We start from the raw sequence: 57,671 nt of genomic DNA, 5'->3' as shown, positions 1-57,671 counted from the left end.
TATTTGACTGAGAGGAACCAACTTGCTCAACAATTTCAAGCACTGGCAATTCATCGCCTTTTAGTGCACATAAAATCTTTAAACGCAATGGGTGTGCCATCGCTTTTAAGGCATTAGTTGCCTTTTCAATATCCCCTTCTCTTTCTAATAATTCCATTTTATTTGTTATTTTTATAAATTAAATCCTGCCTAACATACCATACACACCGTATCTTCTGACTTTACTACGCACCATTCTTTGATAGTAATTAATCAAACTGTCATAATTAAGTGCAACATCAAAAACCTGCCACTTGTTTGCTTGATTTTGATGAAATGACAAATCTAGGTTAAAGCCGAAGCGGAAAAACCCCTTGGCATTAAGCCTAACAATAATGATATCACCGCCCATTGCCGGTCTTGCGGAAATAAAATTAAATGATTTTGATTGACCTTGAGCTAGCCTTTCTAATAAGGTGTTAATAATATTTTTTTTAAGCAAACTAGAAAAATACTTGAATTCTTCTTTATTCAGATTTACGCTACCTGCTGAAACTTCATTCACAATATACTCAAAATCAAATAATGGGGTAATTTCTCGCTCAACTAAAAACCTCATCATTTGCGGTGAATAAGTCGCCATACCCGTAAGTTGATTGAGTTTAATAATAGCTGATTGGATGACCTTAGCAGGCCCTTCTCTTGGTGCTTCTTCATATGCAAGTGCAACTGATGACATCAACAAACTAAGCATTAACAGCAATGTGTGTAATTTTTTCATTTTTTCTCCACTATCTAAATAATAAAAACAAGTAAAATCAGGTTCTTTAAAAAATGCTATTATATCTACTTTTTAAACTTATATAAGGAAATAACTATATTATGATTTTATTAAAACACCTATTTATCTCTATTGCTCTTGTGCTAAGCGTGCCCACATTAGCAGATTCTACTACAAAGAAATTGAGTGCCGCAGAAAAACAAAGTTTACAAAGTTTTTTTACCGACCTTGAGGCATTTACAACTGCTTATAGCAAGATTAAAGGATTGTATGTAGAAGAAGCAGATAATAAAAAACTCTTTACCAATGCCATTAAAGGCATGGTCAGCGGACTTGACCCGCACTCTACTTACTTAGAACCAAAAGAGCAAAAAAATCTATTAGAAAGTGCATCTGGTAAGTTTGGTGGATTGGGCATTGTAATCACTAAAAAAGATGATGCTATTCAAGTCATTTCCCCAATTGACGATACCCCTGCTTATAGGGCAGGAATTCAAGCAGGTGATAAAATCATCAAAATCAACGATAAAATTGTGCGTGAAATGACATTAGAAGAGGGTGTTAGTCTGATGCGTGGCAAGGCAGGAACAGATATAGAAATCACTATTTTGCGTAAAAACACAAAACCATTTGCAGTAAATATTACCCGTGAGATTATCACTATTATATCGGTTAAAGGCTATTTACTCGAAGACGGTATTGGCTATGTACGCGTTTCCAGTTTTCAAAAACCAACTACCGATTTATTAGAAAAAACCATTGAACGCCTAAAGGAAGAAAATGATGGCTATTTAAATTCTCTCATTCTTGATTTAAGAAACAATCCAGGTGGCGTGTTAGATGGTGCTGTCAATGTTTCTAACTTATTCCTTGATGATGCTGGTACTATCGTCTATACCAAAGGCAGAATTCGTGGTTCTAATACTAAATTTGTTTCCGATTCAGGCGACATCTTAAATGGCTCACCAATGGTGGTTTTGATTAATAAAGGCTCTGCTTCAGCATCAGAAATTGTGGCGGGTGCATTGCAAGATCATAAACGCGCAATCATTATGGGTAATACCTCTTTTGGCAAAGGCTCAGTGCAAACCATCCTTGAATTAGAAGGTGGTTATGGTTTAAAAATCACCACAGCAAGATACTACACCCCAAATGACCGCTCTATTCAAGCCAAAGGTATCGAACCTGACATTAAACTCAAAAACATCAAATTAGGCGAGGAAAAAGACAGCATTATAGAAACCCAAGAAAGTGATTTAAAAGGACATTTAGAGGTGGAAGACCCTTCTAAATTATCTGATAAGGAAATTTTAAACGCACAAAAAAGCAAAAAATCAGAAGAAAATAAAAAAGCACTCGCCAAACTTGAAAAAGATTACTTTGTGCTTCAAGCACACAATCTACTCAAAGCACTCACTGTATTACAAAAATAAAATGGCTGTCATTCTTTCAGTTGCAAATCAAAAAGGCGGTGTCGGCAAGACCACTACTGCGGTAAATCTGAGTGCCGCACTCAAAACCGTTAAAAAGCGTGTGCTTTTAATTGACATTGACCCACAAGGCAATACAACGATGGGTTGTGGCATTGACAAAAACAATCTAAAAAATTCTACCTGTGAATTACTATTAGGCGAATGCAGTATTGAAAAAGCAATTACCCATTCAGATGCCGTTGAGATTGATGTTATTCCTGCTAATATTAATCTCATCGCTGCCGAAGTTTCCCTACTTAAAGACGAGCATTTAGAATATCAACTCAAAAATGCTCTTGCCAAAATTGACAACCAATATGATTATATAATTATTGACTGCCCGCCCTCGCTAAATATGCTCACAATTAACGCATTCACCGCGTCAAAAGGCATCGTCATCCCAGTGCAATGTGAATATTATGCCTTGGAAGGGCTAAGTGCTTTGATACAAACCATTGAAAAAATTAAAGCAACCACCAACCCCGATTTAGAAATCACTGGATTGATTAGAACAATGTATGACGCACGCAACAACTTATCAAATGAAGTCTCAGTTCAATTACAACAATATTTTTCTAACAAAGTATTCAAAACTATCATCCCTAGAAATGTAAAATTAGCAGAAGCACCAAGCTTCGGTCAATCAGCAATTAATTATGCAAGGTCATCCAAAGGGGCAATTTCATACATATCGCTCGCAAGCGAAGTGGTGAGAAAAACAACAATAAATTAATAAATAAAATGACAAACTCTTCAAAATTAGGACGCGGATTAGATATATTATTAGGGCAAACAGGCGATAATGGTCAGCCTAACAATAACCTAAAAACACTGAATGTAAACGAACTGCAACGCGGAAAATTCCAGCCAAGAGATGATTTTGATCCTGATGCACTGAACGAACTTGCCAACTCAATTTCTGCACAAGGTGTCATCCAACCTCTCGTTGTTCGCAAAATTACCTACGATAAATACGAAGTCATTGCTGGTGAAAGACGCTGGCGCGCTGCCAAAATTGCAGGGCTGAAAGAAGTCCCTGTTATCGTTCGTGAAATTGATGATCAGGTGGCACTTGCTATCGGTCTGATTGAGAATATCCAACGCGAAGCCCTTACTCCGCTTGAAGAAGCCAAAGCCCTGCGACAATTAATCGAAGATTTTAAAATGACGCACGAAGAAATCTCACATGTCGTTGGTCGGTCTCGCTCCAGTGTTAGTAACTTAATCCGCTTGTTACAACTCAATGATAAGGTTAAAGCCTTACTCAGTAGTGGCAAAATAGAAATGGGTCACGGTCGTGCTTTATTACCATTAGCAACAGAACAACAATTTGAAGTCGCCAACCAAGTCGCAAAAAAACAACTTTCCGTGCGTCAAACCGAGGAACTAGTCAAACGCATCCTCAATCCAAAGCCAGTCAAATTTAATCAAGTTGACCCTCGCATTGAAGCACTATCAAACACTTTGACAAAGGAACTCAACTCAAAAACCGAGATTAAAACCAATGGCAACAAAGGTAAAATCATCATCCACTACCAAACCGAAGAAGAGCTCAACGCACTTTTAAAACACATTAAAAAAGGACAATCCTAAGATTATCCTTTTTAAGGTCAGCAACCAACTAACCTGCACAACAAAAAAACTAAAACATCTTTTGACAAGGTCGAACCTTGTCAATTAGAACTTCCAACGGAGGGTGCCTTCGATGCCGTTGCTGTGGGCTTTGTTGTTGGTGGATTGGGTGCGTTGGTAGTTGATGGTGGTGTTGGTGTCGCCTTTTTGGTAGGTGATGCCTAGTTTTAGGCTTACTTCTTGCTCGGCGTTTTGGCTGATGTAGGTGGTGCCTTCTCTGCGAATGTCGGATTTGTATTCGAGGTTGGCGAAGCGGGTGAGGTTGCCGTCTTCGTAATCGCTGGTGTGATTGATGTCAACACCGATGGCAAGGGCTTCGTCGGTGGCGGTTTCGCTGTTGGTTAAGGCGTCGGTGGCTTTCATTTTGATGCGGCTGATGTCGTAGCGCACGAAAGGAGAGAGATTCAGCGCTTTAGCCTTTAAATCAGCACGATAGGCAACGGAGGCGAAGTAGCCGTTGCTGTTTTGGTCGGTGGTGCCAGCACCAGTGGCAGTGGTGCTGTTGACTTTGTGGGTGCCTTTGGCAATGCCGAGGACGGCTTCGATGGCACTTTGTTTGTTGATGTCAATGGCACCGTAACTGGAGAGTGTGTATTGCGTGGTGTCCACATCACCTGTGAAATCGGTGCCGGTGGCGGTGCGGTCTTCTTTGCCTAAGCCTAAAGCGAAACCAATCGTTTTGGTTTTGTCAATGCGTCTGTCCATACCGACATTGATGGATTTGAGGTTAAACTCAGTTTTGTTAGTGCCTGTGCCGTTGCTTTCACCGATGATGATTTTGGCGCTTGTCCAAGTGTCCCAGCGGTTAATCTTGTGATTAGGGGTGGGAATGATGCTGGACATTCCATTGGCATTTAGCACTTGATTAAACGCCGTGCCGAGGTTGTTATCGGTAAAACTGACTTTAATGCCGTTGACAAAGCCGCTAGCAGTAAAACCACTTTTTTGGTTCTTTTGACGACGCAGATGTGACAATCTGCCCATCACCGTTTTACTGACTCTAGCAAGCAAAACTTTAGCAGCGACTTTGGATTCTTTACGCACGGCAGTGGCAATGACTTCGGCATTGTTGTTGACTTTGACGGTAACACTGTCAGCGGCACTGGTGTAGGTGCCATCGCTGGCAGTAACGCTAAAGGTGAAGTCCTTGCCTTCCATGGCACTGGTGGTGGCAAAGGTAGCAGTTTTGGTGTTGGCGTTGGTTAAAGTAACACTGTCGCCAGCGGTTTGTGTCCAAGCGTAAGTTAGCGCAGCGTTGTCGCCATCAGGGTCATTACCTGTGGCACTGAGGGTAACGGTTTTGTCAATGCTGGTGGTGATGTTGTTGCCAGCGTTGACGGTTGGGGTTTGTTCGGCGAGGGTATCGGCGAGGTTGTTGAGGGTGATGGTGATATTGGCAGTTTTGGCATCGGCATCAGTGCCTGTGATTTCAACAACTAGGGTGTAGGTTTTGGTGGTTTCATAATCTAAACCTGTAGCGGCAACTTGGATTTGTCCTGTAGTTGGGTTGATTTTGAAGAAGCCATCGGTGTTGCCAGCGGTAATGCTAAAAGCAGTGGTTGAGCCTGTGGTGGTAATGGTGCCAACGACGGCATCAACGGCTGCGTTTTCATCAACGCTGAGGGTTTGGTTGTTAACGGTGAGGGTTTGCTCGTTGAGGTTGTTGATGGTGATGGTAATAGCTTGAGTGGTGGTGGAAAGGGTGTCGTTGACTTCTAATATAAGGTCGTAAACATTGTTGTTGCCATTGTCAGTAGGGGCGTCAAAATCAGGGGCAGTTTTAAAGGTAACGACGGCACCGTTAATATCAAATTGACCAGCGTCTGTGCCGCTGATGCCGTAGGTTAAGGCTGTGTTGCCGATGTCGGTGGCAGTGATGGTGAAGGCGGTTTTGCTGGTGCCTTCATCGCGACTGATGTTATCGGGGTTGGTAATATCGGCTGGGTTGGGGTTGGCGATGACATTGATGGTAATGGTGGCAGTTTTATCATCGGCATCGGTGCCGCTGGCTTGCACGGTAATGGTGTGTGTGGTAATGGTATCGGCTAGGGTGGTTTTGACTTTAATCTCGCCGCTATTACTGTCAATTTTGTAATTGTCTTTGTTTGCACCACCAGTAATTGACCAAATGTTGACGGTGCTGCTGCCGCTGCTTAGGGCGACGGTGCCGACGGGAGTGTCGATGGCTGAGCCTTTTAAAACATTCATTTGCTGGTTGTTTAGGGCAATGGTGTTTTCGTTGACATTATTAATAGTAATGGTAATGTCGGCGGTTTTTGGGTCGGCATCGGTTTTGCTGGCTTTGATGCTTAGGGTGTAACTTGTCTTGTTTTCATAGTCTAAGCCTGTTGTGGCAACTTGGATTTGTCCTGTTGCGTTAATCTTAAATAATCCAGCATCGTTGCCACTGGTAATGCTAAAAGCAGTTGGGGTGCCGGTGGTGGCAACGGTGCCAACCACGGTATCAACGGCTGCGTTTTCATCAATGCTAAGGGTTTGGTTGGCAATAGCAAGGGTGTTTTCATTGAGGATGGTGATGGTGATGGGTTGGGTGGTGGTGGAAAGGGTGTCGTTGACTTCTAATATAAGGTCATAAACATTGTTGTTGCCATTGTCAGTTGGGGCGTTAAAATCAGGGGCAGTTTTAAAGGTAACGACGGCACCGTTAATATCAAATTGACCAGCGTCTGTGCCGCTGATGCCGTAGGTTAAGGCTGTGTTGCCGATGTCGGTGGCAGTGATGGTGAAGGCGGTTTTGCTGGTGCCTTCTGCACGACTGATGTTGTTGGGGTTGGTAATGTCGGCAGGGTTGGGGTTGCTGATAACATTAATAGTAAAGTCTTGTTCAGTGGAGGTATTAGTGCCATCGCTGGCGGTGATTTTAATGTTGTGTGTGGCAGCGGCGGTGGCTACTTGTTTGATTTGTAACTTGTTACCAGCAATAATAAAGTTGGTGGTGTCGTCAACGCTGTAAGTTAGAGCGGTGGTGGTGTCAACATCATCAGCAGAAAGCGTGCCGATGGTGGTGTTCGCCGCTGCACCGATAACAATGTTGTTGTTGCTTAGGGCGATATTAGTTGGGGCGGTGTCGTCTATGTCGTTAATGGTGATGGTGAATTCTTTGTCAAAGGTATTCCCTGCACCGTCATCAACGGTGATTGTAAGGGTTTGGGTTTGGGCGGTTTCATAGTCTTGGGCAAATTTATTAACTAATGAGCCAGTGGATGTAATTGTAAAATCAGCGTTATTACTGGTGTAAGAAAATGTATTGTTGGCATCTGCATCGGTGGTTGTTAGTATGCCTATTGCTGAGTTCGCACTACCTGCACCTTCGTTAATGTCGCTCCTACTTAGGCTAATATCCGTGGGGGTTTCGTCGTTGACATCGGTAAGGGTAACGGTGATGTCTTGGGTGGCGTTTTTGTCGTCGCCGGTGCCTGTGGAGGCTTTGACTTTGACGGTGTAGGTTTTGGGTCGGGTGGTGGATTCAAAATCTAGGGTGCTGGCGTTAAAAGTTAAGGTGGTGCCGTTGAGGGAGAATAGATTGCTGGGGTTTTCAAGAATGCTAAAGGCAGTAGTATCATCGATGGGTTCTAAAGTATAGCTTGTGCTAGTGAAGTGTTTGTCGATAACTTCTGATATTGGATCATCGCTGGCTTCTAAAGTATGGGTTGTGCTAGTGCCTTCGGGTGCATTGAAGGTGGCAGGAGAATTGATGGCGAGGCTGCTGCAGTCGCCGCCAACGCAGAGGGTATAGTCGTTGTAAATAGTGCTGCCGACACTAACACTTACCATTTTTCCTGCAATAAGTGTGTCTCTATCGAATTCACAATCATTAGGTGTTTTTATAAATTCATGTGTTACTGGGTCTTGGCTTATTGTGCCTGCTGCAAGGCAACCTCCTATATTCTCATTACCTTTTCTTATAAAAATAGTGGCAGTTGGTAATCCTGCTTCAGTTGTAGCCCTTAGTTCCATGGAAAAAGGATTGATTACATAAACCTTTTTATTAACATAGTCGGGGTTAGATATGGCAAAGGCTTGAGTGGTAAGCAAAAGCAAAAAAGCGCTGATAACAAAACGAGAAAGTGTGCTGATGGTATTCATAATAATAACTCCTGAGTAAAAGTAAATGGGTTAAATGGTGCTGGCGATAAAACTCAACACTTGAGAGGGTTGGGATTTGGTGCCGTTGGGGAGGATGAAGTAGGCGATGAGGTGGCAGTATTGTCCTTCGTCGGCTTTGTTGATGATGATTTTGGGGCTGGCGGTGGCGAAGGTTTGGTTGTATTGGGTAAAAAGTTGTGGATGTTAGGTAAAAAACTGTAGGCGTGTGGTGTTTTTTTGTGGGTATTGCTGAATTTGCTCAGTAGTCTGTGTAAAAAATTAATGAATGTCCAAAAACCACTAAGAGTGGCTTGGGGTTTTGACTTGGGATTTAAAAGACTTTTACTGTTTAAATAAACACGCGCGACGGTGCTGTGATGTGCTGTATTATATGTAAATTTCATAAGTTGGGTATTATCCATAAAAAATAGGTTGTGTCAAGTGGTGCTAAGAAAGTCAGATATTAAGAATGACAATGTTTGACTTTTGTTGCTTTGCTTTTGTTTGGGTTTTAATCAATGATTCCATTTCTATTTAAGGTAAAGGTTTTTAACGCTTGCAGGGGGTTGGCGGAAAATATGCCACCAATATCGGCATGTGCCCAGATATAAAAGGCTCTGCCGATGATGTATTGTTCTGGGACAAAGCCCCAGAAACGGCTGTCGCTGCTGTGTGCACGGTTGTCTCCCATTACAAAATAATGCCCTTGGGGGACGATTAATTTAACATTTCTGGAATTTGTGTTAGGTGATAACAAAATATTGTGTGGGTTGGGGGCTAGCATTTCACGCTTGTGTTTGTATCCTGTCATACCTGTGCCTTTTTCTATGCCTTTGTAGGTGCCAATATTTTTGTATTTAATTGCTGTGCCGTTGACGGTAAGTTTGTCATTGATATATTCAATTTTGTCGCCTGGGATGCCAATCACGCGTTTGATAAAATCTGCTCCTTTGTAGGCTTTTTGGTGTTCGTAATTTGGGTATCTGAATACGATTACATCGCCTCGCTCTGGGTCGTTGATGTCTATTAGTTCTGTATTAAAAACGGGTAAATGGATGCCGTAGGAGAGTTTTTCTACTAATAAAAAATCGTAGGTTAAAAAAGTTGGCATCATTGAATTAGATGGGATTCTAAATGGTTCGGCAATGAAGCCTCTGAGTAAAAATACCAGTAATAATACGGGGTAGAATTCTGCACAGAGTTGCACGGCTTTGGAGCGGTGGTGGTATTTTTCTGATTTATTTAGTCTTAGGAAGCAGGCGAAATATAGCCATTTGGTTAGTAGGAATTTCTTTGTCGTTGGTTTGTTAAGTGCTGCTCCGCCCATAAAAAAATGGTCTGAAGCGACGATGATAAAGGCAATAATGAGAAATGTTGCGAGATAAGAGGAGACATTCCACGCTAGAAATGAGGAGGCGTTTTCGATAGTCATAAAATAATGGTCAAAAGTAAAAGGAGTTATTATATAATATTTCCCTTTACTTATATCACGGAGAAAACAAAATGGCATTAGCTGATTTAGAAAGAGATGGACATGGTTACTTGGTTGACTTAAATGATTGGAATGAAGATATTGCACGCGAATTTGCAGAAGAAGAAGGGGTTAATTTGACAGAAGACAGTTTTAAGTTAATTGCTTTTTTGCGTGAAGAGTATGTGAATAATAATGCGAATCAGCCTAATGAACGCAATATGGTTAAGGGTTTGAAAGATGACTGGGAAGGTAAATTAACGACTAAAGAGTTATATACTTTATTCCCTAAGGGTCCTGCGAAGCAAGCGGGGAAGATTGCTGGATTGCCTGAGACTAAGCGGAAAGGTGGTTATTAAGATTGGTTTTTAGGGAATGAAAAAAAGCACTGATTGGGTGCTTTTTTTATATTTGCATTGACAAGGTTCGACCTTGTCAAGGGGTGCGGTTTAAAATTCTTTGATGTTCATTCCAATAGAGTTGGAAAGTGATACAAAATTAGGGAAAGAAGTTGCTACATTGTCCACGCCGTCAATTTCAATCGCATATTTACATCGCAATGATGCTATTGCAAATGACATAGAAATACGGTGGTCGTGATGGGATTGAATTGTGTTTGTTGGTTTTTGGAAAATGCCTCCTTGAATTTTAATTCCATCTTCTAGGACTTGGTTTTTAATGCCTAGGATATTTAGCCCATCAGCCATTACTTGAATGCGGTCGGATTCTTTTACGCGTAATTCTTTAGCGTTTGTTAGAACGGTTTCACCTTGTGCGCAGGCTGCGGCAATAAAAATGGCGGGGAATTCGTCAATCGCTAGGGGGGTGAGTTCTGATGGGATATTGATGCCTTTTAATTCTGATGATTGCACGCAAATATCAGCCAGCAATTCGCCTCCAATCTCACGCTTATTTGATACGGTTAATTTTGCACCCATTAATTTTAAGATGTCAATCACGCCTGTGCGGGTTGGGTTGATATTGACTCCTTTTAAGGTGATGTTTGATTGCGGTGCGATACAGCCTGCTACCATAAAAAACGCTGCTGATGAAATATCACTTGGCACTTGAAATTGTGTGGCAGTGAGTTCATTGCCACCTGTCAGACATATTGTATTGTTGGTAATGTTCACTTGATAATCAAGTCCTTTGAGCATTCGTTCGGTGTGGTCGCGTGTGGTTTCTGGTTCGGTTATGCAGGTATTGCCTTGTGCATATAGACCTGCTAACAATACGCAGGACTTAACTTGTGCTGAGGCAACTGGCAAATTATAATGAATGGCTTTGAGTGATTGCCCGCCTTTAATCTTTAGAGGTGGTTTGCCATCATTGCTCTCAATCACTGCACCCATTGTTGTTAATGGGTCAATCACTCTGTTCATTGGGCGTTTGGATAATGAGACATCGCCTAGCAGTTCAGAATCAAAATCTTGTGCTGCTAAAATCCCTGACATTAAACGCATTGAGGTGCCTGAGTTGCCTAAGTTAAGTGGTGTGTTTGGTTTTTTTAAGCCGTGTAAGCCGACGCCGTAGATTGTAACTTTATCTCCCTTTCGCTGAATGTCAACACCCATTGCTTGAAATGCTTTGAGTGTTGCGAGTGCGTCTTCGCCTTGTAAAAAGCCGCTGACTTCTGTTGTTCCATTCGCCAATGAACCGAGCATAATGCAGCGATGTGAGATTGATTTATCGCCTGGGACTTTGATACTGCCGCTGAGTGTGTTGGCAGGTTGGATGATAAATTTAGACATTTAACCAATCGTCCCTTGCTGCTTTTGCATGTGCGAATAATGCTTCTATTTCTTGTGCTTGACCTTCTTTAATTAGGCGCGAAAGTTTATCTAAACTTTGTTGAAAACCTTTAATATGCTTGGTAATTTCATCAGGATTATTGATACAAATATCACGCCACATTGATGCATCTGATGATGCGATACGCGAAAAATCTTTAAATCCGCCTGCTGCATAACTGAGTGCATTTGAATCGCTTTCCATCAAATAATCCATTAATGAAAACGCCAACATATGCGGTAAATGCGATGTCATCGCTAATAAATCATCGTGTTTTTTATCGCTCATAATTTCCACCTTTGCTCCTATTGCTTCCCATAATTCACTGACGCTAACCACTGCTTGGGTATTTGCATTCTCTGTTGGTGTGAGAATAACACGCTTGCCCTCAAACAAACTGCCATCAGCTGCTATCACCCCACTTTGCTCTTTGCCTGCAATCGGGTGTGCGGGAATAAAATTCTCAGGTATTGTGCCGAATACTTCTTTGGCGGTCGCAATCACACTGCTTTTGGTGCTGCCGACATCTGAGATAATTACATCGCTGTTAATATGCGGTTTGATCATTTCAAAAATGCTTTGAAAGCTATTCACAGGCGTTGCAATCAATACTAAATCTACGGCTGATAATGCTTTGGTAATGTCTGTGCTATAGGTGTCAATCACGCCTAAATCTTGTGCTTGTTTCAGATTGTTTTCATTTCTGCCGTAGCCGACAATCGTTTGCACTTTTTTGGCTTTTTTTAAGCCGAGTGCGAATGAGCCACCAATCAATCCAACGCCGATAATGCAAATTTTATTCATATTAGTGATTTTAATGTATCAAGGAATGCGGTATTCTCATTTTTCGTACCTACAGAAATACGCACATAATTTGGCATTTCAACGGGGCGGACAATAAAACCTTGTGCTAATAACTGCTGATAAATTGCCATTGCATCACTTACTTTGATGGCAATGAAATTCGCAGAAGAGGGAATGTAAGATAAGCCGAGTGCGTCAAAACCTTTGGCAAGTTGCATCAATCCTTGTTTATTTTTACTTACTGATTGGGCGATAAATTCTTTGTCTGCTAATACTGCAATTGCCGCACTTTGGGCAATGTGATTGACATTAAATGGTTGACGAATGCGATTGAGATAATCGGCAATTTTAGCCGAGCAAATCGAATAACCAACCCGCAAACCTGCCAATCCATACGCTTTAGAAAAAGTGCGTGTAATTATCAAATTATCAAATTCTTGTAGCCATCCAATCGCATTATCATCGGCATCTAAATATTCAATATAGGCTTGGTCTAATACTACTGTTACTGTGTTTGGTACTTTTGATAAAAACGCATAAACCGCGTCATCGCTCAATAATGTACCTGTCGGATTGTTCGGATTAGCAATAAATATCAACTTGCTGTTATTGGTAATTGCTGACAACATCGCCTCTAAATCGTGCCCAAAATCTTTGGCAGGTGTTACCACCGCCTTTGCACCTAACGCCTGTGTTACCAATGGATAAACCACAAACGCATACTGTGAAAAAATCACTTCATCACAGGCATCACACACATAGGCTCTGGCGACCAATTCCAACAAATCATTTGAACCATTGCCCAAAGTAATCCCATCCGCTGACACTGATAAATGCCGACTAATCGCCTGTTTCAACTCAAATCCATTACCGTCAGGATAACGCCCTATCTCACTTGCTGCCTGCTCAATTGCCACTCGCACCTTTTGACTGGTGGGCAATGGATTTTCATTACTGGCTAATTTCACCACCTTGTCCAAACCTAATTCTCGTTGTAATTCGCTGATGGGTTTACCGCCTTGGTAAGGTTGCAGGGATTTGATGGCGGGGCAGATACTCATATTTTTTTGCTCTTGTAAAAGTGGATAAATTTTGGCGATTCCTTAACTTGTAGCCGCTACAAAACCGCAACAGGATAAGAACCTAAAATAATCAGATTAAGTACTTCATCTGACACTTTTGCCAAGGCTTTTTGTATGTGTTCTTGTTGCTGATGGCCTTCGATGTCGATTAGAAACATATATTCCCATTTAATGCCAGGCATAGGATGGCGGGCAATTTGCAGGACATTGATGTCTTGTTCTTTGAAGGGTGAGAGCAAGTCAAATAATGCACCTGCTTCGTGTTTGGTAACGACTAATAGGGAAGTTTTGTCTTTGTTTGAAGATGGCACTTCTTCTTTGCTGAGCACGATGAAGCGGGTAACATTGCCTGCCTTATCTTCAATATTTTTAGCAACTCGCTCTAAAGTATATAAATCTAACGCAACTTTTGATGCAATCGCCGCCGCATTTGGCTCATCTTTGACGATGCGTGCGGCTAAGGCATTAGAGGCAACTGCTTTTAATTCGATATTTGGATAATGATTTTCAAGCCAACGATGGCATTGGTCTAATGCTTGTTGGTGTGCATAAATCACTTTTATTTCTTTAGATTGGTCTGCCATCATTAGTTGATGCTGGATTGAAACCTCCACTTCACCGCAAATTTTTAAACCTTGAGAATAAAGCATATCAATCGTTGCACCAATCACACCGTTTGATGAATTTTCAATCGGTACAACGCCATAATTTGCATTGCCTTTTTCCACTTGATGGAAAATTTCATCAATACTGGCACAGTCTAGAGTTGAAACTGCATGTCCGAAATGTTTAAGCGTAGCTTCTTGAGTGAAAGTGCCTTCAGGTCCTAAATAAGCAATATTAATACCCTGTTCAAGTGCCAAGCAAGCTGACATAATCTCACGGAATATGTGTGCCATATCTTTATCTTTGATGGGGTTATCATTGCGTTCAATGACTTTGCGTAATACTTGTGCTTCACGCTCGGGGCGGTAAAAACTGCTTTTATCATCTGATGTTTTTTTGACCTCGGCAACAGCTGATGCAAGCTCTGCACGATTACCAATTAATGACTGGATTTCTTTATCCAATGCGTCAATTTCAATTCTTAATTCCTCTAATGTTTTAGCCATTTTTTACCTTTTATAAAACTCTAACGCTCAATGCACCTTCAACTTGTTGCAAACTACCGACCACTGTATCAGAAATTTCACTCTCTAAATCAATTAAAGTATAAGCAATTTCGTTTCGTGATTTGTTCAGCATATCGATAATATTTATCCCTGCATCGGCAAGAATGGTGGATATTTGCCCGACCATATTAGGGATATTTTGATGGGCAATGGACAAACGCGCACTGCCTAATCGTGGCATTTTTGCCTCTGGAAAATTGACTGAATTAGTGATATTGCCATTTTCAAGATAATCTTTCACTTGATTTGCCACCATAATCGCACAATTATCTTCCGCTTCTATCGTTGATGCACCCAAGTGTGGCAAGGCAATCACGCGTTCGTGGTCTTTTTTATCATCAATCGGAAAATCCGTCACATAATATTTAACTTTGCCCGCTTCTAATGCAGTAATCAATGCATCTTCATCAATAATCCCATCTCGTGCAAAATTCAAAATCGTTGCTCCCGCGGGTAGCAAGGCAATGCGTTCTGCGTTGAGTAAATTTTTGGTGCCTTCCACTAATGGCACATGAAAAGAAACAAAATCACTCTGTGCAAATAACTCATCAATATTCAACGCCTGTTCAACATCGGCTGAGAGTTTCCAAGCACTTTTAATGGTAATATTCGGATCAAAACCCACCACTTTCATACCCAATGTATCAGCCGCATTGGCAATCTGCACGCCAATCGCACCCAAGCCGACAATACCAAGCGTCTTACCTGGTAATTCTGAACCTGCATAATTTTTTTTGCCATCTTCCACTGCAGTTTTGAGATTGTCCAATGGCAAGCGATTAACATAATCCCACGCCTGACAGATGTTGCGACTGGCAAGTAACATTGACGAAATCACCAACTCTTTCACTGCATTTGCGTTCGCACCTGGTGCATTAAAAACCACCACGCCTTTATCACTCATTTTATCTAGTGGAATATTATTCACCCCTGCCCCTGCACGGCCAACGGCTTTCAGATTGTTGCCAATTTCCATTTCGTGCATCTTTGCACTACGCACCAAAATTGCATCAGGATTGCCCATTTCAGATGCAATTTCGTAGCTATCTCTTGGTAATTTATCCAAACCAACAGGGGAAATATTATTCAGCGTTTGTATTGTAAACATAATTTTTTATCCGTTTTCTTTCTCAAAATCTTGCATAAAACCCACCAAGGTATCAATCCCTTCCTGTGGCATTGCATTATAAATACTGGCACGCATACCGCCCACCGAACGATGCCCTTTTAAGGTAATTAAATCGCGTTCTGCTGCCTGCTCTAAGAACAAACCATTTAAGTCTTCATTCGCCAATAAAAACGGCACATTCATCCAAGAACGGTATCTTTCTACTACAGGATTTGAGTAAAAATCAGAGCCATCAATTGCCGCATAAAGCGTCTTCGCCTTATGCTCGTTAATCTTTGCCATCACACTCAAACCGCCCTGTTCTTTCAGCCATTCAAACACACGACCTGCTACATACCAAGGGTAAGTTGATGGGGTGTTATACATTGAATCGTTATTTATCTGTGTCGCATAATCAAATAAAATCGGCTGATGAGCCGCCACATTACCCACCAAATCCTCTCTCACAATCACAATCGTCAAACCAGCAATCCCAATATTCTTCTGCGCCCCCGCATAAATCACCCCATATTTTGACACATCAATTTCACGCGACAAAATCGTTGAAGACATATCTGCCACCAGTGGTTGCTCAGTTTCTGGGATATAGTCAAATTCCAAACCTGCAATAGTTTCATTCGGTGTGTAATGCAAAAAAGCACCCTTCTCATTAATATGCCAATCCTTGAAATCCGCAATATCGGTATATTTATTATGAGAACTGTCCACACAAATATTGACATCACAATAACGCTGTGCCTCGGCAATCGCCTTTTTTGACCAATGTCCCGTATGTGCATAATTCGCTGTAGTTTTACCACGCAATAAATTAATCGGCACCATAGAAAACTGTGCCGACGCACCACCCTGCATAAACAAAACTTTGTAATTATCAGGGATATTCATTAAGTCACGCAAATCTCGTTCAGACTTCTCTGCCATCGCCATAAAATCCGCACCACGATGCGAAATCTCCATCACCGATGCCTTAGCATTGCCATATTCTAATAACTCTTCTTTCATCTGCTTCATCACCTGTACTGGCAGCATCGCAGGTCCTGCACTAAAGTTGTAAACTTGACTCATTTTAACAAACTCCTTGTTGATTAATTTAAAGCACAATTTTATCAGAATTCAATAACCTGACGAGTCTTTGATATTATCCAAATTATCAAAAGAAACTTTTTTGGCGATATCCATAAAATCTTGGATATATTCCAACTCAAAGTCTACCTTGCGTACTGCGAGATACAACACCCGCCACACGCCGTCTTTGCCTAATGGTTTGAGCGCAATTTGCTCTTTTTGAGTGTCAGTTAACGCCCATTCTGGCATCGTTACAATACCTTGATTATTCAACACCAATTGCATCATCATCAACGGCAGTTCTACCTTACGCGTCGCTGGTGTTACCTTGGCAGGTTTTAGAAAATAATTGAACACATCTAATCTATCGTGGCTCACTGGATAGGTTAAGAGCGTCTGATTTTTAATATCTTTGGGCTGTAAATAGGCTTTCTTTGCCAATAAATTTTCAAATGACATTACCATCAACATTTGATAGCTAAACAATGGAAAATACTCAAAACTCTTATCATTAATAGGGTCGGAAGTCACCACCATATCCACATCATAATTTTTCAACGCTTCCATTGGCTGAAAACTGAACGCCAATGACAAATCAAAATCCACTGTTGGTTGTTTTATTCGAAAGACATCTAAAGTCGGAATCAGCCAATCAAAACAACTGTGACATTCAATCGCAATATTCAATCGCCCGCCTTCCGCTTGCAATAACTGTTGTTCTGCATTCTGAATCCGTGGCAACACCTCATTTGATAAATCCAATAATTGTTGCCCATGTGGTGTGAGTTTCAGTGGGTCAGAATGACGCACAAAAATCAGCGTTTCCAATAGTGTTTCCAGTCGTCTAATTTGGTGCGATAATGCCGACTGGGTAATAAATAAACTGTCTGCTGCATCCGATACATTACCGTACTTTTTCAATGCCTGTATCAAATTTAAATGACTAATTTCAATCACAAAATACACCCCAATAAAAATAATACTTCACTAATTTCAATCACCGCACCTAATACATCGCCCGTCCAACCCCCTAATCTCGCCTGCATTGTTCGCACCAAAAAAAACAAGCCGACTAACATCATCAAAACACCCATCCAATTCACCCACACGACAATACTCAGCACCATCATCACTATCGCCATTGCCATTTTTCTCGGCACAAAATCTACCATATCTCGTGCAATTCCATTCTCACGCACATAGTTAAATTTCAACATCAAAAAAATCGGCATTGTCCTTGACACCACGGGCATTATCAACAATTCCAAGATATTAATTTCTAACAAAAATACATACTTTGCTAACAAAATTAACACAATAGACACCACGCCTGCACTGCCAATATGCGAGTCCTGCATAATCTCTAATGCCCGTGTTTTTTTTGCCCCAGAAAGCCACGCATCTGCACTATCACCCAGCCCATCTAAATGCAATGCCCCGTTAATCAGTGTTGCTACAATTAACAAAACAACTGCTGTTGCACTCACAGAAAGTGATGGAAAATGCCCAACTGCCACCAAAATTAATCCAATCAATAATCCGACTAAAGGGAAAAATAATACCGAAAAACCAATTTCTTTTTTACCAATATCCCCAAGCATTGGCACAGGGATTCTAGTCATAAATTGCACTGCAATAAAAAACGCTCTCATTTGCCTTCCAACACCATCGCCTCAGAAAAAGTAGCCATATTATTATGTAAACAACATGCCGATTTCATAATTCCAATTGCCACGCTAGCACCACTGCCTTCACCCAATCGCATACCCATATCCAAAATCGGCTTAACACCCAATTCCTTCAATACCAACCAATGTCCTTTTTCAGCCGACTGATGAGAAAACTCCATCCATTCTTTCACTTGTGGATTAATTCTAACGGCTGCCAACGCCGCCGTAGTAGAAATAAATCCATCGACCAAAATGCTAATTCCACGCTGAGCACAAGCAATATAAGCCCCTGCCAATGCCACAATTTCAAATCCGCCATAAGTTTGCAATGCTTTTAGTGGATTATTGCCCACCTGATATTTATCCAATGCTTTGCCAATCACTGCCACCTTACGCTCAATACCTGCGTCATCCAATCCTGTGCCCGCACCTGTTAATTCTGACGCTGTTTTACCTAACAATTCACACAAAATCGCCGTCGCACAAGTGGTGTTCGCAATCCCCATCTCGCCACCGATAAATAAAGTAACCCCTTTATTTTCCGCACGCATCACGCACTCTTGCCCTGCATTCAACGCACTTTGCAATTCATCTTTATTCATCGCCTGTGTTATTGCAAAATTCTTCGTTCCATCTGCCACACGCTGATTTACCACACCTATCGTCTCAATTAAAGGATTTGCAACCCCTACATCAATGACTTCAAAATCTGCCTGATATTGCTCTGCCAGCACCGTAATCGCCGCCCCTTTACTCACAAAATTCTGCACCATTTGCATCGTTACCACTTGTGGAAATAAGGATACCTGCTCATCAGCAATACCGCTATCTCCTGCAAAAACACTAATTTGAATCTTATCAACATTAGGCTTTATTACTCCTTGTCGCCCTGCCAATCTTGTCGCCAATCCTTCTAACAAACCTAATGAACCTTTCGGTTTAGTCAAATCATTTTGTCTATCAATTGCTTGTTGCTCTATCGCTTTATCAATCTTTTTTACTGCTTCTAAATACCACATATCATTTTCCTTTTAGAGACCTTTGCATAAATATGAATAATCATCAAAACGCCATCTTTCATCAAATTACAAACTTTTTAAAAACACCCTTAGCCCTGCTAGGAGTGGATTTAAAAAATTTCCAATTTAATAAAATCTGTCATTTTGCTAATCATCCCTATTTATGCAAAGGTCTCTTTTAAATTAACGCTAAGTCCAGCCATTACAAGCTGAACACGGTCTGCTACCTTGGCAATTTTCTGATGTAAAAATCCACTTTCATCAACAAATTTTCGACCCAATGGACTCAATGGCACAACCCCACTTCCAACTTCATTACTCACTAAAATCACTGTGTGCTGAGTCGTTGCCAACACATGCAATAATTCGTCAATCTTCGTTTCTCTTTGTGAATCTTCCAAAATATTCAACAACCACAAAGTTAAACAATCCACCAAAATACACACTTCCCCTGCCATATTTTCAATCACGGAGGCAATTTCAATCGGCTCTTCTATTACGGTAAATGCTTCATCCCTATCTCGTTTGTGTCGTTCAATCCGTGCATGCATTTCCTCATCGCCTGCTGTTGCGGTTGCCAAATACACCATTTCCAAACCACTGTCCAATGCAGTTTTTTCAGCCAATTTACTCTTGCCTGACCTTGCACCGCCTAAAATAAAATAAATCATAAATTCTTCACCTGCTCTAATTGCACAAACCCACTATTTGTATCTATTTTCAACACGACTAAACATCCATATCCAATCATAAAATTAAAAACTTTTTGAAATTTTAACCCCAATACAATTTTCAAAATCATTCGTATCACTCCCGCATGCGTTACCACCAAAATATCTTCATTTCGCTCCACCAATGCCAGCCAAACCTCCTCAACTCGTTGCTTAAATTCCCTTAATGACTCCCCATTAGGTGGTGTATATTTCTGTTGATGAAATAATGCCATTTTCTCCGCATTACTCTTAACAATCTCTTCATAGGTCAATCCATCCCAATCACCAAAATCAATCTCTGCCAATTTTGCAATAATCTCAACATCACCTAACGGCTCAGCAAATTCACAGCAACGCAATAAAGGCGATGACCACACCACCCCAATCTCAACCCCTTCAACAGCCTGTTGCATCTGTATCAGCCCCTTTGCCGTCAGTCTATCATCTGTCACTCCGCGATATTTTGCACCGCCTTCCACTTCCCCATGTCGCATTAATGTGATTTTCATTTCACTAATTATACAAACTTTTATCATAAACTTTATTAATATTATGATAAATAATACTATTTATAAACTCTATAATTTCCTACTTGATTATGGAAGTTGGTGCAAATCCGACGCTGTCCTCGCAACGATATTTGTGCATCATAGCGATAAACATCAGTCCGATACATAATTATTATTGTTTAACTTCACAAGGAGACCTTTGCATAAATAGGGATGATTAGCAAAATGACAGATTTTATTAAATTGGAAATTTTTTAAATCCACTCCTAGCAGGGCTAAGGGTGTTTTTAAAAAGTTTGTAATTTGATGAAAGATGGCGTTTTGATGATTATTCATATTTATGCAAAGGTCTCACAAGGATGAAATCATGAAAAAAATCTTGCCTATAGCAACACTCGTTGTCAGTCTAAATGCCAATGCAGCACTCGGACCTATTCCCATTTATCTCAATACTGAATATCGCACCGATAGCCCAGTGATTGGTTCAATTGCCTCAACATTGACTTTTGATGCGAATGATATTGAAGCGACAGGTGCTAATACTTTTTTAGATTTTTTAGCCACTGTGCCAAGTATTGGCTTGTTTAATGCAACGGGCAATACACCTGCTGTCTTTATGCGTGGCGGTGAATCACACCACACTCTATTTTTAGTTGATGGTGTTAGCATAAATGACTTAAGTGACAGCAATAAAGCAATATCTTATGGATTAACAGGCATTGCACTTAGTGATATTGAAAAAATAGAAATTGTCAAAGGTTCAGGGTCTGTTTTATATGGCTCATCTGCAATTGCAGGTGTTGTTTCTATCACCACCAAAAAAGGCGCAAATGGAAAACATGCAACAGTTAACACCAAATTTGGCACACATAATTCCAAAACTTACACACTATCAGCAAGTAATGGTGATAAAGATGGTTTTATAAGGTTTAACCATAACAAATATACAACAGATGGCATAGATGCTAGAACTGATACAAATGGTGAAAAAGATGGCTTAAGTAATGTTTTCACACAAATTAAAGTGGGTAATGAAAAATTTGATATTAGTTACTTAAAAAATAGAAACAAAGCCGAATATGACAATTTTGATGGTAAAGATAACGAAAATTTAGGAGATAGAAAATTTAGTAGAGTAGCAATTAATGCTAATAAAAAAATTAGTGATATTTGGAAAACTAAATTATCTCTTGCCCAAACTACAGTCAGTCGTAATACTGGATTGAATGCCACAACCATTGGTGATAAGTTCAAAAGCACCTCTATAACTTTACTTAATGATATAAAAATTGATGCTGCCCTACTCAATGTTGGCTTGTCAAAAATTGATGATAAAAATACCACAGATAATCAAAAATTATCAAGCAAAAATCTATTTGTAAACTGGCAAAAAAATATCAATAGTATTGACATTAATACAGGTGCTCGATATATCAAACATAGTAAATTTGGCAATGAAACTATTTACAACTTAGGGCTTGCTAAATATCTTAATAACGGTATTAAATTAACAGGCGGTTACGGCACAGCATTTAGTGCACCCTCTATCGGTAGATTATATGGCTGGGGTGCAAATCCAGATTTACAACCAGAAAAATCAAAAAGTATAGAATTGGGTGTGGAAAAAACGCACTATTGGGGTCTTTCATCTATAAAAATATTTAGAAACAAGGTAAAAGATGCCATTACTTGGGATGGTGGATATACTGGCACTAGCCCAAGGTATTTTAACACCGGCGATTATCTCGCAAAAGGTGTTGAATTATCAGTCAATGCTAATATTGATAGTTACAATATAAACTTTAATCATATTCATTCTAAAAGCAAAAAAAACAATAGTCTTACAAAAGTTAGACGACCAAGTGATATCACAAACTTAACACTTAGTAAGCAATACGGTAAATTTAATTCAAGAATACAAGTAATTAGAAGGTCGTCAGTTACTACGGTATACGATGGGGATAGAAGCGGCTACACATTACTTAATTTATCAACTAAATACGGCATTAATGACAAGATGCAAATATCATTAAATGTTAATAATGCTACCGATAAAAAATACTCGATTGCAAGTTTTAATACTGAAACAGATAAAACTCGTGGCGATTACAATCAACTCGGCAGAACAATTGAAGTTGGTTTAAATTATAAATTCTAAATGCACCCTGCTCTCGTGGAGTAGTGGTAAGGACAGTGCTTATGCCTTACACCTACTCAAAAAAGACCCAAGCATAGAACTTTTAGGTCTTTTTACGACGGTGAATAAAAAATTTGAACGAGTGGCAATGCATGGGGTGCGTCTGTGTTTATTACAGGCACAAGCGGATAGTATTGGATTGCCTTTGCATATTATTGAGATTCCTTATCCGTGTTCAAATAAGCAATACGAACGGATTATGGGGGATTTTGTGGTGCGGTTGCAACGGGATAAAATTGATGCAATTGCTTTTGGAGATTTATATTTGCAAGATATTCGCGATTATCGCATTGCACAAATGGACGGCACAGGGATTGAGCCAATTTTCCCCTGCTGGGGTATAGACACCAAAACACTCGCCCAAATCATCGTCAAAATTGGTATCAAAGCAAAAATTGCCTGTCTTGATCCAAAACAATTAGACATAAAATTTGCAGGCAGAGATTATCAACCCGATTTGCTTGCCGATTTACCATCACATATTGACTTTTGCGGGGAAAACGGCGAGTTTCACACTTTGGTCTATGACTCACCTGATTTTTCAAAACCTGTTGCCCTTAAACAAGGAGAAACAGTTGAGCGAGATGGGTTTGTTTTTACTGATTTTCAGTAATAATTTAGATATAATGAGACCTTTGCATAATAATAAAACAACATTTAAAAAGAGAGACCTTTGCATAAATAGGGATGATTAGCAAAATGACAGATTTTATTAAATTGGAAATTTTTTAAATCCACTCCTAGCAGGGCTAAGGGTGTTTTTAAAAAGTTTGTAATTTGATGAAAGATGGCGTTTTGATGATTATTCATATTTATGCAAAGGTCTCAAAGAGATAAACAATGACAAATCAAATCAACAAAACCACAACACTATTCGCCGTATTTATTATGGTGTTATTAATGATTGCCACGCGTGGTCATAGTAATTGGGTATCGGCATTTGTGCATTTGCCTGACTTTACTATTCCCGCCCTATTCATTACTGGCGTATATTTTCGTAAGTTTTGGGTAGCATTTGTGATTATTTTTAGTGCAGTTGTGATTGATAATTATGCGATTGTGCATCAGGGAATTAGTGCGAATTGCATTACCCCCGCTTATAGCCTAATGCCATTAACTTTTTACGGTATTTTTTGGTCGAGTAAATATATCAGCTCATTGACTTTGGATAATAATATTGTTAAAAATGCATCTGTGATTATCGCCACTGTGACGGTACAATGGCTTGCTGTTACCAGTAGTTATTACTTTTTTACTACAACATTCAACAAGACAGGTTGGGCTAATTTCCCTGCGTATTTAGCAAAATGGTCGGTGATTGAAATCCCGACAACTTTATATACAATAGCAGCAATAATAATGGTTTTTACCTTGGTGCAACGCATTGTCCCTGTGTTAAATTTCCGTAGTAGTATCTGAAATAGTGCCCGATAAATACAAACAACGCATGCAGCGCAAAAAAGCGCACATCAACGCTCGTATAGAAGAAGCCAGCATTAACAAAGGCATCATCGTTCTACTCACAGGCAATGGCAAAGGCAAATCCTCATCCGCACTCGGTATGGTCTGTCGCGCACTCGGCTACGATATGCAAGTTGCCATCGTCAAATTCCTAAAAGGCGTACAAGACACAGGCGAAGATGCTTTTCTAGCACAACAAAAAAATATACAAACCACCTTTATGAAAACTGGCTTCACTTGGGACACTCAAGATAAAGAATGCGACACTCAAAAAGCCAAAGAAACTTGGGCAGTTGCTGAACAATACCTAAAAGATGAATCCATCAACCTTGTCGTTCTCGACGAACTCACCTATATGATTAGCTACCAATACCTCGACGAAACCAATATCTTAAATACCCTAAATAACCGCCCCAACAACCAGCATGTCGTTATCACTGGCAGAGCCGCTTCAGATAGTTTAATTGAGATTGCCGACACAGTGAGTGAAGTGAAGGATATTAAGCACGCTTTTAGGGCAAACATCAAAGCACAAAAAGGGGTTGATTTATAACCATTCTGCAATAAAGCAGGTTTTCTTAATATGGCTCCTCGAGCTGGGATCAAGACAAAAAAACAGACAAAGTAAACATCCTGAAAGCAGAAAACAACATCCCAAATAATACGCTATAATTGCACCTTTTAAATGAGACCTTTGCATAAATAGGGATGATTAGCAAAATGACAGATTTTATTAAATTGGAAATTTTTTAAATCTACTCCTAGCAGGGCTAAGGGTGTTTTTAAAAAGTTTGTAATTTGATGAAAGATGGCGTTTTGATGATTATTCATATTTATGCAAAGGTCTCTAAATAAAACAAAGTATGGGTAGGAGATTTTTGGCGTATAAGTTGTTTTCAATTTTTCAAACCAATCATCGCCAAATAATGCAATACCTATAATCCAATTGAGGCGCAAGATTTTCTTTATCGGCATTATGTTTGTTGCTGTAGATGATAAAGTCTTGCATACCCTCCTTTTTTATCTATTAACTCTTGATGTGTGCCTTGCTCAGTAATTTTTCCGTTGTCAATAAAAATTATCACATCAGCCTCTTTGATGGTATTAAGACGATGGGCAACTGAAATAACGGTTCTGTTTTTTCTTATTTCTGGCAAATGATTTAAAATAATGCGTTCTGAATCATAATCTAGGGCAGAGGTTGCCTCGTCTAAGATTAAAATCTTTGGATTATTGACCAGTGCACGCATAAAGGCAATTCTTTGTCGTTGCCCACCTGATAAATTACCCCCTTTTTCACTGAGCATTGTTTCATACCCTTCTGGTAATTCTTCAATAAAATCTGCACCACATATTTCAGCAATCTTTTGCAATTGTTCCATAGTAATATCGGGGTTGGTAATTTTAATATTATTAATAAGTGTGTCCTGAAATAATTCACTATTTTGCAAAACTACACCCATATTCATTCTCAATTCAGTCGGTGAAAGCGTCCTAATATCCAAGCCATCTATCATTATTTCCCCTCTAGTTGGCTGATAAAATGCTTGCAATAGTTTGCTCAATGTGCTTTTTCCAGATCCAGAAGGTCCTGTTATACCAACCATACAACCAGGTTTTAGTTCTAGATTAATGTCTGATAACACTAAAGGTAAATTTTGATGATAAGTAAAACAAACATCTTTAAAAATAATACCACCTGAAATATTGTTAAAAAACATATCTTTTGGCAATTCTTCTAAAGGCTCTTTGAGAATTAAGCTAATTCTTTTAATAGATACCAAAGTATATTGAAAATCTTGCCATATTTGTGCCAATCGAATCACAGGCTCGGCAACATAATTCGAATACATTCGAAATGCAATAAAAGCACCGATTGTTAAAGTGCCTTCCAGTACCTCAGTAATACCTATCCATAAAATTACAATCACCATTATTTTGTTAATAAGCGAAATACCTTGCATAGAAAAAATGTTGGTTACTTCTGCTTGTGCGTAGGCGCGTTGATATTTTCCTAGTCGTTTTTGCCATTGACGGGTGAACCTGCCTTCCGTTGCCATTGATTTTATAGAATGAATGCCGTATAAAGTTTCTGTCAATAAGGCAATATTATCTGCATTTGCATCAAAGGATTTCTCACTTTTTTTGCGCACTATAGGCCCCATTAACAACCAAAAGAAAAAATAGATTAATAAAAATATCAATACAATAACAGTCATAAATACAGAATACTGGAACATTACTGAAAAGAACACAATTACAAAAATTAAATCAATAACTAAAGTGAGTGAATTGCCTGTCATAAATTGACGAATATTTGTCATTTCTCTCATAAAGGCGGTTATTTTTCCAATTTGGTTGTCTTGGAAGAAAGATAATTGTAGTTGCATTAAATGCTCATAAATTCGGCTGGTTAACTCTGCATCAATTTTAGAAGTAAGATTGGAAAAGGCAAACGAACGCATCATTAAAAAAATCGGGTCAATTAAGGCGAAGAACAGCATTGCTATCATAACAGTTTGCAAGTTGGCAAGATTAAAACTAGGCAAGGCACTGTCTAAAAGATATTGAAACAATAAGGGGGTAAGTAACATAACTAACTGAATCATAATAGAAATGAAAATCACCGCTAAAAATTGTTTTTTATGTTTTTTAATTGAGGGTAGGAACCATTGAAAAATAGAGCCATTTTTAATAGGCACATTTTGCACAGTATTGGCATCATATTCTTCCAAATTATTAGCAACAACAATACAAGTATCTTGCCAAATTTGACGGCAATCTTGTTTGTCTATTTGCCATCTATCTGTGCCATCAAATAGATTGAAATTATTGCCATCAAATTCTTCAAGTAGTAGCCAGTTATTTTGGCATTTGACAAGCGCAGGTAGATGTAGTTTATTTGATTGATTGAACTCAACCTGCACACATTCTGCATTAATGCCTGCCCATTGAATCGCATACACTAACTCAAAGTCACTTAAAACCCCCTCTTGACTGTTAACCAGTAAGTGTTTAATACTTTCTAATGTGGTGTTTTTTTCAAAATGCTTTAACAATTGAATGATACAACATAAAGCGCGGCTGTCAACAGTGGCGTTAACGCTCTCTAAGTCCTTCATTGACATGCTCCAATACAGGTGATAGTAAATATTCAATAACACGGCGTTGCCCTGTTTTTATCCTAGCAACAACAGACAAGCCTGCATGCAAAGGAATTGTTTTTTTCTTATACTGTATGGTGTTATCCTTAAGACTGATGATGGCTAAGAAGACATAGCCTAATTCTTTATCTTCAATAGAATCTTGATAAATGCTTTCAACAACACCATCAATTGCACCATACTTGATATAGTTAAAGGCATCTAGTTGCACATTTGCTGCCTGCCCAATATGCACAAAACCAACATCTTTATTTAATACTTTTACTTCTGCCTGTAAGGCAAGTTTACCCATAGGAACAATTGACATCAACACTTGTGCAGGCGTTACCACACCGCCGACTGTGTTAATGGCAATAGCCTGAACAAAACCATCTATTGGTGCATAAATACGCATTGATTGTAGTTGGTCACGATATTTTTTTAACGATTCCAATGTTTCAATAGCCTTTAATTGGTTTTCTTGGTATTCTTTATAAATTTTATTTTTATTTTGACTGATGGCAAACTTTTTATTGCTTTTCTCTAAATCTAGATTGTTACTTAATTCGTGTAGTTTAGATTGTTTACTTGCCAATTCTTTTTGAGATTGTAACAATTCTTTTTGAGCTCGCAATAATTCTAAATTAGAAATGTCTTTACTTTCAAATAACCCTTGAAACATATTGGCGCGCTTTTGGGTATTTTTTATAATTAATTTCTCTAACTTAATTTCACTCTTTAAATTTTTACTCGCCTTAGCTAAGTTACTAATTTTGGAGTTAAATTGCTCTATTTGTTTAAAAAACTCCTCTAACTCTAGGGTTGCCTGCGTATCAGCATTGGCTTGAGTGATGTTTTGAATTGCTACACCTTGCTCTATTTGTTCAATAATAGGAAAAATATATTTAAATTTTTTCTCATTTTTTTGGTAAAAAGATAATTTTGCCTTCAGATTAACAATGGAGGTTCTTGCCTCTATGTCAATAAGTTGCACCAATACATCTCCTTTTTTTACCACCTGCCCTTCTTGGGCATAAATTTTTTCAATCTTCCCTGTGTTTAATGATTGAATTTGCTGCGACTTTCCAGAAACAATTAACTTTCCCGTAGTATTTGCATAAATAGCAATATAACTAAAATAAGACCATAAAAGCACAATAATCACAAATAAAACCACACTCCAGCCAATAATGCGAGAGAAATTTGTCGGCGCTTGTTTTTGAATTCGTAAATAAGTAGGGGAGAACTCAAAGGCTTTATTTTCAGTCTTTTTACTACTGAAAATTGAAAGAAACTTTTTCTTAAATAAATGATAATTCATCCGGGTATAAGGCTTAAGTATTTAGCTTTGTCTGCTCCAGATAAAATATTGGTTATTTTACCCTTATTAATAACCACTACCCGGTCACAAGATTTGATAGTGGATAAACGATGAGCGATAATAATAACCGTTTTACCAAGTGATATTTTAGCCATATTTTGACGAATTAACGCCTGAGACTCTTCATCTAAAGCAGAAGTCGCTTCATCCAAAATGAGTAATTTTGGTTTGTCAACAATTGCCCTGGCAAATGCAATTCTTTGTCGCTGTCCTCCTGATAGAGATTTCCCACCTTCCTGAATTTCAGTGTTATAACCCAGTTGCATTTTACGAATAAAGTCATCGGCACCTGAGGTTTTTGCTGCTTCGATAACTTGCTCTAATGGCAAAGTCGGGTCTTTATGGGCAATATTTTCACGCACACTCTCTTGAAAAAGATAATTGTCTTGTAAAACAACACCGATTTGCTCTCTTAACGAGTGCACATCTATCTTATTAAGATTAATATCGTCAATATAAATTTCCCCAGAGTCAGGAGTGTATAAGCCCTGTATCAACTTAGCAATCGTGCTTTTTCCAGATCCAGACCCACCAACTAATGCTACGCTTTCTCCAGGTGCAATAATTAGGTTAATGTCTTCAAGCACTAAATTGCCAGTTGATGTGTATTTAAAGGATACATCCCTGAGCTCAATTTTTCCTTGTAGTTTATGAGGGTTTTGATGTTGTTTTCTTTCTGCAGGTGTATTTAGAATGCTACTTAATCTCTCAATTGCTATTTTTGTTTGTAAAAATTCTTGCCATAACGAAATAAGTTGGTTGAGTGGTTGTTGAAACATAGATAACAACATATTAAAAGCAATCAACTGTCCAATAGTCATACTAAGTGCAAACACCTCAGTTGCGGCAAGCCATAAAACCAATACCCCTACAACTTTTGAAAAAATACTAACCACTTGAGAGGCGGAAGTATTTAATTTTTGTAAGGCGTAATTAACTTCTACCATGCTATCAGTTTGCTTATTCCAGCGCTTTAGCATAACTCTTTCTAGCGCCATACTTTTAATGGTTTCACTATTAGAAATGGATTCGGTTAAAAAGGCAGTATTTTTTGCACTTTTGCTAAATGATAACTCAATATGCTTTATTAATTTTGGTGTCAGTAGCCATGCACCAATAAAATAAAATGGTACAGTCGCAACGGTTACCAGTGCTATTTTTGGCGAAATATAATACATAACAAAAAAAGTGACGAATAAAAACAAAAAATCAATCGCACCTAGTAAAGCCTTGCCAGTAAAAAATTCACGCACACTATCAATCTCTTGCGCTCTACTAACCAAAAGCCCAACAGATTTATTTTCAAAAAAAGCAATAGGCAGATGAATTAAATGCTTGAATAAGCGCATTCCTAGCCCAATATCAATACGATTAGCAGTATGCAATAACAAATATTCGCGTATGCCAGTTAAGGCGACTTCAAATATATTAGCACTTAGTAATGCAACTAATAAAATAACCATTGTTGATAAGGCATTATTAACCACTACTTTATCAACCACCACTTGAAAAATTAACGGCAGTACCAATGCAATAATTTTTAAAATACAAGAAAAACTAATAATTTCTAACAAGATATTACGATAGCGTAAAAATTCAGGTAAAAACCATTCTAATCCGAATTTATTAGTATCCTTAACAAAAATGACTTTGCCGCCCCAAACTTTTTGAATATCAGCCAATGTAAATTGAGCTGGCGCCTCTCCTGGGCGCTGAATTAATACGCCCTCTTGAGAAATGCTAGCAACTACGGCAGGTAAATTATCTTTAGTGAAAAAAATAAAAGGTGCTTTTTTTTGTAACTTTTTAGCAGAGAATTTTTCTTTACTAAATTGAAGCTTTAACTTGTTTTGTTTAGCAAATAAATGTAGTTTATCTTCATCAAGTGTTGTTTCACTATTCTCACTATTTTGAGCGATAATATCCTTACCTAAAACCTCTTCTCTTAGTAGTAAGAATAGCGTATAGACTGATTGATAAACTTGTTGCAACGCTAAAAATCGTTAAAAATTACTTTGTTTGCGCTTTTTTAATATCTTGTTCGCTTGGAATAATGCCTGCTTTTTGAAAGCGTTCAATCATGTCTTTCATTTTTTCATCTTGCATTAACCCTTCAATAACGCTCAACATATATAGAAAACCATTTAATGGCATAGTGATTTCCCCTAGTTCATCAAACTTTGCTTCGTCATTATTATCGGTAACTCCCTGATTAGGCGATTGGGCAACCAAATGCATTTTAACGATGCCGTTATTGACATTAATAGCGCTAACTGTATCCGCATATATATTTTTACTATTCATTTTTTTCCTTTGAGACCTTTGCATAAATAGGGATGATTAGCAAAATGACAGATTTTATTAAATTGGAAATTTTTTAAATCCACTCCTAGCAGGGCTAAGGGTGTTTTTTAAAAAGTTTGTAATTTGATGAAAGATGGCGTTTTGATGATTATTCATATTTATGCAAAGGTCTCCCTTTAATGTTATGATTTTTAAACTTTTTTTTATTTTTTAAGTTAAGCTGTTTATGCTTGAGGGTACATTATACCCAACTTGAGCCTTAGACCACAATTGATTAACTTCTTTTTGATAGTTGGGATCTCCTGTAGTGTCAGCAAACGAATCAAAAGTTGACATGTATTCAACCAATTTACTCACTTGCTCTTTTTCCAAATAATGATAACGATTGTTTTTGGTGTCAATATCAATACAAATTTTTACACCACTAGCATCGGTATCAGTATCAGAAAAATAATCCTCAATTAAAACTTCTCCATCTTGAGATCTATATTGCTTAGCAATTTCAATATTTGAATCGTCATCAGCTGGCTTCTCTGGCTTTACCAGTGATTGGTGTTTGATTAAAAGGTCGTTGTTATCACGATAATACATAGTATCCTGATAACTGTTTAAATCAAATGTAATGTAATCGCTACCATCAACAGAAAGGATGCTAGATATATTGTCATTTCCAACTACAAATACATCGGCACCACTACCGCCAATTACGACATTGTCTTCACCTCCTAGATACAGTAAATCATCCCCCTCTCCTGCATCAATTTGGTTTTCAGTTGAGTTTTTATGCATATATATATAATCATTACCAGATTCAGCAAAAACAAAAGATTGGTGGCTAGCAACTTCCAACTCATCGTTGCCACTGGCTAAATAAACTCTGTTCCTATTGCCGAATACTTTTCCATGGTCATCTCCTTCACCTAAATCCATCCTATTGTAGGCACCAATTAAGATCCCAACATCATCGCCTTCATTGCCGTAAACTTTACCATAATTACCAGTAGATACTAGATAATCGTCGCCTTTATTACCTGTGATATAAGCTCTTTCTCCAAATGCCCAAAGTTGGTCTTCTCCTGTGCCACCAAATAAAGTATTGTATCGACCAGAAGCAACAGCAACATCATTGCCTTCACCGCCAATAAACATATGATTTTGCCCCACATAAACTGCGCTATCATTTCCCTCATTTCCACTAATGGTATTACCTTCACCAATAACATAAGCAACATCATCCCCTCTGCCACCCCAAACATTGTTGTTGGTGCCCATTAATGCAAATAAATCTTTACCATCGCCGCCCCATGCAAAGTTTTGAGCGCCTATATTGAAAAATAGATCACCATCATTAGTCATATGCCCGCTATCTGAGAAAAATTTAACCGTTTCCTCTTTTATGTTAGAGGCTTCTGAAGAAATAGAAGAAATACTACTGGCTAGCGTTTTTGCCAATGCGGGCAAGTCTTGTAGGGTTTCTATCAAGTTCTTTGCAGTTAAATCAAATAATGACGGTAATTTGATTCCACCAAACCCAAAGGCTTTTTTCTTTTCAGTCCCAGTTTTGGCCTTGTCTTTGTCATCATCTTTGTCTTTGCTATCATCTTTGTCTTTATCGTCTGGTTTTACTGAGTCGTCTTTTGCTTTTTTCTCTTCTTCTGCTTTTTTCTCTTCTTCTGCTTTTTTCGCTGCTTTTTTGGAGCCTTCTATTGCTTCCTTCATACCTAATGCTTCATAGGTATTTTCTGCCATATCTGCAACAGTACCCCAGCTCGCTTTTAATGCATTAACTATGCGTTCTGGTTCAGATAAAGCTTGGATGGAATTTTCGAAAGTGTCAGATACTGTCCCAAGTAGTCCTTTTAGTATTTCTGAGATTGATAGATTGTATCCTCTTGCATTAGTTTTAGCCCATGCACCATTATCGGCGTATTCATAACCCAATATATCGCCAAAGGTAACATCGTCTGCATGAGATGCTACTTCATTCAGCATACTGTTGATAAATTGCGTTTTTTGATTGGCTGGTGTGTAAGTAAAAGTAGTACCTGGCTGCCCATCTTTAGTGAATTCTTGTTGCATAATGCCAAATAATGAAGCAACAGTGGTGTCTAAGACGGAAGAAACGGTATCGCCAAACATAAAACTAAAGTTGCCATTGCCAATCAATATATCCGAACCTTGTCCGCCAATAGTCAAATTTAAACTGAAATTATCTATTTCATCTTTAAAACTTTGTTTTTGCTGTTGTTTTTGTTGACTCATTTGCATAAACTCATTGGATTTTTTGTTGAGGGTCATTTCTACATCATATTTTAACCCTCTGTCAGAAACTTTATTTTGACTGCCACGGGTTAAAATATCTTTATATACAGTATCACTATTGCTGTCTAAAGAGCTCATATCAATTGCAAACTTTGCAGTTTTTTTCCAACTCCACAATGCATTTTGTTCAGAATTACTTAAGGCAGACATTTTTTTCAAAGACCCCAAAACATTGGCTGAGCCATCAAAGGGGTTGACAAATGGAATCATTGGGAAAGAAGGGTCAGTTGCAATGATTAAATCATTCCTAACACCGTGATTAACCACAATATTTTTATTGCCTATTAAGACTTGCACACCTTCTAGTGCACGATAATCACCAATTTTAACAAAACGATCAGTATTACCAGCACTACCTATGCTAATCAAAACATTGTTATCGCCGTACATCAGTGTGTGGTGTGCACCGTTGCCAACTTTAATATCTAGGTTGTTGGAGCCACCAAAGAAAGTCGCATGATCGCCATTACCAATATCAATTTGAACATTAAAAGAAGGTGGGGTCTTTTTCTTCTTCTTTTTCTTTTTATCATCTTTATCGTCTTGATTATTAAGCGGTCTTTTAAGTTTACTTTGGTCAACTGAATTAGCAAAATCAGTTTGTAGTTTATCAATATCATTTAATTTTTGTTTGGTTCTTTCCGCCTCCGCTGCTAATTGTTTTTTCTTCTCATCTTGCTGTTGCTGTTTATCGTCTGCATCTTGTTGGTCTTTATTATCATTTGTATCACTCTCCCCTATGTCCTGACCATTGTATTTAATTAAAGTTCCCTCATTGTCATAAACTTTACTAATCACTTCACCAGTTGCATTGAAACTGTAAATGAGTTTGGCTTTACTGTCTTTATGTATCCATTCCCCATCACCTGTACTTGAGGTAACTTTTGTGCCATCTGGATTAATACCCACATAGGTGTTTCTGACTCTTACTTCATCAACAGAAACACCTTTTTCTCTGAGTTTTATAAGCGTATCTGAACCATAGGTACTGTTACTATTATCAGTTGGGTTGTCTGCACCTAGATTACAGCCCAACATACTGACAACGCCTATAGTTACTTTACTTTGGTCTAAATCTTGGTTGAGTTTGACGATGTTATCACTTAACTCATCAGGACTTCTGCCACCCAGTGTATGCACGCCATTGTCTTCTCTGCCATAACCAACGGCTACTATTTTGACTTTGCCTGCAATGTCTTTGAGTTTAGGGCCGTAAACTACTCGACGAGAGCCGTCTTTGCTTATTTGCACGATGGTAGTTTGACCGGGGTGTTTTGAGGCTAGGTCTAGTGTGCTTTGCTTGACATTTGCATCGTCTTCGCCCTGAATGAGGACTTGGTGGTCGTGGTTGGCTAGGGTGGGTTTGGTTTTTTCAGATTCGGTTTTTAGTTTTTGGCGTTGGTCGTCGCTTAGGTCGCTCCAGTCTTGGAGGGGTTTGTCTTGGTGAGGGGCGGGGTCGGCTAGGTGTTTAAAGGTGTGGTGCTCTATCACTTTGGGATCTAAAGGAGATTTTGAGAGCCAATGCTTATAAGCTACACTTTGACCAGTAGGTGAATGATATGCAACCACCTTCACCTTAAGTTGATCAGAAAGATACGCAACTAGTTCTTTATGTTTATCCAAAGAAGGCTGAATTATATTTCCATCTGTAACGATTGCTACTCCATAAGATCGCCCTGGATTAAGGTCTCGTGCATTTTTTAAGCCTGTCAAAAGGTCATCTTTTGAATAATCATTTGTGCCAAGAGTAAGCTTCAATGTAGTAGCGACACCAGGTCTTACTATTGATGAATTCAGTAAAATTACACGTCCTCTATTATTATTATTAAAATAGCTAAAACCAACGACATTTTTCATGTAACTGTCATTAAATACAAAATTAACAGCTGGATTTGTCCTAAATATCCTCACCCTTTGATTAAGTGTATTGTTATCGGCAAAAGCCACCGATCCTTTATTAGGTCCAGAATCATTGTGTACCAAAATATTGGCATCAAGCTCTGCTCTATATTTTAGTAAATTTTCTGTAAAAGCATACATATCAGGTTCATTAGTCCAATCTGCTGAACCCTTACCCATTCTTATATCTATTTGTGCCATTGGCACAATGCCGTCATTGTGTAATTGTTGTTTAAGCTTTTTTAGCGTTTCTAAAGTTTCTTCAGGCGTGCTGGCAATAACACGAACTCTTAAATTATTTTTAAATTTCAATAAATCGTTTTTATTGTAATTGAGTGCACCTTCCTTGCCAACAGTAACAACGAGATGATACTTAGTATCTGGATAAAGCTCTGTTTTTTGGGTTATTTCGCCTTGTTCATTATATTTCCAAATGATTTTTTTATCATCGAGGTGGTAAGTGCCGTCTACTATTTGCCTTCCATTATCTTCCGTTGTAACTGTACCTAATTTCGTACTAACTGTAACATCAATATTTTTATCCTTAGCCCCTATTAAAATATGTTTTCCCATATAAAATCCTGGATTACACCCTTTTATGTCAATTTGCTTGACTTTTGTATCGCTAGGTAAGTCTTGTTTTAAACGCACAATGTGGTCAACAATATCAGTAGCACTTCTGCCTCCTGTTGTTTCTGCTACTTCATTACCATGCCCATCAAACAAAATTTTAACCTCACCTGTGATATCCTTTAATCTGGGACCGTGCAAAACCTTGTAATTGCCTTGTTCGTCCATTTGAATCAGGGTGGAGTTATTGTAATACTTGCCTGCTATAGCCGCTGAAGAATCAATCATAGTGCCATCATCTTCTAGAATAACAACAACACGATGAATCTCGTCCTTAGGCGTAATGCTATATTTGTTGCTCACACTCACAGGCTGCCATTTAAGTAAACTATCGGGGGATGGTAGTGCCTTCCATTGATCTTGTGTTGCCTTTCTATCTTCAAAAGAGGTTAAATGCTTTTGTAAATAATCAACATGCTTCTTAACTTGCACTAATTCATCAACATCAAGCCCATGTTGTTCAGCAATCATGGTAGTCATTGCATTCTCTACACTGGTTTTTATTTTTTCTAAAGACGATTCTCTTAATGCAACTATTTTTGGGTGGTCGGCGTAACGAGGACTGAGTAACAGTTCGTGGAAATCAACAAGTTTCGAAACTTCAGATCCATCATTTTCTGTGAGTCTTGAAAATTCTCTTTCCACATCTGAAACATCACCCTCTATTTGACTATGTGTAAATGTAAGTAGCTCTCTTAACGGTCTATCAATTTTTGATACTTTTACTAGGTCATTTAAATGTGCCTCCAAGTCTAGTTCAATTTGATACATTTTAGAAAAATTGTCATCGTTGCTAAACCCACTCTCTCGTGTTCTTACAAAAACATCGAGCAGTTCGGATAATATTGCTTTATGTTTACTGTTTGTTTGCTTTTGTTCAAGCAATTTTCTTATTTTCTCTATTTGCTCGCCAAAATTATCCAAAGGATTTGTCAGTACATCTGTAGTGCTTTTGGCATGCTCAGTGGTTTTAACTATACCATTTTCAAGGTTCCAACTATAAACTGTCTTGGTGCCGCCCGTTTGCATAGTTTTCCTACCATCGGGGTTGACTTCTATCTGTGTTGTTCTGCCGGTTACTTCTACCTTGGTTGTGCCTTTGCCATTGTCATACAATCTTTCTGCAACTGATTTTGTTAAGGAATTAACATCGCCATTTGATGCTATGTCTGTTTCACAGCCTACCAAATTAATGCGACCCTCGTCTTTTATATCGATTTTAAGTTGTGTTTGCAGGTTTTGAATGTGTTGGATTAGGGCTTGTGCGCCTAATGTCTTCATTTCAGAGCCGTGTCCTACGACATTGATACGGTATTTATCACCTACATCGAGATTGACTTCGTTGCCTTTTAGGTTGTAAACTTTGATGTTGCCATCAGCGTCCATCTTGGCGATGTAGCTGTTTTCTGGGTGTTTATTGGCGAGGGCTTGTGCGGCGTTTTTAACTGTGTCATCACCTGGTAATTCTAGTATTATGTTGGTTTTGTATTTAGATGGGTTTCTATTGTCATCAGACCCTTCTTTGCCTAAATGCTGACCGTTATATCTAACCAAAATACCGTTATTATCATATGACCTACTAGTTACAACACCATTTTTACCCATTTCATAGGTTGTTTTTGCCTCGCCATCTTTGTGTTTCCAGTTACTTGTTCCTGTGTCTGAGGTAACTTTTGTACCATCTGGGTTGATACCAACATATTTACTTCTGACGCTAACACTTACATCGTCTCCAATGTCTGATTGTTTAAGATGCTTAAGAAGTTCTTCACCGTAACCACTACTTTGGTCGTCTGTTGGATTGTTTGTTTTTAAGTTACAACCTACTGCACTAATGCGCCCTATCGTTGTTTTGCTTGAATCTAAACCTTGTTTAAGTTTAATAATGTTTTTACTGAGTTCATTGGCGTTTCTGCCACCGAGTGTGTGAACACCGCCCTCTTCTCTGCCATAGCCAATAGCAGAGACTTTGACGGTGCCTTTGATGTCTTGGAGTTTTGTTCCGTAAACCACTCGAAGATTACCCTCTTTATCTATTTGCACAATGGTAGTTTGACCGGGGTGTTTTGAGGCTAGGTCTAGCGCACTTTGTCCGACATTTTTATGGTCTTCGGTTTGGAGAATGATTTGGTGGTCGTGGTTGGCTAGAGTGGGTTTGGTTTTTTCAGATTCGGTTTTTAGTTTTTGGCGTTGGTCGTCGCTTAGGTCGCTCCAGTCTTGGAGGGGTTTGTCTTGGTGAGGGGCGGGGTCGGCTAGGTGTTCAAAGGCGTGGTGCTCTATCACTTTGGGATCTAAAGGAGATTTTGAGAGCCAAGGCTTATCAGCTACACTTTGACCAGTAGATGAATGATATGCAACCACCCTCATCTTAAGTTGATCAGAAAGATACGCAACTAGTTCTTTATGTTTATCCAAAGAAGGCTGAATTATATTTCCATCTGTAACGATTATTACTCCATGAGGTCGCCCTGGATTAAGGTCTCGTGCATTTTTTAAGCTTGTCAAAAGGTCATCTTTTGAATAATCATTTGTGCCAAGAGTAAGCTTCAATATAGTAGCGACACTAGGTCTTACTATTGATGAATTCAGTAAAATTACACTTTCTCTATTTAAATAGTTAAAACCAACGACATCTTTTGTGTAACTGTCATAAAATACAAAATTAACAGCTGGATTTGTCCTAAATATCTTCACCCTTTGATTAAATGTATTGTTATCGGCAAAAGCCATCGATCCTTTATTAGGTCCAGAATCATTATGCACCAAAATATTGGCATCAAGCTCTGCTCTATATTTTAGTAAATTTTCTGTAAAAGCATACATATCAGGTTCATTAGTCCAATCTGCTGAACCCTTACCCATTCTTATATCTATTTGTGCCATTGGCACAATGCCGTCATTGTGTAATTGTTGTTTAAGCTTTTTTAGCGTTTCTAAAGTTTCTTCAGGCGTGCTGGCAATAACACGAACTCTTAAATTATTTTTAAATTTCAATAAATCGTTTTTGTTGTAATTGAATGCGCCTTCCTTGCCAACAGTAACAACGAGATGATACTTAGTATCTGGATAAAGCTCTGTTTTTTGGGTTATTTCGCCTTGTTCATTATATTCCCAAATGATTTTTTTATCATCAAGGTGGTAAGCGCCGTCTACTGTTTGCCTTCCATTATCTTCCGTTATGACTCCACCTAATCTCGTACTAACTGTAACATCAATATTTTTAGCCTTAGCTCCTGTTAAAATATGTTTTCCCATATAAAATCCTGAATTACACCCTTTTATGTCAATTTGCTTGACTTTTGTATCGCTAGGTAAGTCTTGTTTTAAACGCACAATGTGGTCAACAATATCAGTAGCACTTCTGCCTCCTGTTGTTTCTGCTACTTCATCACCATGCCCATCAAACAAAATTTTAACCTCACCTGTGATATCCTTTAATCTGGGACCGTGCAAAACCTTGTAATTGCCTTGTTCGTCCATTTGAATCAGGGTGGAGTTATTGTAATACTTGCCTGCTATAGCCGCTGAAGAATCAATCATAGTGCCATCATCTTCTAGAGTAACAACAACACGATGAATCTCGTCCTTAGGCGTAATGCTATATTTGTTGCTCACACTCACAGACTGCCATTTAAGTAAACTATCGGGGGATGGTAGTGCCTTCCATTGATCTTGTGTTGCCTTTCTATCTTCAAAAGAGGTTAAATGCTTTTGTAAATAATCAACATGCTTCTTAACTTGCACTAATTCATCAACATCAAGCCCATGTTGTTCAGCAATCATGGTAGTCATTGCATTCTCTACACTGGTTTTTATTTTTTCTAAAGACGATTCTCTTAATGCAACTATTTTTGGGTGGTCGGCGTAACGAGGACTGAGTAACAGTTTGTGGAAATCAACAAGTTTCGAAACTTCAGATCCATCATTTTCTGTGAGTCTTGAAAATTCTCTTTCCACATCTGAAACATCACCCTCTATTTGACTATGTGTAAATGTAAGTAGCTCTCTTAACGGTCTATCAATTTTTGATACTTTTACTAGGTCATTTAAATGTGCCTCCAAGTCTAATTCAATTTGATACATTTTAGAAAAATTGTCATCGTTGCTAAACCCACTCTCTCGTGTTCTTACAAAAACATCGAGCAGTTCGGATAATATTGCTTTATGTTTACTGTTTGTTTGCTTTTGTTCAAGCAATTTTCTTATTTTCTCTATTTGCTCGCCAAAATTATCCAAAGGATTTGTCAGTACATCTGTAGTGCTTTTGGCATGCTCAGTGGTTTTAACTATACCATTTTCAAGGTTCCAACTATAAACCGTCTTGGTGCCACCTGTTTGCATAGTCTTTCTGCCGTCAGGGTTGACTTCTATCTGTGTTGTTCTGCCGGTTACTTCTACCTTGGTTGTGCCTTTGCCATTGTCATATAGTCTTTCTGCAACTGATTTTGTTAAGGAATTAACATCGCCATTTGATGCTATGTCTGTTTCACAGCCTACCAAATTAATGCGACCCTCGTCTTTTATATCGATTTTAAGTTGTGTTTGCAGGTTTTGAATGTGTTGGGTTAAAGTTTGTGCACCTAATGTCTTCATTTCAGAGCCGTGTCCTACGACATTGATACGGTATTTATCACCTACATCGAGATTGACTTCGTTGCCTTTTAGGTTGTAAACTTTGATGTTGCCATCAGCGTCCATCTTGGCGATGTAGCTGTTTTCTGGGTGTTTATTGGCGAGGGCTTGCGTTGCGTTTTTGACGGTTTCGTCATTTGACAGTTGGAGTACTATATTGGTTTTGTATCTTGATGAGCTGTCAGTAAGCGTGTCTTGGTTGTCATAGTATTCAACCACGACATTACCAGCAACATCAAGACTATAGACTCGCTTGGTTTTGCTCTCTTTGTGCTTCCAATTGCTCACACCTGTGTCTGAGGTAACTTTTGTGCCATCTGGGTTGATATCGACATATTGTCTTCTAACAACAACATCGGTATCTGTAAGACCTGCTTGCTGGAGCTTCTTAAGTGTCTCTTCACCATAGCTCCCATCTTGGTCATCAGTTGGGTTACCTGAATCAAGGTTACAACTCACTAAACTAACGCGTTGCACGCTTACTTTATCTGCTTTTAATTCTTTTTTGAGTTTAGCGATGTTTGCACTAAGTTCCTCGGGGTTTCTGCCACTGAGTGTGTGATTGCCACTCTCTTCTCTACCGTAGCCGATGACTGAGATTTTAACTTTGCCTGTAATGTCTTTGAGTTTGGTTCCGTAGGCAACTTTTAGATTGCCTTGTTTGTCCATTTGGACAATGGTAGTTTGTCCTGGGTGTTTTGAAGCTAAGTTTATTGCACCTTGTCTGGCGTTTACATCATCTTCGCCTTGGACGATGATGTGGTGGTCGTTATTAACTAAACTAGGTTTGGTTTTTTCGGACTCGGTTTTTAGTTTTTGGCGTTGCTCATCGCTTAGTTCGCTCCAGTCTTGGAGAGGTTTGTTTTGGTGAGGGGCTGGGTCGGCGAAGTGATGCCTTACTTCTTTACCGTATGGACCCTTACTAAGCAACAGATGGTCGCCACTATCACCTGTAGATTGATACACAGAGACACTAGGATTTGCATATAGATAAATAGCGGCATCAGGATTTTCAGCTGCAACTTGTCTAATAATTGCTTGATATTTATCAATGTTTTCTTTTTCCTTTAGTGTTTTGTTGGCTTCATGTCCAAATATTTTTAGAGATATTTTCTGCACGCTTTTTTCCCCAAAGGTATTTTTGGCTGCTGCCAACATTAATTCAATATCCTCGGGTTTTGGATGGGTGCCATTTGAAAGATTGAACTTAAATGTAATATCAAGATTCGCTTTCAAATTATGGTTAAATTGATTGTACAAAACCATAATTTTTTGCCCTTCTAAGCCTTGAAACAGTATTTCTATAGGGGTGCGATCCATTTTGTCATAAAAATATATATATTTTCCTGATGTTGATAATTCTGTAGAGTTATCGTATTTGGAACGATATGCCGCTCTAAATACCCTGTCTTTAGAGTTGTGATACATAGAAACGGTTGTGTTCGTGCTTTTGCTAATGTCTCGTGCAAATTTCATGTATTCAATATCGTTAAGATTAGAACTCCATGCAAAAACTTCGTTATCTAATATAATATCCACTTTTTCGATCGAAGCACCTTTTGGCAATTTTTCCTGTAATTGCATTAACTTTTGTTTTGTTTCTTCTGGTGTGCCTGCCTCAACTTTAACCTTTAACTTGCCTGTAAGCGTTGCCCATTTTTTAGTCTCGTGTATTTGTATTACTGACAAATCCTTGGTTGCATCCAATACAATATGATAATCCAGATCTGGGTAAGGGTTTAATTCTACAATATCACCTTTTTTATTAAAAGTGAGTGATACTTTTGCACGGTTAGTATGAAATTCACCTGGTTTGTCATTAAAGAAGACATATGATTTTCCATTTGATGTAGTGAGGTGAATCCCTAATCTAGAGTCAACAACTATGTGTTTATTTAATTTTGACACAAGAGAAGTTAACAACCTTCCTGCGAATATTTTCCCGTTATTGCACGAATGCAAACTTACTTTTTCAATATCCGCCCCTTTAGGCAGAATTTTACTTATTCGCTCAATATATTGAGCGATAGCTTCAGGATTTCTCCCTGATATACTTGTATCATTACCATGTCCCACCACTTTAATGTTTAGATTGCCTTCAGGAATATCCCTTAAATCAGCCCCATACACATGCATATAATTCCCATTTTCATCTATTCGAATAACTGTGCTGTTCGTTGGATACTTTCCCGCTAGTCTTCCTGTAGTAGCACTACTGTCTAACTGTAGAATAAGGATGTATTTTTTCCTCGCTGAAATAGATTCGTTTTTAGTATTCTCCACTTCGTTTTTATTAAACGCCCATCTTTTAAGCTTTTCTTGAGCGTCATTAGTTGCCTCTACAACCTCTTTTAAAGAGTCGTCAAGTTGCTTAAATGCCTTGATTCCTTCTGCTTCGCCGTTATCTTTTAGAACACGATCAATGTCATTAGTCATTTCATTCAAAAGATTAATCTGATCAGAGGTTGACAAGAACCCTTCTTTGATTTTTTCTTTTACAAAACTTATAAACGATTGCTTACCTACGTCCCATTTATCTTTCTTATCCCACCTTTCTTTCACACTGGCAATAAATTTTTTGGAAATTTCTATTTTTTGCTTGAGAAATCCGTCTAATTCAAGCATTTGTTCTTTAATATTTGTATCGGGATGTTTTTCCAAGTGTCGTTGTAAAGCGTCACAAGCAAAGTATAAAAGCCGAGCAGCCTCAAGTCTTGTGTCCTTAACAAGTAAGAGGTTACTCTCTACGGTCTTTAAGACAGTATGTTGGTCACTACCTTCTACTGTATCCTGAAGTAATTGTCTAACTTTTTGGACCTGTGCATCATACCCACTTAACGAATTCGTCAAGACTTCTCTATGACTCTTAACCGCTTCAGTTCTTTGCTTGGTTTCTCCTGTGTCTGCATCCCAACTATAAACCGTCTTGGTGCCGCCTGTTTGCATAGTCTTGGTGCCATCAGGGTTGACTTCTATCTGCGTTGTTCTGCCTGTTATTTCAGTTTTTCTCAGTATATCGTTTTCATAAACAGCTTTAGCAAAATCTTTGGTAAGTGTTCGGCGAACGCCATCGGTATCACAACCCACTAAAGCAATACGATTGATGTCGGTTTTGTCATTGCCATAGGCTTGCTGGATTTTGTTCGCTTTATTGGCTAGGGCTTGGGCACCTTCTTGGCTTAAGTTACCACCATGATCAACAAAATTAACACGAGTGTCGCCTGTGGGGGTGTAGGTATCACCTTTTAGGGTAACCAGTTTGCCGTCTTTATCAAATTGGACAATAATGCTGTTGTTGGGGTGTTTGTTGAATAAGGCATTGGCGGCTTCAACTACGGTTTTGTCATTGCTATTTTGAACAATGATATTACTGTGATATCTGGATTTTTTAGGGGTGGAAGTATCAGAATTTGGGTTTGGGTTTGAATTGAGAGTGGAATCGGGGGTTTGTGCTTGCATTTCTCTTTGCCAAAATATATTTTCAAAATCCAAATTATATTTTTCAAAGCTTCTTCTGGTTAGCCAATTCTTATGCAGTCCAGCATTTGCTCTCATTGTCGCGATGGTTTGTTTTAATTGTGCGACGATACTTGCGGTATCAATCTCATCTTCTACACCACCTTCATCTACTTCATCTTTTTTACCTATTTTTACCTTCTTATCTATTGCAACATAAATGTCATTGATGGTATCCTCAACCAGGGTATCAACAGTCTTGCCGTTAGCAATGATTTTATACTCTACATAGGTTGTTTCAATATCATTGTCTTCGCCGTATAAGTATTCAATTTTATTATTTTTTGTATTGTAATAAATGACAATGTCGTTCTCTTTTTTAAGCCACAGTCCTAAGTTTAAACTTTCATATGAATCATCTGTCAGAATAAAAACTTGCGGTGTTTGAGAAAATGATAAGCCTTTGGAAAAATTTTGATTCAGTTTTTTATCTGTAAACCATCTTGATGGGTCTTTTCCTTGCTCTTTTCTGGCTTTGGTTGAAGCACCATTGGCACCATCTTGAGTTTCTTTGTCATGTGTTTTTGAGTCTGGCGTGCTGGTTTCAGTAGAATCATGATTAGAATTAGAGTCAACACTAGAGTTTCTTCCATACCCAGAAGTTGTCTGATTTAATATGTCCTTGCTCTGACCTGAGGCGTCATCAGTTGACAGTGTCGATGTTTTTGCATTCATTGAGAATGTTGGATTGTTGCCACTAAATATTTGCACATTTGATAACTTAGTGCCTACATCATGGAGTGAACTGTCTAAAAATAATTCAGTATTTGCATTTAAGACTTTTTTATCTGAGGTGTAAATCAAAGTACCTGTAGCAAGCACGCCATCGGATGCCTTGATGTGGTAATACTTTATTGTAGCGCCCTCTTTGACAATCTTCATATAATCACCAAGTGCATAAGCAACATTGCTCTCATACTTTTTCCTACCACTTTCATAAATAGCAAATCTATTGCCAATACCGCCATCTGCATATAAAGCATAATCAATACTGTTATAAGAGTTATTGGTGTTGTTGTCTGAGAGTCCAAACATCATTCTTTTTCTATTGCCAATAGCACCAATTTTAGCAATAACATAACCATCGCCAACAAAACCTTTAGAAGAAGAAACATCCGCATTCCATCCATTGCTGGAAGTCTTTTCATAGGTGTTGCCAACTTGGGTTATTTTATTGCCACCCCCAATATTAAAATCGGTGTTAATTAATGTACTAGAAAGTTTAACAGGGTTGGTAATATGACTAAGGTCAATCACATTACCGTCTGTGTCTTTAACACCGTCTAAAATAATGTCATTTCTGTTGTTAATGTCAAAGTTTTTAGCACCAATCCTGCCATCACCCACTTTGACAGTATGACTAAACTCCAATGTTTTAGTAATATCACCATTTGCACCTATTAACAGAAAATCTTTACCTGCAACAATAATTTTATTGCTGCCAATGTTTGCCAAGGTAACTGCTTCATCCAAGGTAAGTGTTATCTTAATTTCATCATCAATTGTGAACACACCATTCATTGCATCATTCACATTAACACGCCATGCGTTGGACTTTAGTGGAGTTGGGGCGTTACAATCTATTAATAAATGCTGATTTTTAGCCACATGAAAACTTTGGCTAGCGATATGACCAAGATTGACACTACTGGTAATACTACTCATATCAATAATATTGCCGTCTATATCTTTAATATTGGTCAAAATAATATCATTCTTGTTATGAATATTGAAATCTGCGATACTGGTTGACCCATCACCTCTTTTAATAGTATGAGTAAACTCCAATGTGCTAGTAGAGCTACCATTTGCACCTGTTAAGAAGAAATCTTTACCCGCAATAATGATTTTATTACTGCCAATATTTGCCAAAGTAACTGCTTCATCCAAAGCGAGTGTTACTTTAATTTCATCGCCAACAGTAAACACACCATTTTTTGCATTATTGGCATCAACCTTCCAAGGGTTAGTTAACAATAGTTTTGGTGCACCTACATCTACCGAAAGTGCCAAAGGCGCACCACTAAAGATTTGCATATCTGACAATTGGGCACCTTTTTCGTAGAATGAACTGTCTAAGAACAGTTTGGTATTGATGCTTGAGGCTTGAGTTGAAGTGTAGAGTAAATTCCCTGCGGCAAGTGGACCATCAACTGCCTTGATGTGGTAATATTTTACTGTGGTGCCTTCTCTAACAACCTTCATATAGTCGCCAACTGCATAAACAGCCCCTGTCCCTTTCTTGCCAACGCCATCTTCATAAATTACAAATCTATTACCAGCGCCAGCGTCTGCATACAAAGCATAATCAATACTATTATAAGAACTGTTGGTATTGTCGCTTGAGAGTCCAAGCATCATTCTTTTATTAAGAGTGCCAATTTTAGCAATAACATAACCATCACCCATAAACCCTTCGGAGGAGAAAACATCAGCATCCCAAGCGGCGTTAGCGGTTTTTTCATAGGTGTCGTTAGTTTTGGACATTTTATTATCACTACTAACGCTCAAGTCGGTATTAAGTTTTGTGGCATTCAATTTAGTAGAACCAGTAATGCTACTCAAATCAACATAATTACCGTCTGTATCTTTAATATTAGCCAGAATAATATCATGTTTATTATCAATATCAAAATCTACAGCGTTAATTCTATCATTAACTTTGACGGTGTAAGTAAAGTCCAATGTCTTGGTAGTAGTGCCATTGTTGCCTGTTAACAAGAAATCTTTACCTGCAATAACCACTTTATTTCTTCCGACACCTGCTAGCGTAACCGCCTCATCCAGAGTGAGTGTTACTTTGATTTTATTGCCAATGGTAAATACGCCATTAGTAGCAGTACTGGCGTCAACATGCCAAGCGTTATATGCTAGTGGTTCTGGTGCACCAGAGTCTATTGATAAATTTGAATTTTTACCAAAAATCTTAATTTCACGGAAGTTTTGTGCGCTACCACTAAAGGTCAGTTTAACCTGATCAAAAGCTGTGCCAGCTGTTGGGATAATTTCAACAACATTACCAGCAGATCTAATAGTGCGCCTTGAAACTACCTTGCCCTCTTTGAGAAATTCAACAGTTGAGCCGTTAATTCTGTGGGTAACAGCTTTTCGATTGTAAAGTTTAAAACTGCCATTGGTGTAATTAATACCACCAAAATCAAATAACATATATTTGCCATCAGCATTATTTGGGTGTGTGGCATAATCTAGCGCACCATGTGAACTGGTATTGCCGTCAGTCATTCGTTTAATGTTAGCGGCAGCATCTCCTTGATGCCAAGCGTCAATATTAGTGGTGATGGTCGCTAGTCCTTTGCTATTTAAGGCAATATTTTGAATCTCAGGGCTTAAATCTACACCCTCAACGATATCATCAAAATTGATGTTATTACCGCTTGAGTCTTTGATGTCGGTTAAGATAATATCGCGCTTATCGTTAATATAAAAAGCTGTGTTGATTTTCTCATTAGCCTGAACGATATGAGAAAATTCTAGTGTCTTGGTAAGAGCGCCATTTGCACCTTTTAATAAAAAATCTTTACCGGCGATAACGATTTTATTGCTACCGACATTCGCCAAAGTTACTGCTTCATCCAAGGTCAGTGTTACTTTAATTTCATTGCCAATGGTAAATACACCCTGAGTGGCATCAGCAGTGTTGACATGCCAAGCATTGGCAACTGGTTTTGGTGCACCTACATCTACTGAAAGTGCCAAAGGCGCACCACTAAAGATTTGCATATCTGACAATTGGGCACCTTTTTCGTAGAACGAACTGTCTAAGAACAGTTTGGTATTGATGCTTGAGGCTTGAGTTGAAGTGTAGAGTAAATTCCCTGCGGCAAGTGGACCATCAACTGCCTTGATGTGGTAATATTTTACTGTGGTGCCTTCTCTAACAACCTTCATATAGTCGCCAACTGCATAAACAGCCCCTGTCCCTTTCTGACGAACGCCATCTTCATAAATTACAAATCTATTACCAATACCGCCGTCTGCATACAAAGCATAATCAATACTATTATAAGAACTGTTGGTATTGTCGCTTGAGAGTCCAAGCATTATTCTTTTATTAAGAGTGCCAATTTTAGCAATAACATAACCATCACCCATAAACCCTTCGGAGGAGAAAACATCAGCATCCCAAGCGGCGTTAGCGGTTTTTTCATAGGTGTCGTTAGTTTTGGACATTTTATTATCACTACTAACGCTCAAGTCGGTATTAAGTTTTGTGGCATTCAATTTAGTAGAACCAGTAATGCTACTCAAATCAACATAATTACCGTCTGTATCTTTAATATTAGCCAGAATAATATCATGTTTATTATCAATATCAAAATCTACAGCGTTAATTCTATCATTAACTTTGACGGTGTAAGTAAAGTCCAATGTCTTGGTAGTAGTGCCATTGTTGCCTGTTAACAAGAAATCTTTACCTGCAATAACCACTTTATTTCTTCCGACACCTGCTAGCGTAACCGCCTCATCCAGAGTGAGTGTTACTTTGATTTTATTGCCAATGGTAAATACGCCATTAGTTGCATCACTCGCATCAACACGCCAAGCGTTAACAACTGGTTTTGGCGCATGCACATCTATTGATAACGGGGAATTCTTACCATTAAAAATTTGCATATCTGATAATTTGGCACCTACACTTAGAAATGAACTGTCTAAGAATAATTTAGTATCTGCATTTAAAGTTTTAGCCGAAGTATGTATCAAAGTGCCTGTGGCAAGCGGCCCATCAGCTGCTTTAATATGGTAATACTGTATTTCGGCTCCTTCCCTGACAACCTTCATATAATCGCCATTTGCATAAGTAACGCCTGTGTCGTAACTGTGCTTGCCATGCTCATAAATTACAAACTTATTGCCAGTACTGCCATTTGCATACAAAGCATAATCAATACTAGAACTGTTGGTATTGTCACTTGAGAGTCCAAGCATCATATTTTTATTAAGAGCACCAATCTTAGCAATAACATAACCATCGCCAACAAAGCCCTTGGAGGAAAAAACATCCGCATCCCAGTCAGCACCAGAAGTTTTTTGATAAGTGCCGTTAGTTTGGGTTATTTTATTACCACCACCAACAATAAAATCAGTGCTAAGTGCTTCCCTAGAAAGTTTAACAATATCAGTAACGCTATCAAGGTCAACAGCATTGCCATCTGCATCTTTAATATTGCTTAGAACAATATCTTTATTATAAATATTAAAATTAGCAGCACTGATTCTGTCGTTGGCCTTTACAGTGTAAACAAACGCCAGTGTTTTAGTAAAACTATCATTCACACCTGTCAAAAGAAAATCCCTGCCAGAAATAACGATTTTATTGCTACCAACATTTGCCAAAGTTACTGCTTCATCCAAAGTAAGTGTTACTTTAATTTCATCGCCAATAGTAAATACACCATTAGTTGCATCGCTGGCATCAATATGCCAGGCGTTGGTTGCTAATGGTTTGGGTGCACCAGAATCTATTAATAAGTTTTGATTTTTACCGAAAATTTCAATTTCGCGGAAGTTTTGCAGGTTGCCACTAAAGGTAAGTTTAACTTGGTCAAAGAAGGTGTCAACTGGCGGAGAAATCTCAACAATATTGCCCGCATTTTTGATGGTATGCGTTGAAACCATTTCTCCGTTTTTAAAGAATTCAACGATTGAGCCATTAACTCTACCTGGAGCAGCACCCGTTCGATTATAAAGTTTAAAAGTGCCGTCAGTATATTCTATATTTTTAAAATCAAACAAGATATGCTTCCCATTAGCATCCATTGGGTGTGTGGCATAATCTAATGCGCCGCTTGTACTGGTATTGCCATCAGTCATTTTTCGAATATTAGCGGCAGTATTGCCGTTATGCCAACGACTAACATTAGTGCTGACGGTTGCTAAATTTTTATTATTTAAAGTAAGATTTTTACTAACAGTGTCGCCAAGCACTATACTACCTGTAATGCCACTAAGGTCAATACTGTTACCATCTGTATCTTTAATACCAGTTAAAACAATATCTTCTTTACTGTCAATATCAAAAGTGGTGTTAAGTTTATCATTGGCTTTGACGATATAAGTAAAATTCAATACATTCGTAGTGGCACCATTTACACCTGTTAATAAGAAATCTTTACCCGCAATAACGACTTTATTGCTACCAACATTTGCCAAAGTAACTGTTTTATTTAAAGTTACCCTTACTTTAATTTCATCACCAATGGTAAACACGCCATTGTCTGAATCGGTGGCATCAACTTGCCAAGCATTGGTTTTTATCGGGACTGGTCCACCTGTATGATTTTGCTTGGCATTTAAAGTGTTGGAATTTTGATTACTCCCTTCTAAATCTTGTTTTACTTTTTGATGATATTCTTGTTGATGCAATTGATTGTCTTTTAATTTTTCATTGGACTTGTCTAAGTTTTCTTGTGAGGTGGATTTACTTTTTTCAATGCCTGATTGACTGTCTTTAATGTCTTTATTGGCTTTTTCCTTTACTTTATCAACATTACCAAATTGAGTATAACTATTATGATTCTTACTTTGTCCTATTTTATTTAATTCGTCCAGTGCCTGGGAATCTCCCTGTCCTGTGTTTTGCATTAAATTAGACTGGTTATTATCACCCAAAACCCGAGTAACTTCCTGTGCATCTTTATTGGCATCTTCTTCGTTGACTTGTGTATCCGATTTTAAAGAGTTAACGGTTTGCTTGTCTTTTTGTGATTGTGTGTCTATATCTGAATCTTGATTCGCATCTGTTGGCTGATATTGTGTTTGGTCAACATTTTTATTAACAGATTGCATATTTGAAGTGTCGCCATAGTCTTGGTCCTGGTCTTTCTTAGGAGTAGAATGGCTACTGCCGCGTGTTTTAGTTGTATCTGCATCTTCGCCATTAACCATAGTTGCTATAGTTTGGCTAACTAAAAGACTTTTAGCTGTTTCTTTTAAATTTGAAAGCATACCTTGCATTAAAGATTTCATCTTCTCAACAGGGCTTTCTTTGGTACCCATTTCAATCATAGCACCATAATAATCGCCATCGCCAATTTTGACGCTAATATTGCCTTTACCTGCTGCCACAAGAACATCCATTCCGTCACCATAACGCACATTGGCATTGTAATCACCTTTCATTGCAGCGACATTAACACCATGCCCTACACGGGTATTAAGATTGTATTTGCCGACCATAACATTAATTGCAACGCCATCGCCAACATTGGTATTAACATTGAATTTACCAATAGATGCACCTAAATGAAAGCCATCCCCTACTTTAGTAGTAATATTAACCTTGCCAATAGCAATCATTGAACTATAACCAGAACCCACCTTAGTAACAATATTAGCCTTACCAATGGCAATTTGCAAACTGTCATTATCGCCAACTGAAGTGAGTATATTGGCTTTACCAATACCTGCCTGTATAGTTTGCCCCAACCCAACTTTACTAATAATATTGGCTTGACCAATGCCCACAGCTAACATTGCACCATTACCAATATGGGTGATAATGTTGGCTTGACCCACTGCAAAGGTAACCATACTGCCTTCATTATTTTTACCCAATAGTGCAACACCCGTTGTTTTAAGTGCATCAATGCCTGAAGTTAGGAATTTTTGCGGCGCTGAAAATACATCGCCCCTTGGAAATAAACGGTGTCTATCTAAAACAGGGTCTGAAACTACAGAATCTAACGGCGATACAGTAACTGAAAAATCAGCCAATGAAGATACTCTGGTTACAATATTTGCCCTACCAACAACCAAGCTCATGGTATTGCCATTACCCTCTAAATTTATATGTGTAACAATGTTTGCTTGCCCGATAGCAGCTGTTATTAAATCACCTGACCCAACTTTAGTAACAATATTGGCTTGCCCAATCGCAAATGCAGCTGAAAAACCATTGCCAATATGGGTGAAAACATTGAAGCCACCAACCATAACAGCAAGCGTTGTGCCGTCACCAATTTTAGTAAAGATATTGGCTTGTCCACCTAGCATTAAGGCGGCACTAAAGCCATCACCAACATGAGTAAAGACATTGGCTTGACCTGCGACCATTACGGCTACTGTTATACCATCACCAACTTTGGTAAAGATATTGGCTTGCCCACCTAACATTAAAGCAGCACTAGGTCCATCTCCAATATGGGTAAAAATATTACCCGTTAATGAGAGCATTAGTGCGAATGTTGGACCATCTCCAACCTTGGTGAAAATATTACCGCCTACAGAGACCATTAGTGCCGCCGTCATGCCGTTACCAACATGTGTCAATACATTGCCAACACCAAACATACCAACAATAACATCGCCATCGCCTGTTTTAGTGGCAACATTACCCACACCTAGCATTAACAGATAATTATTACCCTTACCAACATGGGTAAAAACATTTAACCCGCCAAACATTAATGCCCAAACATCGCCATTACCTACTTTAGTAATGATATTGCCACCGCCCAGCATATTTACTTTAATATTTCCACGACCTATATGCGTTAAAACATTACCGCCACCCCACATCACTATATCAATATTACCCCTGCCTTTTTTGGTAACAACATTCAGCCCTCCAAATAAAGTGCCACTAACATCGCCTACAGAGAAATCAGTGAAAATATTAGCACCTGCTAAAAGATATAGACTTGAATGCCCAGAACCAAGCCGAGTAATAACATTTGCACCACCGATTAAATAAGCATTTAAATTACCTCGCCCTTCGTAAGTTACAACATTTGCTACACCAGCACCTATTAAGTTCAAATCACCTTTAGAGACCTTAACATTGACAATGTTACCTAACGACACTAATATTAAATTTGTATTACCACGCCCAGTCCTACTTAATGTATTAATACGCACACCACCAAGCCTTGCATTAAGCCGACCATGCGTTGACCAAACAACAACATTACCACCACCCAATAAAGTTAAATCACCATCGCCCTCTTGTCCAGAACGCTCAATGTAATTGCCAATGCCAGCAGCGACAACATTAATATTGCCAATCCGAGCCGTATTCCTAATAATATTAGCAGCACCGCCACCAATAAACCTAAGGTCACCTCGGTCACCTGTTTGAGTAATAACATTTGCTATTCCAATGCCTGTAAAGAAAACATAGCCACTGCTAGCATGATCGATGATATTAGCACCGCCACCGCCAACAAAATCAATATTACCGTATTGAGCAGTATTAACAATATGATTACCTACACCAATACCCACAAAAGAAATATTACCGCGGTATCCACCTAAACGACTTACTTGATTACTAATCCCCGTACCAACAAAATTAATATTGCCATCATTCGCACTATTGATAACTTTATTTGATCCACCGCCACCCTTGAAATTAATATTACCAAAACTCCCGCCTATACGCTTTACAATATTAGATGCACCAATACCCTCAAAAGAAATATTGCCGCGATTTGCACTATTGATAACCTGATTTTTTATACCTGCACCTACGAAAGTAATATTGCCTGAATTACCACTAAGATATAGATAATTAGATGCAGCTACACCGCCATAAGTAATATTACCCGAACGCCCAGTATGTTGTATATTTGTTGCACCAGCAGCCCCATAGACAGAAATATTACCCCAGTCAGTTTTGCTAATATTCATAAAACCAGCGGCCCCATGAACACTTAAATTCCCCCAAGTGTCATAAACATCAAGTTTTAAACTAGCAGCATGGACTGTATCGTTCCCCCCGTAAGTCTTGATGCCACTACCCCAAACGGCAACACCTACAGCAGTAATGGTGTTATCGCCATTATCTCCCTCGTAATTCCCTGTAATAAAGTAGCCGGCACTATCAGCAACCTCTTCTACAAAATCAACAGCATCATTAACTATATTTGCTACAAAACCCATAAAAAAAACTTAATTTATAATTATAAAATTCGGACTATAAGAGACCGCTACATTAATTGGTTACAACTTATAGAACACATAAAATATGCACTTTTTTTCATTAAAAAACTCGTTAAATAATTGACCACTCTCATTTTTGATTAAAACACATTATTTTCTGCATTCTCCAATACCATTTATAAAAAGTGCTGACACTAATAAAGTGCTGATAATTGTTTTTTTTAAGCACGCTAAAACGGACAATAATTAGTGCTTTTATGTCATTACTTTTTATAAATAGCATCAGTTACATGAGTGAACAATAAACTCTATTAGTTTGAATCCAAACTCCACCTTAACTCTGCTAGAACTGGGTTTAAGAAAATCACCAAGTTATATTCCTTATGTACTAACATTATCGCCAATACTGCCTTTAAACCTAGTTTTTAGCGATAGCATACAACAGTGTTTAAATTCTACTGTGTATTTTATTCATTTTTTATTCTATTTTTTTGTTTAGTTTAACTTGTTCGAAATAAAGGGGTTTAGATTATTGTTTGAATTTGCTGGGGTATTGTAGTGTATTTGGTTCGTTTTTTACTCATTTTTTTACTCCGATTTTTTTTGTTTAGTTTAACGGGTTTGAAATAAGAAAGTTTAGATTGTTGTCTGAAATTGTTGGGGTTTTATACTTTTTAATTTTAAACTTTTTAATTTTTAATTTTTAATTTTTAATTTTTAATTTAATTTAATTTTAAACTTTTTAATTTTTAAGTTAAGCTGTTTATGCTTGAGGGTACATTATACCCAACTTGAGCCTTAGACCACAATTGATTAACTTCTTTTTGATAGTTGGGATCTCCTGTAGTGTCAGCAAACGAATCAAAAGTTGACATGTATTCAACCAATTTACTCACTTGCTCTTTTTCCAAATAATGATAACGATTGTTTTTGGTGTCAATATCAATACAAATTTTTACACCACTAGCATCGGTATTAGTATCAGAGAAATAATCCTCAATCAAAACTTCTCCATCTTGAGATCTATATTGCTTAGCAATTTCAATATTTGAATCGTCATCAGCTGGCTTCTCTGGCTTTACCAGTGATTGGTGTTTGATTAAAAGGTCGTTGTTATCACGATAATACATAGTATCCTGATAACTGTTTAAATCAAATGTAATGTAATCGCTACCATCAACAGAAAGGATGCTAGATATATTGTCATTTCCAACTACAAATACATCGGCACCACTACCGCCAATTACGACATTGTCTTCACCTCCTAGATACAGTAAATCATCCCCCTCTCCTGCATCAATTTGGTTTTCAGTTGAGTTTTTATGCATATATATATAATCATTACCAGATTCAGCAAAAACAAAAGATTGGTGGCTAGCAACTTCCAACTCATCGTTGCCACTGGCTAAATAAACTCTGTTCCTATTGCCGAATACTTTTCCATGGTCATCTCCTTCACCTAAATCCATCCTATTGTAGGCACCAATTAAGATCCCAACATCATCGCCTTCATTGCCGTAAACTTTACCATAATTACCAGTAGATACTAGATAATCGTCGCCTTTATTACCTGTGATATAAGCTCTTTCTCCAAATGCCCAAAGTTGGTCTTCTCCTGTGCCACCAAATAAAGTATTGTATCGACCAGAAGCAACAGCAACATCATTGCCTTCACCGCCAATAAACATATGATTTTGCCCCACATAAACTGCGCTATCATTTCCCTCATTTCCACTAATGGTATTACCTTCACCAATAACATAAGCAACATCATCCCCTCTGCCACCCCAAACATTGTTGTTGGTGCCCATTAATGCAAATAAATCTTTACCATCGCCGCCCCATGCAAAGTTTTGAGCGCCTATATTGAAAAATAGATCACCATCATTAGTCATATGCCCGCTATCTGAGAAAAATTTAACCGTTTCCTCTTTTATGTTAGAGGCTTCTGAAGAAATAGAAGAAATACTACTGGCTAGCGTTTTTGCCAATGCGGGCAAGTCTTGTAGGGTTTCTATCAAGTTCTTTGCAGTTAAATCAAATAATGACGGTAATTTGATTCCACCAAACCCAAAGGCTTTTTTCTTTTCAGTCCCAGTTTTGGCCTTGTCTTTGTCATCATCTTTGTCTTTGCTATCATCTTTGTCTTTATCGTCTGGTTTTACTGAGTCGTCTTTTGCTTTTTTCTCTTCTTCTGCTTTTTTCTCTTCTTCTGCTTTTTTCGCTGCTTTTTTGGAGCCTTCTATTGCTTCCTTCATACCTAATGCTTCATAGGTATTTTCTGCCATATCTGCAACAGTACCCCAGCTCGCTTTTAATGCATTAACTATGCGTTCTGGTTCAGATAAAGCTTGGATGGAATTTTCGAAAGTGTCAGATACTGTCCCAAGTAGTCCTTTTAGTATTTCTGAGATTGATAGATTGTATCCTCTTGCATTAGTTTTAGCCCATGCACCATTATCGGCGTATTCATAACCCAATATATCGCCAAAGGTAACATCGTCTGCATGAGATGCTACTTCATTCAGCATACTGTTGATAAATTGCGTTTTTTGATTGGCTGGTGTGTAAGTAAAAGTAGTACCTGGCTGCCCATCTTTAGTGAATTCTTGTTGCATAATGCCAAATAATGAAGCAACAGTGGTGTCTAAGACGGAAGAAACGGTATCGCCAAACATAAAACTAAAGTTGCCATTGCCAATCAATATATCCGAACCTTGTCCGCCAATAGTCAAATTTAAACTGAAATTATCTATTTCATCTTTAAAACTTTGTTTTTGCTGTTGTTTTTGTTGACTCATTTGCATAAACTCATTGGATTTTTTGTTGAGGGTCATTTCTACATCATATTTTAACCCTCTGTCAGAAACTTTATTTTGACTGCCACGGGTTAAAATATCTTTATATACAGTATCACTATTGCTGTCTAAAGAGCTCATATCAATTGCAAACTTTGCAGTTTTTTTCCAACTCCACAATGCATTTTGTTCAGAATTACTTAAGGCAGACATTTTTTTCAAAGACCCCAAAACATTGGCTGAGCCATCAAAGGGGTTGACAAATGGAATCATTGGGAAAGAAGGGTCAGTTGCAATGATTAAATCATTCCTAACACCGTGATTAACCACAATATTTTTATTGCCTATTAAGACTTGCACACCTTCTAGTGCACGATAATCACCAATTTTAACAAAACGATCAGTATTACCAGCACTACCTATGCTAATCAAAACATTGTTATCGCCGTACATCAGTGTGTGGTGTGCACCGTTGCCAACTTTAATATCTAGGTTGTTGGAGCCACCAAAGAAAGTCGCATGATCGCCATTACCAATATCAATTTGAACATTAAAAGAAGGTGGGGTCTTTTTCTTCTTCTTTTTCTTTTTATCATCTTTATCGTCTTGATTATTAAGCGGTCTTTTAAGTTTACTTTGGTCAACTGAATTAGCAAAATCAGTTTGTAGTTTATCAATATCATTTAATTTTTGTTTGGTTCTTTCCGCCTCCGCTGCTAATTGTTTTTTCTTCTCATCTTGCTGTTGCTGTTTATCGTCTGCATCTTGTTGGTCTTTATTATCATTTGTATCACTCTCCCCTATGTCCTGACCATTGTATTTAATTAAAGTTCCCTCATTGTCATAAACTTTACTAATCACTTCACCAGTTGCATTGAAACTGTAAATGAGTTTGGCTTTACTGTCTTTATGTATCCATTCCCCATCACCTGTACTTGAGGTAACTTTTGTGCCATCTGGATTAATACCCACATAGGTGTTTCTGACTCTTACTTCATCAACAGAAACACCTTTTTCTCTGAGTTTTATAAGCGTATCTGAACCATAGGTACTGTTACTATTATCAGTTGGGTTGTCTGCACCTAGATT

At 38.3% G+C, this 57,671-nt stretch carries 34 protein-coding genes and 1 riboswitch (2 of these 35 cut by a window edge); of the genes, 10 read left to right on the top strand and 24 right to left on the bottom strand.

The window, feature by feature from the left end; genetic code table 11:
* Together AB8525_RS10280 and AB8525_RS10275 are read right to left on the bottom strand one after the other, a co-directional pair.
* Positions 1-157, bottom strand: partial view of an ArsR/SmtB family transcription factor gene (locus AB8525_RS10280; protein WP_369151699.1) — the 5' portion only. The gene continues 143 nt to the left of window position 1, outside the view; 157 of the gene's 300 nt are visible here — the first part of the coding sequence; the start codon lies at positions 155-157; the stop codon falls past the left edge of the window.
* 21 nt (positions 158-178) lie between these two features.
* A complete protein-coding gene (locus AB8525_RS10275; protein WP_369177792.1) occupies positions 179-760 on the bottom strand; it encodes an ABC transporter substrate-binding protein in 582 nt (193 codons plus the stop codon).
* Positions 761-909: 149 nt separating this feature from the next.
* Here AB8525_RS10275 and AB8525_RS10270 point away from each other — a divergent pair, with 149 nt between their 5' ends.
* From AB8525_RS10270 to AB8525_RS10260, 3 genes are read left to right on the top strand one after another with little or no spacing between them, the layout of a single operon-like run.
* The gene (locus tag AB8525_RS10270; RefSeq protein ID WP_369177790.1) at positions 910-2,193 is read left to right on the top strand and encodes a S41 family peptidase; all 1,284 of its coding nucleotides are present in this window, start codon (positions 910-912) and stop codon (positions 2,191-2,193) included.
* A gap of 1 nt (position 2,194) precedes the next feature.
* Positions 2,195-2,965: a ParA family protein gene (locus AB8525_RS10265; RefSeq protein WP_369177788.1), complete on the top strand. Its 771-nt coding sequence runs from the start codon at positions 2,195-2,197 to the stop codon at positions 2,963-2,965.
* An 8-nt stretch (positions 2,966-2,973) separates the two neighbouring features.
* Positions 2,974-3,825: a ParB/RepB/Spo0J family partition protein gene (locus AB8525_RS10260; RefSeq protein WP_369177787.1), complete on the top strand. Its 852-nt coding sequence runs from the start codon at positions 2,974-2,976 to the stop codon at positions 3,823-3,825.
* Between the two features lie 84 nt (positions 3,826-3,909).
* On the opposite strand, the gene AB8525_RS10255 is transcribed toward AB8525_RS10260, so the two are convergent.
* Complete coding sequence (locus AB8525_RS10255; protein WP_369177785.1) at positions 3,910-7,971, bottom strand: cadherin domain-containing protein; 4,062 nt, start codon at positions 7,969-7,971, stop codon at positions 3,910-3,912.
* 60 nt (positions 7,972-8,031) lie between these two features.
* On the opposite strand from AB8525_RS10255, the gene AB8525_RS10250 reads away from it, so the two are divergent.
* Entirely contained in the window at positions 8,032-8,193 is a 162-nt protein-coding gene (locus AB8525_RS10250; RefSeq protein ID WP_369177783.1) for a hypothetical protein, read from the top strand.
* 289 nt (positions 8,194-8,482) lie between these two features.
* Here AB8525_RS10250 and lepB read toward each other — a convergent pair whose 3' ends face one another.
* The gene (gene lepB / locus AB8525_RS10245) at positions 8,483-9,403 is read right to left on the bottom strand and encodes a signal peptidase I (RefSeq protein ID WP_369177782.1); all 921 of its coding nucleotides are present in this window, start codon (positions 9,401-9,403) and stop codon (positions 8,483-8,485) included.
* 71 nt (positions 9,404-9,474) lie between these two features.
* Here lepB and AB8525_RS10240 point away from each other — a divergent pair, with 71 nt between their 5' ends.
* Positions 9,475-9,801 (top strand): TusE/DsrC/DsvC family sulfur relay protein, encoded by a 327-nt coding sequence (locus AB8525_RS10240; RefSeq protein ID WP_369151682.1) that lies wholly within the window; start codon positions 9,475-9,477, stop codon positions 9,799-9,801.
* Positions 9,802-9,891: 90 nt separating this feature from the next.
* Here AB8525_RS10240 and aroA read toward each other — a convergent pair whose 3' ends face one another.
* From aroA to cobT, 9 genes are read right to left on the bottom strand one after another with little or no spacing between them, the layout of a single operon-like run.
* Entirely contained in the window at positions 9,892-11,193 is a 1,302-nt protein-coding gene (gene aroA, locus AB8525_RS10235) for a 3-phosphoshikimate 1-carboxyvinyltransferase (protein WP_369177780.1), read from the bottom strand.
* Positions 11,186-12,037, bottom strand: a complete 852-nt coding sequence (locus tag AB8525_RS10230) for a prephenate dehydrogenase (protein ID WP_369177779.1) — start codon at positions 12,035-12,037, stop codon at positions 11,186-11,188. The genes aroA and AB8525_RS10230 overlap by 8 nt, the downstream gene beginning before the upstream one ends.
* Entirely contained in the window at positions 12,034-13,098 is a 1,065-nt protein-coding gene (hisC, locus tag AB8525_RS10225; RefSeq protein WP_369177778.1) for a histidinol-phosphate transaminase, read from the bottom strand. Before hisC ends, AB8525_RS10230 begins: the two co-directional genes overlap by 4 nt.
* Before the next feature lie 56 nt (positions 13,099-13,154).
* Positions 13,155-14,231: a prephenate dehydratase gene (pheA, locus tag AB8525_RS10220; RefSeq protein ID WP_369177777.1), complete on the bottom strand. Its 1,077-nt coding sequence runs from the start codon at positions 14,229-14,231 to the stop codon at positions 13,155-13,157.
* A 10-nt stretch (positions 14,232-14,241) separates the two neighbouring features.
* Positions 14,242-15,399 (bottom strand): phosphoglycerate dehydrogenase, encoded by a 1,158-nt coding sequence (locus AB8525_RS10215; RefSeq protein WP_369177775.1) that lies wholly within the window; start codon positions 15,397-15,399, stop codon positions 14,242-14,244.
* A 6-nt stretch (positions 15,400-15,405) separates the two neighbouring features.
* Complete coding sequence (serC, locus tag AB8525_RS10210) at positions 15,406-16,485, bottom strand: 3-phosphoserine/phosphohydroxythreonine transaminase (protein WP_369177773.1); 1,080 nt, start codon at positions 16,483-16,485, stop codon at positions 15,406-15,408.
* A gap of 48 nt (positions 16,486-16,533) precedes the next feature.
* Complete coding sequence (locus AB8525_RS10205) at positions 16,534-17,442, bottom strand: LysR family transcriptional regulator (protein ID WP_369177771.1); 909 nt, start codon at positions 17,440-17,442, stop codon at positions 16,534-16,536.
* Positions 17,439-18,107: an adenosylcobinamide-GDP ribazoletransferase gene (gene cobS / locus AB8525_RS10200; RefSeq protein WP_369177770.1), complete on the bottom strand. Its 669-nt coding sequence runs from the start codon at positions 18,105-18,107 to the stop codon at positions 17,439-17,441. The genes AB8525_RS10205 and cobS overlap by 4 nt, the downstream gene beginning before the upstream one ends.
* A 26-nt stretch (positions 18,108-18,133) precedes the next feature.
* Positions 18,134-19,174, bottom strand: a complete 1,041-nt coding sequence (cobT, locus tag AB8525_RS10195; RefSeq protein ID WP_369177768.1) for a nicotinate-nucleotide--dimethylbenzimidazole phosphoribosyltransferase — start codon at positions 19,172-19,174, stop codon at positions 18,134-18,136.
* A 32-nt stretch (positions 19,175-19,206) separates the two neighbouring features.
* Here cobT and AB8525_RS10190 point away from each other — a divergent pair, with 32 nt between their 5' ends.
* Positions 19,207-19,356 carry a hypothetical protein gene (locus AB8525_RS10190; RefSeq protein WP_369151228.1) on the top strand — a complete coding sequence of 50 codons (150 nt, stop codon included), beginning with the start codon at positions 19,207-19,209 and terminating at the stop codon, positions 19,354-19,356.
* On the opposite strand, the gene cobU is transcribed toward AB8525_RS10190, so the two are convergent.
* From cobU to AB8525_RS10175, 3 genes are all read right to left on the bottom strand, one after another.
* The gene (gene cobU / locus AB8525_RS10185; protein WP_369151660.1) at positions 19,336-19,845 is read right to left on the bottom strand and encodes a bifunctional adenosylcobinamide kinase/adenosylcobinamide-phosphate guanylyltransferase; all 510 of its coding nucleotides are present in this window, start codon (positions 19,843-19,845) and stop codon (positions 19,336-19,338) included. The two genes, AB8525_RS10190 and cobU, sit on opposite strands and share 21 nt — an antisense overlap.
* Positions 19,842-20,396, bottom strand: a complete 555-nt coding sequence (locus tag AB8525_RS10180; protein WP_369177766.1) for a histidine phosphatase family protein — start codon at positions 20,394-20,396, stop codon at positions 19,842-19,844. The genes cobU and AB8525_RS10180 overlap by 4 nt, the downstream gene beginning before the upstream one ends.
* 56 nt (positions 20,397-20,452) lie before the next feature.
* Positions 20,453-20,584: riboswitch (cobalamin riboswitch) on the top strand.
* Positions 20,550-20,732, bottom strand: a complete 183-nt coding sequence (locus tag AB8525_RS10175) for a hypothetical protein (RefSeq protein WP_369177764.1) — start codon at positions 20,730-20,732, stop codon at positions 20,550-20,552. It overlaps the preceding riboswitch by 35 nt.
* A gap of 4 nt (positions 20,733-20,736) precedes the next feature.
* Between AB8525_RS10175 and AB8525_RS10170 the strand changes: the two genes are divergently transcribed.
* Positions 20,737-22,554, top strand: coding sequence for a TonB-dependent receptor plug domain-containing protein (locus tag AB8525_RS10170; protein ID WP_369177763.1), 1,818 nt, complete (start codon positions 20,737-20,739; stop codon positions 22,552-22,554).
* Positions 22,544-23,206, top strand: a complete 663-nt coding sequence (locus AB8525_RS10165) for an ATP-binding protein (protein WP_369179061.1) — start codon at positions 22,544-22,546, stop codon at positions 23,204-23,206. Before AB8525_RS10170 ends, AB8525_RS10165 begins: the two co-directional genes overlap by 11 nt.
* A 44-nt stretch (positions 23,207-23,250) precedes the next feature.
* Here the strand turns inward: AB8525_RS10165 and AB8525_RS10160 are convergent, their stop codons facing one another.
* Positions 23,251-23,403, bottom strand: a complete 153-nt coding sequence (locus tag AB8525_RS10160) for a hypothetical protein (RefSeq protein ID WP_369151652.1) — start codon at positions 23,401-23,403, stop codon at positions 23,251-23,253.
* Positions 23,404-23,433: 30 nt separating this feature from the next.
* Between AB8525_RS10160 and AB8525_RS10155 the strand changes: the two genes are divergently transcribed.
* Together AB8525_RS10155 and cobO are read left to right on the top strand one after the other, a co-directional pair.
* Entirely contained in the window at positions 23,434-24,012 is a 579-nt protein-coding gene (locus AB8525_RS10155) for a hypothetical protein (protein WP_369151651.1), read from the top strand.
* A gap of 28 nt (positions 24,013-24,040) precedes the next feature.
* Entirely contained in the window at positions 24,041-24,607 is a 567-nt protein-coding gene (gene cobO / locus AB8525_RS10150; protein WP_369177761.1) for a cob(I)yrinic acid a,c-diamide adenosyltransferase, read from the top strand.
* A 128-nt stretch (positions 24,608-24,735) separates the two neighbouring features.
* Here the strand turns inward: cobO and AB8525_RS10145 are convergent, their stop codons facing one another.
* The 7 genes from AB8525_RS10145 to AB8525_RS10115 all read right to left on the bottom strand — a co-directional run.
* Complete coding sequence (locus AB8525_RS10145; protein WP_369150120.1) at positions 24,736-24,885, bottom strand: hypothetical protein; 150 nt, start codon at positions 24,883-24,885, stop codon at positions 24,736-24,738.
* A gap of 143 nt (positions 24,886-25,028) precedes the next feature.
* Entirely contained in the window at positions 25,029-27,212 is a 2,184-nt protein-coding gene (locus tag AB8525_RS10140; RefSeq protein ID WP_369177760.1) for a peptidase domain-containing ABC transporter, read from the bottom strand.
* Positions 27,154-28,518 carry an HlyD family type I secretion periplasmic adaptor subunit gene (locus AB8525_RS10135; RefSeq protein WP_369151648.1) on the bottom strand — a complete coding sequence of 455 codons (1,365 nt, stop codon included), beginning with the start codon at positions 28,516-28,518 and terminating at the stop codon, positions 27,154-27,156. The genes AB8525_RS10140 and AB8525_RS10135 overlap by 59 nt, the downstream gene beginning before the upstream one ends.
* Complete coding sequence (locus AB8525_RS10130) at positions 28,515-30,569, bottom strand: peptidase domain-containing ABC transporter (protein WP_369151646.1); 2,055 nt, start codon at positions 30,567-30,569, stop codon at positions 28,515-28,517. The genes AB8525_RS10135 and AB8525_RS10130 overlap by 4 nt, the downstream gene beginning before the upstream one ends.
* A 19-nt stretch (positions 30,570-30,588) precedes the next feature.
* Positions 30,589-30,906 carry a hypothetical protein gene (locus AB8525_RS10125; protein WP_369177758.1) on the bottom strand — a complete coding sequence of 106 codons (318 nt, stop codon included), beginning with the start codon at positions 30,904-30,906 and terminating at the stop codon, positions 30,589-30,591.
* A 186-nt stretch (positions 30,907-31,092) separates the two neighbouring features.
* Entirely contained in the window at positions 31,093-53,784 is a 22,692-nt protein-coding gene (locus AB8525_RS10120) for a C80 family cysteine peptidase (RefSeq protein ID WP_369177756.1), read from the bottom strand.
* A 749-nt stretch (positions 53,785-54,533) separates the two neighbouring features.
* Positions 54,534-57,671, bottom strand: partial view of a C80 family cysteine peptidase gene (locus AB8525_RS10115; protein WP_369177754.1) — the end only. Its footprint extends 20,316 nt past the window's final position; 3,138 of the gene's 23,454 nt are visible here — the last part of the coding sequence; its start codon lies beyond the right edge, outside the window; the stop codon is at positions 54,534-54,536.

The sequence above is a fragment of the Candidatus Thiodubiliella endoseptemdiera genome (assembly GCF_964212635.1).
In the GTDB taxonomy this organism is placed as follows: domain Bacteria; phylum Pseudomonadota; class Gammaproteobacteria; order PS1; family Pseudothioglobaceae; genus Thiodubiliella; species Thiodubiliella endoseptemdiera.
Note: the sequence above shows the minus strand (reverse complement) of the source record. Positions and strands in the feature narration are given on the sequence as shown.

Excerpts from the sequence above, each read along its gene's own strand:
- AB8525_RS10230 (WP_369177779.1), bottom strand. The coding sequence starts at position 12,037 with ATGAATAAAATTTGCATTATCGGCGTTGGATTGATTGGTGGCTCATTC.
- pheA (WP_369177777.1), bottom strand. The coding sequence starts at position 14,231 with ATGGCTAAAACATTAGAGGAATTAAGAATTGAAATTGACGCATTGGAT.
- cobT (WP_369177768.1), bottom strand. The coding sequence starts at position 19,174 with ATGTGGTATTTAGAAGCAGTAAAAAAGATTGATAAAGCGATAGAGCAA.
- serC (WP_369177773.1), bottom strand. The coding sequence starts at position 16,485 with ATGAGTCAAGTTTACAACTTTAGTGCAGGACCTGCGATGCTGCCAGTA.
- lepB (WP_369177782.1), bottom strand. The coding sequence starts at position 9,403 with ATGACTATCGAAAACGCCTCCTCATTTCTAGCGTGGAATGTCTCCTCT.
- AB8525_RS10190 (WP_369151228.1), top strand. The coding sequence starts at position 19,207 with ATGAATAATCATCAAAACGCCATCTTTCATCAAATTACAAACTTTTTA.
- AB8525_RS10135 (WP_369151648.1), bottom strand. The coding sequence starts at position 28,518 with ATGAATTATCATTTATTTAAGAAAAAGTTTCTTTCAATTTTCAGTAGT.
- cobO (WP_369177761.1), top strand. The coding sequence starts at position 24,041 with ATGCAGCGCAAAAAAGCGCACATCAACGCTCGTATAGAAGAAGCCAGC.
- AB8525_RS10255 (WP_369177785.1), bottom strand. The coding sequence starts at position 7,971 with ATGAATACCATCAGCACACTTTCTCGTTTTGTTATCAGCGCTTTTTTG.
- aroA (WP_369177780.1), bottom strand. The coding sequence starts at position 11,193 with ATGTCTAAATTTATCATCCAACCTGCCAACACACTCAGCGGCAGTATC.
- AB8525_RS10260 (WP_369177787.1), top strand. The coding sequence starts at position 2,974 with ATGACAAACTCTTCAAAATTAGGACGCGGATTAGATATATTATTAGGG.
- AB8525_RS10175 (WP_369177764.1), bottom strand. The coding sequence starts at position 20,732 with ATGAATAATCATCAAAACGCCATCTTTCATCAAATTACAAACTTTTTA.
- AB8525_RS10160 (WP_369151652.1), bottom strand. The coding sequence starts at position 23,403 with ATGAATAATCATCAAAACGCCATCTTTCATCAAATTACAAACTTTTTA.
- cobS (WP_369177770.1), bottom strand. The coding sequence starts at position 18,107 with ATGACTAGAATCCCTGTGCCAATGCTTGGGGATATTGGTAAAAAAGAA.
- hisC (WP_369177778.1), bottom strand. The coding sequence starts at position 13,098 with ATGAGTATCTGCCCCGCCATCAAATCCCTGCAACCTTACCAAGGCGGT.
- AB8525_RS10170 (WP_369177763.1), top strand. The coding sequence starts at position 20,737 with ATGCAAAGGTCTCACAAGGATGAAATCATGAAAAAAATCTTGCCTATA.
- AB8525_RS10215 (WP_369177775.1), bottom strand. The coding sequence starts at position 15,399 with ATGTTTACAATACAAACGCTGAATAATATTTCCCCTGTTGGTTTGGAT.
- AB8525_RS10265 (WP_369177788.1), top strand. The coding sequence starts at position 2,195 with ATGGCTGTCATTCTTTCAGTTGCAAATCAAAAAGGCGGTGTCGGCAAG.
- AB8525_RS10240 (WP_369151682.1), top strand. The coding sequence starts at position 9,475 with ATGGCATTAGCTGATTTAGAAAGAGATGGACATGGTTACTTGGTTGAC.
- AB8525_RS10145 (WP_369150120.1), bottom strand. The coding sequence starts at position 24,885 with ATGAATAATCATCAAAACGCCATCTTTCATCAAATTACAAACTTTTTA.
- cobU (WP_369151660.1), bottom strand. The coding sequence starts at position 19,845 with ATGATTTATTTTATTTTAGGCGGTGCAAGGTCAGGCAAGAGTAAATTG.
- AB8525_RS10275 (WP_369177792.1), bottom strand. The coding sequence starts at position 760 with ATGAAAAAATTACACACATTGCTGTTAATGCTTAGTTTGTTGATGTCA.
- AB8525_RS10125 (WP_369177758.1), bottom strand. The coding sequence starts at position 30,906 with ATGCAAAGGTCTCAAAGGAAAAAAATGAATAGTAAAAATATATATGCG.
- AB8525_RS10155 (WP_369151651.1), top strand. The coding sequence starts at position 23,434 with ATGACAAATCAAATCAACAAAACCACAACACTATTCGCCGTATTTATT.
- AB8525_RS10120 (WP_369177756.1), bottom strand. The coding sequence starts at position 53,784 with ATGGGTTTTGTAGCAAATATAGTTAATGATGCTGTTGATTTTGTAGAA.
- AB8525_RS10180 (WP_369177766.1), bottom strand. The coding sequence starts at position 20,396 with ATGAAAATCACATTAATGCGACATGGGGAAGTGGAAGGCGGTGCAAAA.